A 56,243-nucleotide genomic window follows, 5' to 3' on the forward strand; every position below is an offset into this window, starting at 1 on the left:
TCGTCGGCACCATCAAGCCTGACGAATGCGCAAACTACTTCAACAACGCTGGATATGCTTCCGTAAAAACATGAAAGACTCTAGGCTCTTCGGCCGAGCGCGTCTGCTGCTCGGCGCGCTTGCTGGTCCATTCAGCTGACGATTCTGGCTCGCGAGGGTCCGTTTTCAGCGCACAGCTACGCTGGCCTCTATGTCCGATAGGCGGCGCAAAGCTGGACTGCAGCCTTGGACCGAAAGCGGCCGCAAGCCGTTCAGCGACGGCAATTTGGCGGGTCAGACGGCCGACGACGACACCGTTGGACGGCACTAACAGAATATTTGCTCAGCCGCGACGTCAGACACCTTTGGTGATGTCCCAGTCGGTTCGGAGAATCCTGGCGTGGTCTTCGATGAAGTCCGCGATCTGGTCGGCGCCGTTGGTCCATATGATAGAACTGCAGCGCGCTGCCATGCTGTCGCGCTCGGTAGGGTCGAGCAGCCGCTCAACGAAGCTATCAACATGTGGGAGGCCATGGTCGCGCCGCATCAGTAGGCCAAAACCGCCGAGCTCGGCCCAGCGTGCGCGGTTGAGCTGCAGGTCCATCTCGTCGGCCTCGTTGGGCACAAACAAAGTCGGGACTGCGCCAAGGATATTCTCATGGAAAGTGTTGTAGCCAGGCGCGACGACCGCGGCGTCGAATGCGCGACTATAGCGGAAACTCGGGAACAGCTCGACGATCCGATGCCTCGGACCGACCGGCTCGTCGGGTGCGAGATCGGCGCGGATCGGCGAGCGGATATCTAGCACCAGCGTATCGGGACGGTCGAGCAGAGCTTTAAGAACGCCGTTGCGGACGCCGCGCATGTCGAAATTGCTGCCTGAGCCGAGTTGCAGAGCGACGACGGTCACGCCTTCCGGCAGGTCGAGGAATAGGCGCGCAGCAGTGCGCTCCAGGCGCTCGTTGGGTTCCAGATGCAGGACCGGCGGGACCAAAAAGACCTTGTCGCGCATCTCCTTGGTCGGGCCGTGATCGAACTCGTCCGCCAACTCTCCTGGCTCTATCACGGCGTCAAAGGCGTTCGCCATCTCCAGGAACCTTCGGTGCGATTCCCTCCACATCGGCCTGCGCACCCAGATCGAAAAAAGGTTGGGGTCCATGGCAAGCGCTGCGGCGACACCGTCGAACACGGCTGTCGCGTCATAGGCAAATACAGCGGGGCGCAGATGGCTGATCAGGTCGAATAATTCCTCGGCAAGCACGTCGTTCCAGTCCTCGGGCGCGGCATCGATGCCGCGGTGATAGGTTAGGAAGTGGGCGTGATAACCCTCATTGGCTGCAATTCTCATGGCGTAGGACATCGTCGCAAAGACGGGCTTCAGCCCCTCCGGCAACCGCTGAGCGACAGCCATCTGCTGTGCAAGATGCCCCATTCCGATGCCGTTGGTGGATGCAAACAGCACGTGACGTGTCGGCAATGGCTGGATCATCGACGCTCGCTCGACTGCCGAATCTCGTGGTCTGGCAATGCCGAACAACCTCTCAAGGCGTTGCTGGAAGAGATCGGCTGAATGGTGCCGAGAAACGAAATCCTTGGCCAAGGCCGATTGCTGAGCGTAGGCCTCTACGTCGTTGACGAATTTGTCGATGACCCGCTCAACATCTCTCGGCGCCGCATAGACTGCTGCGTCACCGAATAAAGGCTGGAAGTGTATGGGGAGAATCGTGACGAGCCCTACCGCGAGCGCTTCGAGGATGGTGCGGCCAAAAGCCTCCGACCAGGAATCGCTATGATAATAGACATAGAAATCGAGCCCTTGGAGAAACTCGGGGATGCCGGTCCATGCAAAGGGTAGTATTTCCCAGTTGGCCGGCAGCTGGCCATAAAGTTCTTCGAGGAAGGAACCGCCGCCCAGGATCCTAATGGTGTAGCGTGATTGATCTGCAGGGTAGATGCGCAGCGCATCGGCGACGCTGCTTGGCCATTTCAATTTGTCCGGACGGGCATGGCGGCCAATGACCACTGGATTATGCGGTGGGCCGTCTGTCCTGCGAGGCCAGTCGTCGAGATCGATCAGATTGGTCCAATCTTCCGACAAGAGTTCGGCGCCCGTAGGCAAACGACGGGGCAGAGCATCGCGAACGATGGCGCTGACGGGGGCGAGCAAAACATTGACGCCAAACGTCCAACGACAATTGTTGATGATGCGCGCTAGGTCATACTGCGGCTTGCCTAGCCGGTCGACCATAGGATGATGGAGAACCATGACCAGGTGTGTGGCCCGGATGCTGATCCGCCTGGTGACGCAGTTGGACATTATCGTCGGGTGGTGGAGTAGGACAAGATCGGCCTCGACCTGCGTTTCCGGGTCGATCCGTTCTGTAGCGCCGCCATCGACCAGCGCCCGCAAGTCGGGATGCATCGGGTAGGGATGATCCAGCAATGGTCCCTTCACTGCCAGCAAGCCGGTCTTGAGACCTGCACGGGCGGCCGCTTGGATTTCCACCGCAAGCGCCGTGGACGTGCCGCCTTCGAAGCGGACATCGGCGATGAACAGAATGTTCAGCTTCATGACTTGGGAGTATCCGGCGCCTTGCGGACAGTTGTCGCTGGCGCCGCTTCCAGGAAAGTGTCGATTGTCGTGCCGTAAGCCAGGACACGGCGGGGGCGCCATTTTGCAAGAATGAGCCCCCAGCGCCCCCGCAAATAAACCTGCCAGGGCATGTCGGTTGCGTGCAGCCGCTGTTCTATCAGAGGGGGCAGATACTCGAAAATTACGCCATGACGGCGGAACATCGTGAAATCCGGATTGTTGGTCAGATAAATAAGCTTATCGTTCTTTCCCGGAAGCCTTCGCTTGGTCTTGACGATGATTTCTTCAAGAAGATCTGGATTTACATCAAAAGTTGTTATAATAATAGTCGAAATTTTTTCTTTAGATTTGTATATATAAATATTACCTGTGTTTTCAACTTCCGTTTTTTGCTTACCTCTTCGAAGGAAAAAATCTGTGAGTTTTCTCATTGATTGGCGCTCACTTTAGGGATGCTTAGCCCAGCAATGACGATTTATGCGTGTCAAACGTTCAAGCTATGCGCGCGCCTGTCTGGTGTTCGCTGTCTCGAACCAGTCTAGCAGCATATATAACGGGGCGAAAAGCCCTCGCAATGGCGGCACACTCCAGTTACATGCCCTTCGCCAAACTCCGTCGACGGCTTCGTCAATTTGCAAGGCCGGCGCATTCGCCCGCGTGGCCTTGACTGTAGGGCAGTTCGCGTATTTCTTGTTCTGGCGTGCAGTTGGAACTTCCTGATGCTGGGCAGCGGCCGTTCTACTTCGGCCAAGTCTTGAGGAGTGACGCAGATGGCAAGATCGCTACTGTCACGGTTGGCTTCGGCTGCCGCTCTGGTTTCCACTTCAGTCATGCTAAACGGCTGCGGGACGATTGCAGGGAGGCCCATTATCTGCGTCTTCGTCTCGGACGGACGGTGCGCTAAGGTCACCAAGGCGAATGCGCCTCGACGCGACCAATCAGCGTCGGAGCGCCGCAGTTCTCAATATTGATCAACCGCCTTTTTCGCCGGGAGCCGTTATAAACGTTGGGCTTTTTGGCTTCTGACAATCGGTAGTGACGCAAGAATTTCGAATCTCGTGTAATATTGCTCAGATGTTACGGTCCGTTCTGTTTGATGAATAGTTCAACTTCTGTGTCTATTTTTTCTCGAGTTGCGCGGTTTATTTTTTCGGCAATTTCTGCCTTTGTCTGTTCCCCTTGATCGGCCCGCAGCCTCGCGGCGAGCGAGGCGTTGAAATAAGCTCGTTGCAGATTGGGCTTGCCCCCGGTAAATAAACCGTCGCGATGCCCCCATGCGAGACGGACATAGGCGTACTCATTTCCCCTGTTTGCGGAAAGCTCAAGGAGGGTCAGGGCGCGGCGAGGATCGGCAGCCAGCTTGCGGTCGCCCTTCAGATATAGCTGTGCCATAAAATAGGGCGCGTACCTGTTGCCCATTTCGGTTGCGCGCTGCAACAGGTCGAGTCCTCGTGGCACGTCCTTTTTCACGCCTTCCCCCGCGACATAAGACTGTCCCAGATTCGCCATCGCATCGATCTGGCCGGTGTCGGCTGCTGCTGCATACAACGACGCTGCCTGGACGAAGTCTTGCTTAACGCCGGTGCCGAGGCGGTATGCGTCGCCGAGCGCGGTGATCGCATTTGCCCAGCCGCTTGATGCGGCCAAGCGATACCAAAGAACGCCTTCCTCCGGCAGCTTTGGCACGCCCTGGCCGGCAATATAGGCTGAGCCGATGTCGGTCCTGGCCCTGAGATTGCCAAGCGCAGCGGCCCGAACGTAAAAGTCGAACGCGCGGCCGTAGTCGATCTCGCGCCCCATTCCGACACGTGCCATATAGCCCATGTTTATGAGCGCAGCACTGTACTGCTGCTTGCCGGCAAGCTCATAGTAATGTTCAGCCCAATCGTAGCGCCTGGCAATTTCCAGAACACGCCCGAATTGAAACTGCAGGCGCGGGTTGTTGATGTCGGCTGCAAGGTCGAAGCCGCATGCCCTGAGCGCATCGCGAACGTTGACCAGCCCATTAGTGACGCCTGGGACAGAACGCTGTGGGTCGTTGGGATCTGCCGCATAGAGGTCACAATTCGTCACGAGCGCCTTCATGCCCTTTTGAGTGTCGGGCAAAACCGATGGCCATACGCGAAACGTTTCACTGACGGCGCGTTCTCCTGCCTGTTGGAAAACAAACTCGGCGCTAGCCGCCTGGCTCTCACCGACGACCAAGATCTCGTCCTCGATTGAAGCGGATCTCAGAGGGCCGCTGACGAAGGCGCCGCGCTGGGAAAGCGACGCCAGCTGTACCTTGCTCTTCACCGTTGCCTCTGCGGCAAAGCGGCTCTGCGGAAAGACTTTTGCGAAACGGCTAAAATCGTCCGGGTTGGGGCTATCCTTGATGAAGGCCCACAATACCGCGTCGATGGTCAGGCCGCCGCTTGTCTCAGCCGGCGCCTGCCCCCCGCTGATCGCTGCGACACCGTGCTTGAACACAAATTTCGTTTCAATCGAACCGGTGATCCAGGGTATCTGAAACCCACCTGTCGCCTGGCGCACGTCGCCTCGCACCGTCCTGAACGTGTCGTAGATATCGAGGTCCGGCGTTTGCAAAGCGTTGGCGAGGGCGGAGGAATATGGGCTGTTTATGCCTGTGCCATCATAGGCGACTTCTCCCGCACTTGTCGCGAAGGCAATAAGCACCTGGCCGCTTCCCGATTCTGTGTAGGCCAGTCCCTCGTCCAGTCCCTTGTCCTTCGCGGCAGGGTTACTTCGGCAGGCATCGAGGATGAAGAGCTTCACCCCAACCGGGTCGTCCTTGACGATATCGATCAGATCGTTGAACCGCATTGCATCGGCGACGATTTTCTTTGCGGAGGACGTGGCGGTGTCGACCGGCAGCAGCAGGTTCTGACGATCGAACTGCAGTGCATGGCCGGCATAGTAGAATATCGCCATGTCTGCACCCACGAGATGCGCTGCAATTGCGTCCTTCAAGTCCTTGGTGGCAGCCTTTTTAATGTCGTAGAAAAGCAGCACATTGAAGCCGAGCTCGGTCAAGGTATTGGCAATAAGCTTGGCGTCGTTACGGGGATTTGCAAGGGGAGCGAAGGCGTAGTCACCGTTACCGACGACAACGGCCGCGCGTCTCTCGGCGTGGGCCTCAGCGAGCCCAAACAGGCTGAACGCGGCCATGAACGCGAACAGGAAGCCACGCCTCAAATGATTGGAAAGCACCGTCGCAACCTGCCTTCTCAGCGTTTTTCAAGGGAAGAATCCGCACAATCATAGCCCGAACAATGGCAAATTCCAACGGACCTCGTTTTTGCTCTAGATGCTTGAGGGCGCGCTTGGTTCGGTCGATAAGGAAGGTGCTTCTGAGCGGGCGAGGAATTTCTGCAATAGGAGCAATTGCGATGTCCGCGGTTCGCGCTGGCTAAGTCTGCTATCGGGCGATAGCAAGATTGATCCAACGGCCGACGTGAGGCGCAAAGCTGCCGCTTTCGCGGGCGCATAGGATGCACTCAGACACCTTGTAACGTGCGCGAATTCCAGCGCGCGCTTTAGCGACACAGTCTCGGAACTAATTTCATGCAATCTTGCGCGGCAACTCAGCTAACCAAGGGTCATTGCTGTGACAAGCGCGCAACCGGCTTCAGAGGAAAATAACAACATTCGGGAGCGTCGCATCTGGCCGGCTGCGATCGCGGTAATCCTGCTCCTAGTGACGCTTCCAGCTGCAGTCCTCCTCGACCTGCGTGACTTCACGCATCAACTATCCGAACGTCAAGCGAACGACATCAGCAAGATCATAAACGACATTCGCACGTTCTACGCCAATGACGTGGTTGGGCGAATCGTCCAAGCGGACGCGCATACGAAAATCACCGCGACCGATAACTACCGCGACGTTGCTGGCGCGATACCAATTCCAGCGACGTTCTCGCTGGAAATCGGGCGTCTCACGAGTTCGCGTGACAACACTGTCCGGTACGAATTTGTTTCCGACTATCCTTTCGCCGGGCGGCCTCCACACAATCTCGATGACTTTCAATTAAAGGCATTGGCATCGTTTCGTGCCGACCCGAATGTTCAAACGCTTGAGGCGACGGAAGGTGGCTGGAGTCCGACCGTTCGGCTGGCTTCGCCGATCCGCATGACCGCCGCCTGCGTAGCATGCCACAACTCGCATCCGGACAGCCCAAAGAAGGATTGGAACGTCGGTGATGTCAGAGGGATTCAAGCTGTGTCTGTCTCGCAGCCCCTATCTCAAGGGTCAATCGGCTTCCACTATCTCTTCGCGTATTTTGCGGCCGCCATAGCCACAGGAGTTGCATTCATCGTAATGCAGTGGCGGCAGTCGCGCGAACTCGCCCTGGTCAACGGCGAACTGAAGGTGGCCAACAACTTCTTGGCAACGGTGTCGCTCAAAATCGCAAAATATCTCTCACCTGAAATCTACAAAAGTGTGTTCAGCGGCGAGCGCGACGTGAAGGTGACTGCAGAGCGAAAGAAACTGACCATCTTCTTCTCCGACATCGTGGATTTCACTGCCACGACCGAGCGTATGCAACCTGAGGAACTGACGGCCCATCTCAACGAGTATCTAACAGAGATGTCGCATATCGCAATTTCTCATGGCGCCACCGTGGATAAGTTCATCGGCGATGCCATTCTCGCGTTTTTCGGCGACCCGCAGACGCTTGGCCCGCGCGAAGACGCACGTGCATGTCTGCGTATGGCCTTGGCCATGCAAAAGCGTTTGGAGCACTTGCAAGTCAAATGGCGGCAGCAGGGTATCGAGCACCCCTTCCGTGTGCGGATGGGAATAAACACCGGCTACTGCAATGTCGGCAACTTCGGCAGTGACGATCGTATGGATTACACCATCATCGGCGCCGAAGCTAACCTCGCCGCTCGGCTGCAGAGCATTGCACCTGCCGGCGGAATAATGCTCAGCTATGAAACATATTCCAACGTACGGGACATGGTCGATGCGTCGGCAGGTGAGCAGATCAGCATGAAGGGGATCAGCAGACCGATCGTGCCTTATACGGTGCGGGGTGTCCGGGAACAGTTGCGCGACGACACTGTCATAACAGAAATGGACGAGGGCATGTCGTTGACGCTCGATACCGCCGGGCTCGACCCCGCCAGGGCTGCGCGTCTGCGCGACAAACTTCAGTCGGCGCTGGCTCAACTCGAGGCTAAGTTGGTTGTGCCTTCTCCAAAGGAAACGAGCGGCTAGCGCATTGGGAGCCGATACAGCCCCGACACTCACGACCGGCGAGCACATCAACAGTTAGGGCTAGAAAGATGAAGACTGTTCTATTCGCGGTCGCTCTCGCGGCAACGGCAACGGTGGCAATCGCGCAAGACGCGGAAACCGTGACCGTCGGCTTCGTCGGTGCGGCGGGCAAGGACAGTGGGACAGCTCAGTTGACGGCAACGCCAGGCGGCTTGCTAATCGAGCTTGAAATCACCGGCCTGCCTTCGGGCCAGTGGGTAGCTTTTCATATCCACGAGACCGGCTCTTGCGACCACAATTCGGGGCACGAATCCGCTGGCGGTCATTTCAATCCCGGGGAGTAGGAATGACTGATTTGAGGGGCGAAGCGGCTATTCACGCCATCAATGTCTGAGAGTGGGCTAATCGCTCAGAGCGATTGGATTTCGACCCTCAAAGCCACTCCAGGCGCCGGCCCTCCAGCCGGAGCAGGCGATCCTGCGGCACGTCCAGCCTAACCGCCTCTTGCGTGGACATCCCTAGCACCAGGCGGAACAGCGCGCGCACGACACCACCATGGGTCACGCAGACGGTGTTGCGATCGAGCGCGTCGAACCACGGCTTCACCCGTTCAAGCAGCATCTGGTAGCTTTCGGCACCTTCGCCGGGCGGCTGGAAATTCCATTTATCGAGGCGACGTTGCCTGGTCGAACCGGGATCCCTCGCCTCGAGTTCGGCAAAGGTGAAACCCTGCCAGTCGCCAAAGCTCAACTCGACGAGCAGCGGCTCGGTACGATAAGCTTGGGGATCGAGCCCCATCGCCATGCGAATGCGTTCCATGGTCTCACGCGTTCGCCGCATCGGGCTGGCGACAAAGTCGAACTCTTCGGGGTTATGAACGATTTCAGCCAGCCGATGGCCGTTGCGGGTCGCCTGGTCGCGGCCGAGCGCGTTGAGATCAGTGTCGGCCTGCCCCTGCAGCCGGGCCTCGGCGTTCCACTCCGTCTGGCCGTGGCGCGCGATATAGACAAGCGGATACATCAGGTCTTCCGGGTGGGATCGGGAGCAGACAAGCAGGATTGGTGTTCGTGGAAGGAACTATTCCTTGACGGTCGAGATATCAGGCGCGTCGACCGCCTTCATGCCGACGACATGGTAGCCGGAATCGACATGGTGGACCTCGCCGGTGACGCCGCGTGAAAGGTTGGACAGGAAGTAGACGGCCGAATCGCCGACCTCCTCTTGCGTCACGGTCTGCTTCAGCGGTGAATTGTACTCGTTCCACTTCAGGATATAGCGGAAATCGCCGATGCCGGAAGCAGCCAGCGTCTTGATCGGGCCGGCGGAGATGGCGTTGACGCGAATTTTCTTGGCGCCGAGGTCGACGGCCAGATAGCGTACGCTGGCTTCCAGCGCCGCCTTGGCGACACCCATGACATTGTAGTGCGGCATCACTTTTTCCGCACCGTAGTATGTCAGCGTCAGCAGCGAGCCGCCATCGGTCATCAGCGCCTCGGCGCGCTTGGCGATGGTGGTGAAGGAAAACACCGAAATGTCCATGGTGCGCAGGAAATTGTCGCGCGTCGTCTCGACATAGCGGCCTGTCAGTTCGTCCTTGTCGGAAAAGGCGATGGCGTGGACGAGGAAATCGAGCTTGCCCCAATGCTTGGCGATGTCGTCGAAAACCGCGTCGAGGGTTGCCGGATCGGTTACGTCGCAATGGCCGGCGACATGGGCGTTGAGTTCCGCCGCCAGCGGCTCGACGCGCTTCTTGAACGCCTCGCCCTGATAGGTCAGCGCGATCTCGGCGCCGTGGTCGACGCAGGCCTTGGCTATGCCATAGGCGATCGACCGATTGTTCGCGACGCCCAGGACAAGCCCGCGCTTGCCGGCCATAATGCCTTGTCCACCCGCCATGTGAGCGCTCTCCGCAAGATCTTCTGCTTTGTGGAGTGCCTATCGCACAGGCAAAACGCCGCATCAAGCGCAGACGGGCCAGCGAGTTCAAATCAGTCACGCGGCGTGAACGGCGGACAGGACGGGCGTTGGAGCGAGCTTCAGTGCCTCACTCTGGCCAGCGTGCCTTGACGGCCCAGGCTCGCGCAACCAGACGAATAGGCTGATCTGTTCCAAGCGTATGTGCCAGATGTGCCTTCACTGCGGCTCGCTTCTCCCGCGGCAGACTGCTGCAATAGCCGGGTGCCGGCCCCGCGCCGAGCGTGAACGGCAGCCAGAACGCCTCGAAATCGGGGAATACCGTTTCGATTTCGAGCGATTCGATAACCGGGGACATCAAACCCGCCGCATGACAGATTTCGGCGAGCCCGTTCCGGGTGCAGAACGGAAAACGCTTGCTTTCGTCCAGCGCAGCGGCGTCGCGGTCGATTGCAGCCGCCGCTTTCCAGAAGGCATCGATGAAGCCCATCCCGCCGCCGGGATAGTCCCAGACATAGAAGGCCAGCAACCCACCCGGCTTCAAAACCCTGCACAACTCAGCCAATGCCGCCTGCCTGTCGGGGACGAAATTCAAGACCAGCGCCGAAGCGACGATGTCGAAACTGGCATCGCTGGCCGGAAGGGCTTGCGCGCTTGCGATCTCGAAGCGGACGCGCTCGTCGTGGATTGCCGAGCGGGCGTGCGCCAGAAACCCTTCCGACGGGTCGGTCGACAGGATTGATCGTGGCGAACATCCGCCAAGGATCGCCGCCGTCAAGGCGCCCGTGCCGCAGCCGACATCAAGCCAGGCGGCGTCCCGCGACGGGCCCTGCCAATCTACGAATTGATCGGCGATCCGCCTGCTCCAGCGGCCCATATAGTAGTCATAGTTCTGACCAACGCTCCATGCATCGAATTCGGCAGACTTGTTCATTCTCTCTCTCCGCGGCAGGTCAGCATTCTTGACGCACACGGTAACAGTCCCGTGCCTCAGGCGAGGCCGTCCCGTATCCCGTGCCGGGATTTGAGCCGAAATGCTGCCTATTCGGCAACTTTGCGCCAGGGGAAGAGCATTCCTACCTGTTTGCGGTAGAGACGGTACCGATCGCCGAACAGCATGACGAGATCCCGCTCCTCGAGGAAAATGCCAAGCAGGATGTAACCGGTCGTGCCGAGCGAGAACAGAAGATGGCCCCATGTCATCGAGGGCGTCGCCCAGAAGGCCAGCAAGAAGCCGACATAGATCGGATGCCGGACCCATTTGTAGAAGAGCGGCGTCCTGAAGACGGGAGGCGGCAGTTCCTTCTTGCGCAACGCGGCGAAGGCCTGCGACAGGCCGAACAGTTCGAAGTGGTTGATCAGACAGGTGCTGATCAGCAAAATCGTCCATCCAAGCCAGAATACGCCATGGATGATGGCGGTCCACAGTGGGTTGTCGATCGTCCAGACAGGTCCGGGGATCGGCCGCCATTGCCAATAAAGCAACAGCAGAATGAGGCTGGCCAGCAGCACATAGGTGCTGCGTTCAGCCGAGCTTGCCACAAGTCGCGTCCACCATCGCTTGAAGGCCGGGCGCGCCATGACGCTGTGCTGCGCGGCGAAAAGACCGAGCAGCAGCGTGTTGACGATCACGGCTTCGACCGGACTTCCCACGGTTCCGGAATCGATCGATTTCGGAACGACCAGATTGCCGACGAAGCCGACCGCGTAGAGAAACGAGGCCAAAAATATGAGGTATGCGACAATGCCGTAAATAAGGGTGATTACGCCTGCCATGCTCCCCCTCCTTGCAAGCACAAGAATTCGGTCGGTCGACCGAATTCACATAGAATCACAGTTAGAGAAAAGAGTCAACTTGATCGGTCGCTCGACCGAAGTAAGGTGGCGAGACGCCAGCCTGGACAGGAGAAATCATGAATCGCCAACAGCGTGCCCCTTCGAGCAACGGGCACACCGCATGACAGACGTCGCAGACAAATCTGATGCGACGGGTTCGAACAAGGTAAGGCGCGACACACGCGCCGAACTGCTGGCGGCAGCCGAGATTTGCCTGCATCGGGACGGTTTCGCTGAGTTGTCGACGCGGCGCGTTGCCGAGACAGCGGGCGTTCCCCTCAGCCAGATCCACTATCATTTCGGCTCCAAGGAGCGCCTGATCCTGGCCCTGCTCGATCATTTGAACGAGCGCCTGCTAAAGCGCCAGGCGGAAACATTTGCAGCACCGATGCCGCTGTGGCGCCGTTGGGAACGTGCTTGTGATTTCCTCGATGAGGATTTGGCGTCCGGCTATGTTCGCGTCCTGCACGAGATGATCGCAGCCAGTTGGTCGAGCCCCGAGATCGCCAAGGCGGTGCGCCGCGATTTGCGCGGCTGGTTTGAGCTCCTGGCGGGGCTGGCGGAAGAGGCGGGGCGACAATTCGGCGGCCTTGGACAATTTTCTGCCGCCGAAGTGACCAGCCTCGTCAGCGCCGCCTTTCTTGGAAGCGAGACGATGATCCTGCTGGAGATCGAAAGCCGGCACGTTCCGGTGAGGCAGGCGTTGCGCCGCTTTGGCGAAACGATCCGGCGAATGGAGGAAGCGGCTCCCAAAAACTAGACCATGTACCAGGGACGCAGGCAGCGCCGGTCGCGACCTGCAAGAGGCGTCAGCGTTGCCGGTTGCGCATCAGCGCTTCGAGATCGCTGTCGCCGTCTTCAGGCAGCATCAGCCGCACATGTGCGTAGAGATCGCCGTGACCGCCAACTTTTTCCGGCAGCCCCCTGCCCTTCAATCGCAGGACCTTGTCCGAACTCGACCAGGCGGGAACATTGACGGCAAGCTTGCCGGTCGGTGTTTCAACCGCCACCTTGGCACCCAGCACGGCATCCGCCAGTGCAACCGGCAGGTCTGCATGAAGGTCGCGGCCTTCGACGCGATAGCGCGGGTGCCGCCGGAAGCGGATCTTGACCAGCGCGTCGCCCGGCTGCCCCGGCCCTTGCTCGCCCTGGCCCTTCAGCCGGATGGTCTGGCCGTCCTCGACATAGGCTGGCAGCTTGACGGCAACCTTGCGTCCGTCGGGAAACATCGCTGTCACCTTCTCGGCGGTCGCCGCTTCCTCGATGGTGACGTCGAGCGTCACGTTCAGGTCGGCGCCGGACGGCGCCTGTCGGCCAGCGCCCGTCCCGGCGCCGCGAGAGAAGGTCTCGCCGAAAATCTGACTGAAGATGTCGCTGTTGCCGTCGAACGGATCGCCGCCCGGACGGCTTGAGCGAAACTCGAAGCGCGAGCCGCCAGGCCCTTGCTGCCGGCGAAAACCGGAGAAAGGATCGGCGCCGCCCGCGGCACCCTCGAAGCCCTGGAAGCGCGGCTTACCGTCGGCGTCGATCTCGCCGCGATCAAAAGCCGCACGGCTCTTCTCGTCGCCGACGATCTCGTAAGCCTGGTTGGCCGCGGCAAACCGCTCCTTCGCCTTGGGATCCGGATTCTGGTCCGGATGATACGCCTTGGCGAGTTTACGGTACGCCGATTTTATGTCCTTGGCCGATGCGTTCTTAGCAACGCCCAGCACCTCATAGGGGTCGCGCATGCTTCCTGCCCTGGAGATGGAGTTGAGTTCACGATTGCCACCTATATGCGCTCGCATAGGAAGAAATTCCAGTGGCGCGCGTTCGTATGATGGCGGAAAATCAGAGCGCTTTGAAGTCCTGCATCCGCCAGGCGCCGGCGCCCGCCAGGCATACCTCGCCCTTGAACAGGGCGACGCCGTCGAAACTTTCGCGCGAGGCGGTGAAGCGGCGGCAAAGCTGGCCGTTGTCCCTGGACTCCGCCAGTTCGGTGATCGAGCCGCGCGAACCGGTATCGGAATTCGCCCAGGGAACGGCCTGCCCCCCAAGTTCCTGGATATCGGCGGAAGACACCGCGTTGCGAATCGTCGTCTGGTCCGAGGCGCGATCCTGATCGATCGGCGAGGCAGAAGCAGGCGTGCTGCTGGTCAGGATCGTACGGTCGACCTCGGCCTGCTCCAGGCTGAAGCCGCCGGCACCGCACGCAGCAAGCGGCAGGACGGCCAACGCGATCGCGGCGGCCTTGACCGCAGCCTGGGCGCTGGCCGAAGCAATAAGGCTCCATTGCCCGCTGTCAAAAGGTTGCGCGATGCGCGACAATCGGCAGTCTCCCCAGCCGGCAACAGAATTTGGAAAAACTATGAGCGAAACCGAGTTAACAAGCGGTGACTTTACCGAGGCTACCGAGCCATTCCGCCTCTTTGCCGCATGGCTCGACGATGCGACGAAAAGTGAGATCAACGATCCCAACGGCGTGGCGCTGGCGACCGTCGATGCCGAGGGCATGCCGAATGTGCGGATGGTGCTGCTCAAAGGGTTCGATGAAAGCGGATTTGTCTTCTACACGAATTTCGAAAGCGCCAAAGGCCGCGAGATTCTTGGCAGTATGAAGGCGGCGATGTGCTTCCACTGGAAATCGCTGCGCCGGCAGGTGCGCGCGCGTGGACCGGTGGAGATCGTTACCGAGGCGGAAGCGGACGCCTATTATGCGACGCGTCCGCGCGGCAGCCGCATCGGTGCCTGGGCGTCGAAACAGTCGCGGCCACTGGAGAGCCGCTTCGCACTCGAAAAAGCCGTTGCCGAATACACGGCGCGCCACGCGATCGGCGAGATCTTACGACCGAAACACTGGTCCGGCTTCCGGATCGTGCCGCAGACGATCGAGTTCTGGCACGACCGGCCTTTCCGGCTGCACGACCGCCTCGTTTTTTACCGTAACGCTGAGGGCGGCTGGGACAAGACAAGGCTCTATCCCTGAGCCTTTTCGAAGACTGGGCGGCAAGATATGGTTTCATGCCGCTCCGGTCGCAAAAGGGTGAACCATGAGCCTGTTCCTGGCATTCCTCGGCGTCTCGTTCGTCGTCCTCGCCACACCCGGACCGGACACGGCCATCACCATTCGCAACGCACTTCTCGGCGGGCGCGCCGGCGGCGTGTTTACCGCGCTTGGTATCGCCAGCGGCCAGACGATCTGGGCACTGGCCACCAGCGCCGGCATTGTCGCTTTTCTCGTCGCTTCGGAACCGCTTTTCCTCGCCCTCAAATATGCCGGTGCTGCCTATCTCATCTATCTCGGCGTCAAGGCGCTGCAAGAGGCGTTGCGTCCGTCCCACGAAGCGGAGGCGTTGACTGTCGCCAAGCCTTCGCGGCGGCTGACGGCGGCAAGCGCCTTTCGCCAGGGCCTGATCAGCGATCTCGGCAATCCAAAGATGGCCGTGTTCTTCGCCAGCCTTTTGCCCCAGTTCGTGCCACCGGGTGAGGAAAGCTTCGCGGCGTTGCTTAGTCTGGGCGCGGTCTTCGCCATCATGAAATTTACCTGGCTGACGCTCTACGCAACGGTCGTCGCCAAGGCCGGGGATTTTCTGCGCCGGCCATCGATCCGCCGCGTCATCGAAGGCGTCACCGGAATGGTGCTGATCGGCCTCGGCATCCGTATCGCGACCGAGCACCGTTAGCCGCGATCCTGATTCACCCTTTCTTCCTGGTCATGAAGGCCGTCAAGGCGGCGCGCGCCTCGTCGGATTTGAGCCGTTCGCGGAAATGGTCGCTCTCCTCACGGATGCGAGCGACGAGGTCTTCACGCGAGCCGCGCATCAGGTCACGCGCGATCTTCAGCGCTTGCGGTGGCTTGGCCGCGATCTGGCCGGCGGCGGCAAGCACGGAGGTTTCAAGCTCGTTCTCCTCGACCACCGCGTAGATCAGTCCGGCGGCTTTCGCTCGCTCTGCCGAAAAGCCTTCACCGAGACCAAGCAGCGCGAAGGCGCCTTGCCGACCCAGAATCTCAGGTGCAAGCAGGCTCGACCCGGCCTCGGGGACCAGGCCGAGATCGACGAAGGGCGTGCGGAACGTTGTGCGCGGCGTGGCGAAGGTCAGGTCGCAATGCAGGTTGAGCGTGGTGCCGATGCCGACCGCGATGCCATCGACGCCTGAAACCATGGGCTTTTCCGTCCTGGCCAGCGCCATCAGGAAATCCCAGACCTCGGTGCCGCCTTCGCCGCCGGTGGCAATAACCATGAAATCGCCAAGATCGTTGCCGGAAGAGAAGGCGCCGGGCACGCCCAAAAAGACATGGACGCGGACCGCCGGATCGGCGTCGCCCTCGGCAAGAGCTTTGGACATTGTCGCATACATGGCGCGCGTCAGCGCGTTCTTCTTGTCCGGGCGGTTCATGCGGATGATCTGGATGGCGCCCTGGCGCTCGACGAGGATATGCTCTGTCACGGGTGATCCTTTGTGAACGTCAGGCCCTTTTGGAGCATCAGGCCTAGTGAAACGTTAGGCAGAAATCAGCGTCTTGCCGGCGGCGGCGAGGCTTTCGCCGCCGCCGATCACGCGCTTCTTCAGCGCGCCCGCTTCGCCAAGCAGGTTTTCGGCGAAGAAACGGCAAAGGGCGATGCGGCTTTGGTCGGAAAGCGCGCCGCGTGCCAGATAGGCGCCGCCCGCCGCAAGCGAGATCAGCCTCAGATACGGCGTCGCACCGGCCAGCGCCTCGTCCGAGCGCCCGTCGGCAAGCAGCCCTTGCAGGAAGCGCGTCGCTTGGCTGAGGTCGTCGAGCGCCTTGTCGAGACCATCGGCGGTGCGGCCAAAACCTTGAAGATTTGACGTCCGCACTTGATTGGCGGCCACTTTCAGCTCGGCGATGTAAACATGAATGTGCTCGCCGCCGCCAAGCGGCAGCTTGCGCACCACCAGGTCGATCGCCTGGATGCCGTTGGTGCCCTCATAGATCGGCGCGATTCGCGCGTCGCGATAAAGTGCTGCCGCACCCGTCTCCTCGATGAAACCCATGCCGCCGTGCACCTGCAGCCCGAGCGAGGCGACCTCGACGCCGACATCGGTCGAAAAGGCCTTGGCCAGCGGCGTCAAAAGATTGGCGCGTTCCTGCCAGTGGCTGGCCTCATCGCCACTGGTTATGCGCGCATGATCGATGGCATGCGCGCAGGAATAGCTGATGGCGCGCGCAATCTGGGTCAGCGCCTTCATGGTCAGGAGATTGCGCTGCACGTCAGGGTGATGGACGATCGGCGCCATGCCGTTGCCGTCATAACTCGCAGCCTTGCCTTGCCGGCGGTCATTGGCGTAGGCGAGCGCCTTCTGCGTGGCCGTTTCGGCCACCGCCACGCCCTGGATGCCGACGGCGAGCCGCGCATTGTTCATCATGGTGAACATGCAGGCGAGGCCCTTGTTTTCCTCACCGATCAGCCAGCCGATCGCGCCAGGCACCATGCCTTCGAAACCGTCGCCATAGATCATGGTGCAGGTCGGCGAGGCGTGGATGCCCAATTTGTGCTCCAGCCCCGAGCAGAAGACGTCGTTGCGTGCGCCCATCGCGCCATCGTCGCCGACAAGGAATTTCGGCACCAGGAACAGCGAAAGACCACGCGTGCCAGCCGGCGCGTCCGGCAACCGTGCCAGCACCAGATGGATGATGTTGTCGGTGAAATCGTGCTCGCCATAGGTGATGAATATCTTTTGCCCGAAGATGCGGTAGGTGCCGTCGCCGGCCGGCTCGGCGCGCGCGCGCAACGCATTCAGGTCCGAGCCCGCCTGCGGCTCAGTCAGGTTCATCGTGCCCATCCATTCGCCGGAGACGAGCTTTTCCAGATATTTGGCCTTCAGCGCCGGCGAGGCGTGCTTGTCGAGCGCTTCGACCGCGCCCATGGTCAGTGTCGGGCCGATGCCGAAGGCCATTGCGGCGGAGTTCCACATTTCCAGCGCGGCGACGCCCAGCATGGCCGGCAGCGCCTGGCCGCCGAATTCCTCCGGTGCGGACAGCGCGTTCCAGCCGCCGTCGATCCAGCGACGATAAAGTTGTTTCCAGCCGGGCGGCGTGGTGACGGCCGCGTCCTTCAGCACTGCGCCTTGTTCGTCGCCGATCTTGTAGAGCGGCGCAACCTCCTCCGTGGCGAAGCGGCCGGCTTCCGCCAGAATGGCATCGACCAGGTCTTCGCCGAGGTCGCCAAAGGTGCCGGCGTCGAGCGCCGGTTTCAGGCCGGCCACATGCTTCAGCGTGAAGGCGATTTCCTCGACTGGTGCCCGATACATGCCGCTCGCTCCTCCTCCGTCCGGCAAGCAACTTAAGATCCGTGCCGCCACAAAGCCACCCGCTTCGGGTCTCCCCTTTCGGCTTCTTTTTACGTAAACGTCAAATTTTGTCACGCAGATTTTGCAATTGCTGCGACACACGTTAAATTCGGAAAAAAGCCGGACAAGTTCGACCGGCGACGGATCAAGAATACCGGATCGGACCGCCCGTGCTCGCCAGACCTGACGCCTATCGCTGCATCGAATGCGGCCTGCCCTACCGAGCGGCAGGTTTTTGGTACCATCACGGCAAGATCGAGGATGGCGCCGCCTATTGGTCGGATCGCGGCATTCTTTGTTCGCCGCAATGCTCGCTGGCCCATAACCGCAAACGCGAGGCCGAGGGAACGCTGCCGCGAGCGCCGGCACCCGATCCGTTCCAGATCCAGCCGCTCTCGCGCCCGTGACGGCGGCCAGCGGTCATATTGGGAAGAGAGATCGCACTTGATATGTACGGCTATATGCCGTACATATCTGCATCAGAGGTGACTGTGATGCCAAACCAACAGGCCCGTACGGCCCGTCTCGAAGCTCGTATTTCGCCGGATATGCTGAACGTGGTGAAACGTGCTGCCGAAATCCAAGGCCGCAGCGTCAGTGACTTCGTGGTCGCAGCCGCTCAAGAGGCGGCGCAGCGCACGATCGAGGATACCGCCATTCTGCGTATTTCCATCGATGATCAGCGCGCCATGATGGAGGCGATTCTCAATCCACCCGAGCCCAATGAAGCGCTGCGCAAGGCCGCCGACGCTCACAAACGGCTTGTCGTCGAGCCGCGTTGAATTTCGCCCTCATCATCGAACCGCTCGGGGCGTCGCATGATCGCAAGGCGTTCAGCTGCGGGGTGTTGGCGCTTGATCGCTATATCCGGGAACAAGCCAGGCAGGATGTCAAACGCCGAGTAGGCAATTGCTTCGTTGCCGTGGATCGCGATGCAGGAGCCATTGCCGGTTACTACACTTTGGCGGCGTCGAGCATACCGATCGCGTCCTTGCCAGAAGACCAAGCAAAACGCCTGCCGCATTATCCGGTTCTGCCCGCCATATTGATTGGCAGACTGGCAGTCGATGTCAGATACCAGGGACGGCAGGTCGGGTCGGCGTTGCTCGTGGATGCGCTACGACGCAGTGTCAGTGCTGCTCCTGCGTCCTTCGCGTTGATTGTCGATGCCAAGGATGACCAGGCGGCCGCTTTCTATCGCAAGCATGGCTTCACCCCCTTGCAGAGCCGTCCGCTATCACTGTTCTTGCCCATAGCAACAGCATTGAAACTATTCGACTGACAATCGTGCTCGTCGCTTTGCCCTCAAAAGTGCCACAATGATGACCTCGCCAGCCCCAACTCAGCCTCTTGCGGACCCGAAGTATTTCCTTAACCGTGGCGGTTCAGGATTGGTGTTTAGCCAGCGGGGATTTCCTGTTTGAAAAAACCGGCGCACCCACTTCGCCGCTCAGCGCTTCTCGCTTTCATTGCGGCGATGGCGCTGACGCCGGTGGCAAAAGCCTCGGATTTTTCCGAGCCGTGGAAGAATGCCGACCGGGCGCTGGTGATCGACGCCTACGAATATAATTCCATCGACTGGGCCGAGCTTGCGACCGACAAGCGCATCGTCGGCTTCATCAACAAGGCCTCGGATGGGATGCCGCCAGCCTATTTCTGTTTCGGCGCCGAGACCGAGACGAGGCTCTGCAAGACGCTGTGGAAGCGCCATGCCGTAGCACAGGAACTGTTCCAGACGCGCAAGGTGGTGGCCAAGGCGCTCGGCTTGAAATGGGGCGCTTATCATCTCGCCCGCCCCGGCAATCCAGTGGGACAGGCCAATAATTTCATCAACTTCGCGAAGCCTGGGCCGGACGACCTGCTTGCCCTCGACATCGAGGACGACGACCCCACGAAATGGATGTCGCTCGAGGATGCCGAGGAGTTCGTGCGCCATGTGCATCGGCGGATTGGCCGCTTTCCCGTGCTCTACACCAACGGCAAGACCGCCAAGCACATCGCCGACAACAAGTACAAATACCGGCTCCTGTCGCGGCTACCGCTCTGGTATGCGCGCTACAAGCCAGACATCGGCGTGCATTTTCCGATGGGCAACTGGCAAGGCTACGCACTCTGGCAGTTTTCGGCAAAAGCCAATTGCGGGCGGTTCCGCTGCCCTTACCGGGTGGCTGGCACGCCCAACGACATCGATGTCAATGTCGCACCGATGGATGCCGCCGCATTGCGCGCGCAATGGCCCTTCGGCGGCCTGATCGACGTGCAGCCGGATTACCTCGCCTCGATACCGGTGCCTCTCTCGCGCGAGGCCGGGCTAGCCGGCAATGCCATTACCTACGCCACCGTGGCGGTACCACCGCCGAGCTTCACCGAAATGATCGCCACGTTCAGCGCACGCTGGACCAAATTCCGCAGCAGCTTTCAAATGCCTGCTGTTGCCATAGCAGCGCCGCGCCTTCCGCGCGGGATCGCCGAATATGTGGCCTGGACGCGGAAGGAAAAGCCCTCCGCATCGGCCTCTGAAGCGGCGCCCGCCGCCCGCGATCCGGTCAGCACCGCATCGACCGAGTTCGACCGTGAGCTGCGCTAAGATCTGAAATCCGGTGAAGGTCAGCGCACCTGCTCGCGCGCCACGGCCTGCCAGCCGATGTCGCGGCGGCAGAAGCCTTGCGGCCAATCGATCCGGTCGAGCGCGGCATAGGCTCGCCTCTGCGCCTCGCCGACCGTGCCGCCGACAGCCGTGACGTCGAGCACACGGCCGCCATTGGCGACCAGCGCGCCGCTGTTGATGGCGGTGCCGGCATGAAAAATCTCGACGCCATCGCCCGCGGCCTCTTCGACGCCGCGGATCACCGAACCCTTTTCCGGCGTGCCGGGATAGCCCCTGGCCGCCATCACCACGGTAAGCGCCGCCTCGTCGCGCCAGCGCACTGAGCTATGCGCAAGCTGGCCGTCGGCAGAAGCGTTCAGCAGGACCAAGAGATCATCTTTCAGCCGCATCATCAGCACCTGACATTCCGGGTCACCGAAACGGGTGTTGTATTCGATCAGCTTCGGCCCCTTGTCCGTGATCATCAGGCCGGCGAACAGCACGCCGGAAAACGGCGCGCCAAGCTCGGCCATGCCGCGCATGGTCGGCTCGACGATCTCGCGCATGGTGCGGTCGATCATCTCCGGCGTCATTACCGAAGCCGGCGAATAGGCGCCCATGCCGCCGGTGTTCGGGCCGACATCGCCGTCACTGAGGCGCTTGTGGTCCTGTGCGGTGCCGAACGGCAGCGCGGTGACGCCGTCGCACAGGCAAAAGAAGCTCGCTTCTTCCCCGGTGAGGAACTCCTCGACCACGACCTCCGCGCCGGCCTGTCCGAAGGACCCGTCGAAACAGGCATCGAGTGCCGCCAGCGCCTCGGCCAGCGTCATGGCAACAGTGACGCCCTTTCCGGCGGCGAGGCCGTCTGCCTTGATGACGATCGGCGCGCCCATCTTTTCGACATAGGCCCTGGCCGACGTCAAGTCGCCGAAACGGCCATAGGCGGCGGTCGGGATGTCGTATCTCGCGCAAAGGTCCTTGGTGAAACCCTTCGAGCCTTCCAGCCGCGCCGCAGCCTTGGACGGGCCGAACACGCGGACCCCTGCGGCGCAAAGATCGTCGGCAATGCCGGCGACCAGCGGCCCTTCCGGCCCGATGACGACGAGGTCGATCTTTTTCTCCGTGCAGAACCGGGCCACGGCCGCATGATCTGCAATGTCTAGCGTCACCAGTTCAGCTTCGCGGCCGATGCCCGGATTGCCGGGGGCGGCGTACAGCTTGGTCAGCAGCGGCGAGGCCGCGATCTTCCAGGCCAAGGCATGTTCGCGGCCGCCAGAGCCGATCAACAAAACACGCATGCCCAGATTCCTTGCCATTCCATGATCAGCACTGCGCTATTGCGCCCCGGACGACGGGTCAAGACATTTGGCAGACTTTGAGAGCAATTCCACGCGGGAACGGGAATGTATCGGCCCGGCTTGACGCTTGACGGCATTCGCCGCGGCTGCCACTTCAGCACAATGGAAACCGTTCAGTCGAAAGCGGCCCAGGGCCGCGTCGCCGATGCGCCGAGCGGCCACTGGGTCTACCGCATTCTGCCACGCTGGCTGTGGCCCTATGCGCAGCTTGCGCGATGGGACCGGCCGATCGGCTGGCAGCTGCTGCTGTGGCCGTGCTGGTGGTCGGCCGCCCTTGCAGCGAGCGCCTACCCTCGCCCCGGCGACCCGGTTCTCTCGCTGCTGCCGGCGCCATGGTATCTCGTGCTGTTCCTGGCCGGCGCCATCGCCATGCGCGGCGCCGGCTGCACCTACAACGATCTCGTCGACCAGGACATCGACAACCAAGTGGAACGCACGCGCTCGCGGCCGCTGCCGGCGGGGAAGGTCACACGCCGGCAGGCCTGGGCATTTCTCCTCATCCAGGCTTTGATCGGCCTCGCTGTGCTTCTGCGTTTCAACAGCTTCGCCATCCTGCTCGGCGTCTGTTCGCTTGCGATCGTCGCCATTTATCCGTTCATGAAGCGATTTACCAACTGGCCGCAACTCGTTCTCGGACTCGCGTTTTCCTGGGGTGCGCTGATGGGATGGGCGGCGGAGTTCGGCGACATCGATGGCCCGGCCGTTATGCTCTATATCGGCTCCATCCTGTGGGTGATCGGCTATGACACGATCTATGCGCATCAGGACAAGGAAGACGACGCCATCGTCGGTGTGCGCTCGACCGCACGCCTGTTCGGCGACAACACCAAGGCCTGGCTTGTCGGGCTCTATGGCGGAGCGCTGGTCTGCTTCGCCATCGCCTTTGCATCGGCGCAGGCGCCAGTGCCGGCGCTGGCCGGGCTGGTCGCCGCCGGCGCGCATATGACGCGGCAGATCGCCGTGCTTGACATCGACGATGCGGACCAGTGCCTGCGACTGTTCAAGTCGAATAACCAGGTCGGCTGGCTGATCTTCCTTGGCCTGATCGGTGGTGCGGTCTGGGCGGCGCTGAAGCCGCTGGTTTAGGCTCCCGTCTCCCCTTCTTGTGGGAGAAGCAAGAGGCGCATGTGGACTACTCGCGTGAGATAATTTCCTGTCCGCCAATCACCAGTCTGAGGCCGAGGTCGCCGGCCCTGCGGCGGGCGAGGAAGCGCGGGCGGCGCGTGTTCGAAATGCGACCCTTGCGACGGTCCTGCGCCGGCAATGTCTTGATGGCGGCGCCAAGCGATTCCTCCAGCGTGCGGGCGACGCCGTCGGATTCGATCAGAAGCATCGGCAGACGGTAGGCATCGGCCCAGGCGCGCCAGTCGGCGGCGACATCCTCGAGATCGTCGGCGACCAGCAGCGGCACCGACAGCATCGGATCATTGTGCAGAAGCTCCAAGGTCACCGTGACATTGCCATCCGGATCCTCCATCGCGCGGGCGGCCACGCCGCGAAACGCGTTGGCGGGCAGAGCAATGATCGCCGGCACGCCGCTCATCTCCAGCATGCGGCGAATGACGGCGCCACGGTGGTCGATGGTGAAGGTAACGTCGCCATAGTCGTCGCGCGTGGCATAGCTCACCACTTGCGGCAGGCGGAATGGATCGAGGCGCATGTTGCGCCCGGCCCAGACTGGCTTCAGTCCAGTGTTCATATTGTGCCTTTCCTGTCTCTCCTGAGAGCCGGTCTTCCGGGTCTCCGGGCCGGTTTTTCCAGCCTCGTTGTGGAGAAACATTAGCGCGGGCTTCTTATCGCGGCGCTTAAGAAAGTCGGTTAAATTTTGCTGATCTCAGAGGGATGGTTATCGGAATACGACCAGGCACAGGATATCGAAAGGATCAGATAACCTTACCGGGATTCATGATGCCGGCCGGGTCGAAGGCCGTCTTCACCCTGCGCATCAGATCGATCGCCATCGGCGGCGCCGTCGCGATCAATTCATCCCGCTTCAGCTGACCAATACCGTGCTCTGCCGAGATCGAGCCGTGGAAGCTGCGCACGACATCGTGCACGGCCTTATTCATGGTGTGATAGACCCCGAGAAACGCGTCGTCATCGCCGCCGACCGGCCGGGAAATATTATAGTGGAGATTGCCGTCCCCCAGGTGGCCGAAACAGACCTCGCGCGCACCCGGGCTGACCGATTGCACGGCGCCGGCGGCCTTTTCGATGAATTGCGGGATAGCCGCCACCGGCACTGAGATGTCGTGCTTGATCGAGGCGCCCTCCGGCTTCTGGGCCTCGGGCAGCACCTCGCGGAAATTCCAGAAGGCGTCGCCCTGGGCGAGACTTGCCGCGATCACCGCGTCGCCGACGATTTCCTGTTCGAGACCTTCCGACAGCACCTCCTCGATCAGGGTCCTCGCATCCTCGGCGGAGCGGCCCGACGAGATCTGCATCAGCACATACCATGGCCAGTCCCCGGCCAGCGGCCGCACGACCCCTGGCGCGTGCTGAAGCGTAAAGTCGTAGGGCCTCTGTCCGATCAGCTCGAAAGCGGTGAGTGCGGCCCCGGCACGGTCCATCGCCAGGCCGAACAGGGACAGCGCCGCCTCCGGCGAGGGCAGGCCGGCGAAAGCCACCTCACGCCCCTTGGGCTTGGGGAAGAGCTTGAGCACGGCAGCGGTGATGATGCCGAGCGTACCCTCGGCGCCGACGAACAGGTTCTTCAGATCGTAGCCGGTGTTGTCCTTCTTCAGCTTGCGCAAATCGTCGAACACCTCGCCCGTCGGCAGCACGACCTCGACCCCGAGGCAGAGCTCACGCGCATTGCCATAGGCAAGCACGCCGGTGCCACCGGCATTGGAAGAGAGATTGCCGCCGATCTGGCAGGAGCCTTGCGCGGCAAGCGACAGCGGAAACAGCCGGCCGGCCGCATCTGCCGCCTCCTGTAGCGTCTGCAGGATGACCCCGGCCTCGACAGTCACCGTGTTGGACAGGACATCGATCTCGCGGATGCGGTTCAGCCGCGATAGCGACAGCACGATCTCGCGCCCGGACATATCCGGCACCTGCGCGCCGACCAGCCCGGTATTGCCGCTTTGCGGAACGATGGGCGTTCCCGTCTCGGTCGCCAGCCGCATGATGCGGCTGACCTCGTCGACGCTGCCGGGCCTCAGCACCAGCGCCGTCCGGCCATGCCAAAGGCCGCGTCTCTCCGTGAGGAAAGGCGCGATGTCCTGCTGGTCGCGAAGCGCATATTTGTCACCGACGATGGCCGCAAAGCGATCAATGAGGGCGGGGTCGATATCGCTGGATATGTCGTTCATGGATGGAAACTATGGTGCTCAATCGATCTTGTCACGAGGGGCGGCGGCGCGCGAAAGCCGATCGTTGATCGCCTCGCCCAGCCCGTCGAACGGGATCGGCTCGACAGCGATTGTCTTGGCGCCGCTGCGATCGAGATCCTGCATGTGGGCAAAGAGGTTGGCCGCGGCCTGGCGCAGGTCGCCGGTCTCGGACAGGTTGCGAAAAGCGGCAGCGCTTTGCCAGCCTTCGACACGGCGGGCCCCGAACGCCAGCAAGGCTTCGTCCTTTGCGACTGTTGCGGCGTTGACCCGCACCGCAGCGCCCGGCGCGTAATGCGAGGCCAACATGCCCGGAGCCTCAATGCCTGTCGCACCGCGCAGCAGCGCCATGCCGGCGGCCGCTTCGATCTCCTCGGCGGCGATGCCGCCCGGCCGCAGCAGCCGCAGCTTTCCGCCCTCGACCTTGACGATCGTCGATTCGAGCCCCACGGACGTTGCGCCGCCATCGACCACCAGCTTGATTTTTGCGCCGAGATCGGCCGCCACCGCTTGGGCCGTCGTGGCGCTGATCCTTCCCGAAGAATTGGCGCTGGGCGCCGCAAGCGGGCGTCCGAGCCTGGCGATCAGCTCGCCGCCGAAGCCTTTCGGCATGCGCAGCGCGATCGTGTCCAACCCGGCAGTGACCAGTGGATGGATGCCGTTGCCGGGCCGCTGCGGCAGCACCAGCGTCAGCGGTCCCGGCCAGAATGTCTGCGCCAGTCTTTTCGACAGCGGATCGAACAGTGCGATGCGCTCGGCCATCGGCAGATCGGCAACGTGGGCGATCAGCGGGTTGAAGCGCGGCCGGCCCTTGGCCTCGAAGATGCGCGCCACGCCAACGCCGTTGGTGGCGTCGCCGGCCAGGCCGTAGACGGTTTCGGTCGGAATGGCGACGACATCGCCGCCTTCGAGCAGCGCCAGCGCCCGCTCCATCGCCTCGCTGGCGGCAAGTATCTCAGCCACTGTCATCACCTTACAGATGCGGGACCTCACAGATGTGGGTGCGTAGTACGGTGACGTTCTCGGGGCAAGCCCGGCACGAGGCAAGTCCGGCGGTTGGCGGATTACCAATCGCTAAAATGCCATCTTTCCTCGCAAGCCCGCATCAATTCCCCGACGGTAAGGTGTCGGCCTGTTGGGCAAGGGGAACTATCATGGTCTGGGTGCGTATCCTGGGAGCGCTTGGTCTCACTCTGGCGGCGGGCGGAGCACAGGCTTCGTCCTTCATTGTGCCAGGTGCACCATCCTCGACGCCGTCCCTCGTCAAGCTTGGCGCGCCTGAACCGGTGAAGGTGGCTGAGAGCTCCTCCACCCCATCGATCGTGGCGCTCGGTGAACCAGTGCCCGATATCACCTATGAAAAAGTTGCTGCGATCCCGAGCCAGCCCAAGCATGATTTCACGCAAAGCCCGATGATCATTCGCGGCGGCATCGTCGGCGACGCCTTCGCAACACCGGCCCCCAGCGCCGCGCCTGCCGCGACCACCGCTGCCGCAGCACCTGGTGCGGGCAGCAGATCCGACGAAAAGATAACAGGAACGAACAGCTCGCCTGAACCCGCAATGCCGCAGCCGACGCCCATTCCCGAGATCGACCAGGCTAGATAGCCGCTGGAGACCAGGACGACGCTCGCGCGCCGTCCTGGTCCGCTGAGTAAATTCCGTCGCCTGAAAAAACCTCAGGCCGCGACCTCTTCGTCCTCGTCGTCGGAGGCGTCCTCTTCGTCAGCGTCATCTTCGTCAGCGTCTGGCGCCTCGGCCTTCACGCTGTCGCCGTCGTCTTCATCGTCATCGTCATCGTCATCGTCATCATCTTCTTCGTCTTCCTCATCGTCATCCGAGAGGGTGGCGGCTTTGTCGTCTTCAGCGCCTTCCTCGGCCGTCGCTTCGCTTTCGTCCTCACTGTCCTCGTCCAACGGATCGGCAGCTTCGACCGTAGCAGCGGCGGCTTGATCGAGGGTTGTTTCGGAAGCAGACTCAAGCGTCTCGGCGGGCGTTTCTTCTGTCACTTCGATGTCGCGAGCGGAATTCATGGAAGCCTCCGTGGGGTTGGGGAACATGCTCCTTGTGGCACCCGGAGATCATCGTCATATGACTGTAAGCCGGCTCGAATCGGCTATTGGAAAGAAATATTTCCCAAGCCTCAGCCGGCGATTTTCGAGAAATCCGCAACCTGGTCGGTCGCTGCCCGGACGCGTGCCAACAGTGCGAGGCGGTTGGCACGAACAGCCTGGTCCTCATCATTCACGAGAACGCGTTCAAAGAATGAATCAACAGGTTCACGCAACGCGCTAAGCGCCAGCATGGCGGCGGAAAAGTCTTCATTGTGAATCGCTTCGCCGGCTTCTCTCTCGGCCTGATTCACCGCCGCAAACAGCTTCTTTTCAACATCTTCACGGAAAAGCGCCGGTTCGACGCGATCGGCGATGATTGTCTTCTTCTTCTCCTCGGCAGCGAGAATGTTGGCCGCGCGCTTGGTGCCAGCAAGCAGGTTCTTGCCGTCCTCGGTGTCGAGGAACGAGCCAAGCGCCTCAACCCGGCGGACGATTTGAAGAAGGTCGTCGTTTGACGATTGGCCAATCTCCCCCCTTGTGGGGGAGATGCCCGGCAGGGCAGAGGGGGGCGCCGTAGAGCGCCCTTCTCCGGCAGAATCTTGAGACGCCGGCGGGACAGCGCCCCCCTCTGTCGGCTTCGCCGACATCTCCCCCACAAGGGGGGAGATTGGGCGCGAACCCGCCATCAACACCGCATCGATCAGATCATGCCGCGCACCCTGATCGCGGAGGTAGACCTTCAGCCGGTCATGGAAGAAGGCGAGGAGGTTGTTGATCTCTTGCTGCTGTCTCTCTTCGGAGCGTTCAAAGGTGTTGTTCGAGATTGCGGAATCCCGCTCGATGACGAGATCGGTCAGCGAATCTCCCCCGAACTGCTGCTCTAGCTCCGCAGCAATCTCAAATTGTCGGTCGAGCTTAGGGTCGCGAATATGACCTGTAACGTCTTCGGAAGCGAAAAAGGATATTGCTTTCAGGGGCAATCTGATCCCATTCTCAATCAGTATTCTCGTTACCCCCAGCGCCGCTCTTCTCAGCGCATAGGGATCCTTCGACCCCGTAGGCTTTTCGTCGATCGCCCAGAAGCCGACTAGCGTATCGAGCTTGTCGGCGAGCGCGACGGCCACCGACACCGGGTCGGTCGGCACGCGGTCGGATGGGCCTTGCGGCTTGTAGTGCTCCTCAATCGCCGCAGCGACCGACGGATGCTCGCCCTGCAGCAGCGCGTATTTGCGGCCCATGGCGCCCTGCAGTTCGGGGAACTCGCCGACCACCTCGGTGGTGAGGTCGGCCTTGGCCAATACCGCGGCGCGGCGTGCGAGCGCGGGAATCTCCCCCCTTGAGGGGGAGATGTCGCCGAAGGCGACAGAGGGGGTCCTCTCGCGTGGAGCGCCGACTTCCTCTTTTTTCGAAAGGCCAGATCGCGTCGCGCCAGCCGAAGCGACCCCCTCTGGCCTGCCCTCTTTGCCACCACTTGGCATCTCCCCCTCAAGGGGGGAGATCGACTTCGCCACGATCGGCGCCAACTCCTCAGCCAGCCGGGCAATCCGCTCAACCCGTTCACCTTGCGTGCCGAGCTTGGCATGGAACGTTACGCCGAGATGGTCGAGGCGGGCCATACGCTGGTCGAGCGGCTTTTTGAGATCGAGCCCGAACTTTTCCGCCGATGCCTGCAACTGGTCGAGGTCGGGCAGGTCGCCTTGATCGGTATTCCAGAAATAGAGCGCGTCGGACAGCCGCGCGCGCACCACCTTGCCGTTACCGTAGGCGATCTCCTTGCCACCGTCCTTGGCCTCGATGTTGGCGGTCAGGATGAAGCGGTTGGAAAGCTCTTCACCGACGCCCTGCGGCCGCGTGACAAAACACTTCTGGTTGGCGCGAATGGTCAGCCGGATCACCTCGGCCGGAATGGCGAGAAAGTCCTGCTCGAATTCGCCCATCAGCACGACAGGCCATTCGACCAGGCCTGACACTTCCTCGAGCAGGCCCTCGTCCTCGACCAGATCGAGCCCGTTGGCGAAAGCAAGATTCCTGGCGTCCGCGAGGATGATCTCCTTGCGCCGGTCGGCGTCGAGAACGACCTTCGCTGCCTCCAGCTTGGCGGCATAGTCGTCGAACCGGCGCACGGTGATCGCGCCCGGCGCATGAAAACGATGACCGTAGGTGACATTACCCGAACGGATGCCATCGATTTCGAAATCGACCACCACCGGCTCCTCGGTCTCCGGGCCGAAGGTGCAGAGGATGGATTGCAGCGGCCGCACCCACCGCAACGATCCGGGGTTCGCCGAGGCCGGCCCCCAGCGCATCGATTTCGGCCATGGAAAGCCGCGGATGATGCCCGGCACCAACTCGGCGATGATTTCTTCCGCCGCCCTGCCCGGCTTGGAGATATGGGCGACATAGAAGTCGCCCTTCTTCGGATCGGCATGGATATGCGCCTCGGCGATCGAGGAAAGACCGGCTTTGCGCAGAAAACCTTGAACTGCCTGTTCGGGAGCCTTGGTCGACGGTCCCTTGATCTCCTCGCTAATGTCCTTCGAGCGCGCGGTCACGCCGCGAATGTCGAGCGAAAGACGCCGCGGCGTCCAGTATTCGCGTGCCGCCTCGTAGGTCAGACCGGCCTCGACAAGACCGTCGGTCAGCATCTTCCTCAGGTCGCCGGCAGCCCTGCGCTGCATGCGGGCGGGAATCTCTTGCGAGCGGAGTTCGAGCAACAGATCCGGCATCAGAGTTTCCCTCCCCGCATGCCTTTTCCTTTTTTGCACGTCCTCGCGCCTGCGGCGCTGCGGGCGTGCGGCTGAGCAGGAATCTCTTCCGAGCGGAGTTCTAGAAGCAGGTCGGGCATTGATGGGGCTCACGCGGCAAATGGTCCGGCGGGGCATAGCAACTCGGCTGGCCGCTGTCACCCTTCCGCGCAACATCGGGGCATCTACCGGCGATTTCAGAAAAAAGCGATGGACTGTCGGGTTGGAGCGAGCCCGCTCGTCCTTGGGTCAAAGATCTCCACGAACCGAACGCAGCGCTGAAGCGACCAACGCTCAGGCGGAGAACTATTGGCTGAACGACCATGAAGACGGCATCGACATTTCTCCAGATCCTCGCGCTCAGCGCCTGTTTCGCGGCGCAGGCTCATGGCACGTTCGCGATGCCCGGCGTCAGGCAAGCGCTGCGGACGATGGCTGGCTCCAGCAGCCAAGGCGTATTGCCAATCAGCGCTTCAGTCGAAATCCCCAACGGCCTTTGGAGCTAAGCTGCCAGCCCGCCGGCCTGCGTCATCAAAAACGCCTCACCGCAGGCCTTGGCCAGATTGCGCACCCGCAGGATGTAGCTCTGCCGCTCGGTGACGGAAATCACACCACGCGCGTCGAGCAGGTTGAAGACGTGACTGGCCTTGATGCACTGGTCGTAGGCGGGGAACACCATCCGGTGCATCGCCAGATTGTCGTTCGAAGCTGGCGAGCCGGCATCGAGCAACGCCTTGCACTCCGCTTCGGCGTCCTCGAAATGCCGAAGCAGCATCGCCGTGTTGGCGAATTCGAAATTGTGGCGCGAATATTCCTGCTCGGCCTGCAGGAAGACGTCGCCATAGGTCACTTTGTCGGCGCCCTCGCGGCCGTTGAAGTTGAGGTCGTAGACATTGTCGACGCCTTGCACATACATCGCCAGCCGCTCCAGCCCGTAGGTGAGCTCGCCCGCCACAGGCGCGCATTCGATGCCGCAGACCTGCTGGAAATAGGTAAACTGCGACACTTCCATGCCGTCGCACCAGCACTCCCAGCCCAGCCCCCAGGCGCCGAGCGTCGGGCTTTCCCAGTCGTCCTCGACGAAGCGGATGTCATGCAGCAGCGGATCGACGCCGATGGCTGCCAGCGAGCCGAGATAAAGCTCCTGCAGATTGGGCGGGTTCGGCTTCAGGATCACCTGATATTGGTAATAGTGCTGCAGGCGGTTCGGGTTCTCGCCATAGCGTCCGTCCTTGGGCCGGCGCGAGGGCTGCACATAGGCCGCATTCCAGCGCTTCGGCCCCAGCGCGCGCAGTGTCGTCGCCGGATGGAACGTGCCGGCGCCGACTTCCATGTCATAGGGCTGGAGAACGACGCAGCCATAGTCCGCCCAGTAATTATGCAAGGTCAGGATCAGCCCCTGGAACGAGCGGCTGGGATGCATATGGGCTGGGATGTCAACGGTCACGGCGGCCTCGACGCGAAAGGCGGGGATGCGGCCCTCCCTAGAGCGCCCACCGGCAGGCGTCAAGGCAAGTGGCCGGCCGCAGCCAGGGTGAGTTAACGCGTGACATACGGCGCAAGCGCTGAATCTGTGGGTCCCAATTGATTCGGTTGGGGGAATGACTGCAGCGGACGGTTCACACTTACCTTGGCCCGAGTCCGCACGACAAGATTGCGCTCGCAAACAAAATAGCAGGCAGCGAGCAGTTCGCGATGTGGGCTCAAGTGAATTCCCGGCCCAAGAGACGGACGGCGAGAGCGGTGTGTGGCGGCCTGATCGTGGCCCCTTGCTGGGGCCAGAGATGAGAGCGCCCAGCGGTCATTCCCGCGCCTCAGCCGTTCAGCGGCTCTCATGTGTGGTATCATTCGGCAGGCGTTCAGCGCTCTCGAGGAGACAAAAGTCATGGATTCCCAAGGGATGGCTCAGATGTCCTCCGTCGATTCTCTTGCAGCGAGTTTATTGTCGGCAACATTGATGTTCGATCGGGCCTCGTTGCTGGCGCTCGAGGCTTTAGCTGCCGAATCCGACCGTCGGGTCCTGAGACGCGGTGAGGTTCTGGTTCGCGAAGGCGATGCGTCGGACAGGTTTTTCATCGTGCTGTCTGGACGCTTTACGGTACACAAAGGAGATTCGACCGGCTTGGTCGCGGAGATCGCACAGGGTGAACTCATCGGTGAAATCGGTTTCTTCGCGGGACTACCCCGCACGGCCACTGTCCTTGCAGCGCGCGATTCGATCGTCCTTGAAATCGGTCGCAGTAATTTCGAGAAGGCGGCCGAGACATTGCCTAGCCTGAGAGAGGCGGTCACGGTATTTCTGGCGCGCCGGTTTGCCACCCAATCTCCGAGTTCATCGCGTCTCAAGGAACCTGCCAAGATCCGAACGCTCGCAATCATTGCAGCCGGCGGAAGTCGCATCTCACCGGTGCTCATCCAGCACCTGCGGCAAGCGTTCGGCGCGGCCACGCGCGCTCGGTTCGTTTCCCGGCTTGACATCCAAGCGAAGTTCCCAGGTCTTCCGATCGACGACCAGCCGATCCTTAACTGGTTGAACGAACTGGAGGCGGAAGCCCAATTCATCGTCTATGTTGCCGATGAGGAACCTAATGAATGGACCCAAGTCTGCATTCGCCAGGCCGATACCGTCCTGTTGCTGGCCAACGCGTCCTGCTCGCCTCGCCTGAACCCGTCTGAGAAACTGACGCTATCGGTCCATCCGCCATTGACCAGTCGGCTTGTCCTAATTCACGACAATCGCCCGGCTGCGGTCTCCGGTACCTCTGCATGGCTCGATGAGCGACCCTATGTTGACCAGCATCATCATGTTGCGCTGGACGACGCGTCTGATTTCCAGCGCCTGGTCCGATTTATTTCGGGCAAGGCAGTGGGCTTCGTGGCGGCAGGGGGTGGATCCCTCGGTAGCGCTCACTTAGGCGTCTACAAGGCTTTCGTTGAGGCGGGCGCTTGCTTCGACTATCTCGGCGGGACAAGTTCCGGAGCGGCGATGATGGCCGGCTTCGCAAGAGGCTTGGATGCCGACCAGATCGACCGAGGCACCCACAACATATTTATCAAGAGCCGGGCGTTTCGCCGTCCCACCTTGCCGCATTTCGCACTTCTGGATCACAAAGCGTTTGATCAGGCCCTTCGGCTGGAATACGGCGACGTTCTGATCGAGGATCTTTGGCTTCCGTTCTTTGCGCTTTCGACCAATCTGAGCAGCCGTCAGCCCCATGTCCACCGTCGTGGCAAGCTCTGGCACGCCGTTCGGGCGTCCGGCTCCATCCCGGGTGTCCTGCCGCCGTTCTTTACAGATAACGGCGATATGCTGGTGGACGGCGCTATCATGAACAATTTGCCGCTGGAGCAGATGACGGAGCTCAAGACCGGACCCAATGTCATCGTTACCTTCGGGTCGAGTGCACCGCAGAAATACGACATAGACTATGATCGCATCCCCGGAGCTTCCGAACTGGCATTGGCCTTGCTGAACCCTTTCGGTCGTGCCCGCTTGCCTCGAGTTCCCAGCATGCTTCAGGTCATTGCCTCGAGCATGCTGGCACACCGGCCACAGGACATTGCCGTCGGCGAAGAGGATATCCTGGTCTGTCCGGAGGTTCCGAACACTATCAGCTTCATGGATTGGAGTCGGCATTCCGAGTTGTTTTCGGATGCCTACGACCGTACGACCCGATGGATCGAGGAACATCTCCGCCAGAACGACTCAGGGCTCCGAGCGGTGCTCGGCACCGCGCACGATTAGCATGGCTTATAGTCCAGACCCTTAGCTACAGCGGCGACGAGCCCGCATAATCGAATTCAGAAGTATTCAGCCCTTCGGCGCGGGCGCCGGTTCGGGCTTGACCTTCGGGGTTTCCTGCGCCGTGTTGGATTCGATCGGCGGCAGGCCCTTCAGCAGCTTCTGCTGCAAGGCAGCGAGCACGTCGGGATCCGGCTTGAGGTCGCGGGCCTGGTTCCATTGGAAGGTGGCTTCCAACCGGCGGCCGACGCGCCAATAGGCATCGCCGAGGTGATCGTTCAGCACCGGATCTTCCGGCTTTAACGAAACGGCACGTTCCATTTCGCGCACGGCGTCATCAAACCTGCCCAGCCGGAAATAGGCCCAGCCCAGCGAATCGACGATGTAACCGTCGCTCGGCCTGAGGTCGACGGCCTTCTGGATCATCTCAAGGCCTTCCTTAAGGTTGATGTTCATGTCGACCCAGGAATAGCCGAGATAGTTCAGAACCTGCGGCTGGTCGGGGAACAATTCCAGCGCTTTGCGGAAATTCGGCTCTGCCTTTGGCCACTCCTTCAGCCGCTCATAGGCAATGCCGCGCTGGTAGAAAACGTTCCAGTCGGCGCGCGTCGGGGTCTTCAGCGCCGCCACCGCCTTGTCGTAGAGATCGGCAGCAGAGCGGAAATCCTCCTTCGAGCCATAGACGCCACCGAGCGCCTGATAGGCGCGCATGTCGTCGGGATGCGCTTCGACGAGGGCTTTCAGATGGGAGATGGCCTCGTCATGGCGGTCGAGATCGGCAAGGTTGAGGCCGAGCTGCAGTTCCGAAAGCTCCTTCAGCGGCGAATTGGCCGGGATGCGGCGATAGAAGGCGATGGCGCCCTCGCCGTCCTTCAATTGCTCGGAAACGGCGGCGAGCTGGACAAGAGCCGCATCACTGTCGGGCTTCAGTGCCAGGGCATATTGCAGATAAAGGCGGACGAACGGCTCGCCGCCGCCGCGATTGAGCGCGGTGGCGAGATCGAGCAGAATTTCCGAGGCGCCGTCGGATGGGCCGGCAACGAAGGGTTCGATCTTCTCGCCCTTGGTGATCTTGTCGCGAAGCGCCGATATTTCCACCTTGCCGGATGCAAACGCCTCGGCCTGATCAAGCACCGACAGCGCCTTGTCCTTGTCGCCCTTGCGGGCGAGGAAGGAGGCGTAGGCCTGCGCATTGCGCATCCAGGTTTCGGGCGCGGCGCTACCGGTGGCGGTGTCCTGCAGCGTCGCGGCGTAGATTGCATCCGCCTTTTCGGGCAGGCCCGACGCATCCGCAATCAGCGCGCGATGGAAGGATTTGAACAGGCCGAACCAGTCCGGCCCCTGCAGCTGGTCGATGGAGGCCATGGCCTCGCTGGCGTCGCCGGCGCCCTGCTTGGCCCAACCGGTCATGACGCCGGAGATCAGCCGGTCGAGATCGGATTCGAGCGAAAGCTTGAGCCAGTATTCTGCCTTGGTGAAGTCCTTCTTGTGAAAGGAACCGACGGCCAGCGCCAGGCGCGAAAACCGCTCGACGTCTGGAACTGCCTTGAGCTTGTCGGCATAGACCAGGGATTCTTCGAAGCGCCCTTGGGCGATCAGCGACAGCATCAGGCTTTGCTGCAACGAGGTATCACCAGGAGCGAAGGCGAGCGCCTGCTTGTAATAGGTGATGGCGCTGTCGAGATCGTTATCGCCCTCGGCGACCCGCGCGGCGAGATAGGCTCCCGAGAAGGATGTGATCTTGACTGGCTCGGTGGTCTCTTTGGCTTGGGCTGGCAGACCGGAGATCGCCATGCCCGTCACAATTGCCAGCCCCGTCAGCCAGCGCGCACATCCTTGCCGCATCGTATCCCTTTCAGTCAAAGCCATGCCCGCGTCAGCGGGATCGCCGTAGACTCGATCTTTTCCAGGCAAAGCATGGCCTTTTTGGGGTCACGCTTCAACCCGGCGCGAATTCACAATCGGGTCATGCGCTTAACAAACCACGTCAACAGAGCGCCTAACTGCGACCGTCGACCGATTTTGCCGGGCTGGCGGACTGCCGGCTTGTCCTGCTGCAGTCCCGGCAACCGATGCCGTAAGCTATCCGTAAGCGGCGAGGATCGAGAGTTTCCGCAGCGGAATGATGCGTGGAACCGTGCAGATGGACGCCGTTGCTTCGACCAGGAAAATGCCGATGCTGGAAATGCCGCGGGACGAGCAGGCCTTCGCCATTGTCGATCTGATCTACGAAGCAGCGTTCGCCGCCGAGCTGTGGCCGGACGTATTGGGAGCGGCAAGCGCGATCTCGCGCTCGGCAAGCGGCGCGATCTTTGTCTTCAGCGATCACACGCCGGTCCGCGCCATCACCGAAGCGCATGTCCAGCCCTTGCTCGACGAGTTCATGGCGGGAGACACCTGGAAGTTTTCCGAAAGCGTGCAGCGCATGTGCAGCGCGCAGCCCGCAGACTTTGTACGGGTCGACGATTTCATGACCGACGAGGAGATCGAGCGCGATCCCGTCCGTAAAAGTGCGACGGCATTTGGCGTTGGGTCGCATGTATGCACATCCGTCCCAATGCCTGGCGGAGAGCTTGCCCTGTTTGTCTTCCAGCGCTGGCTGAAGGACGGGCTCTACGATCAGGCCGCGATCGATCTGCTGAACGGACTGCGTCCCCACCTCGCAAGAGCCGGTCTTGTCGCGGGGCGTCTGGGTCTGGAACGGGCCAGGACCGCAGTGTCTATTCTCGGGGAAATCAGGTTGCCGGCAGCAGTCATGAGCGGGTCGGGCCGCGTGCTGACGGCCAATCTGCTCCTCGAAGACATGGCGGACATGTTCGTTCCCTTGGCCCATGGCGGCATGGCGCTTGCGGACGGACCGGCAAACGCGCTTTTCCAACTGGCCATTGCGCACAACCAGGATAACCGCGCCGTGCGGCCCATTCCTGTTCCAGGCGCGAAGGGGCGGCCGGCGCTGATCGTCCACCTCTTGCCGTTGCGCCGCGCCACGCATGATATTTTTTCAGGCGCAGATATTCTCGTCACGGCAACCGAGGTCAGCCTCTGCGCGACTGTTCCGTCGCCCCATATCCTTTCCGGCCTGTTCGACCTAACGCCGGCTGAAGCCCGGCTCGCCGTCGAGCTTGCCTCTGGCCGTTCCGTGCAGGAGGCGGCCATGGAAATCGGCATCGCCGTCAAATCGGCCCGCACCTATCTCGAGCGAATCTTCCGAAAGACCGGAACCAGCCGCCAGAGCCAGCTCGTGGCGCTGCTGAAGGGCGCGAGGACGTTTAAATGATCTCGTCGACCACCCAGGTTTCGATGCTGCTTGTAAGAATCTGCTGATCTGCTGGGGAAATTCCGTGCCGTTTTCGGCGCCACGCTCGATGAAGCTCAGAACCCCTAGATGAGTCTTGCGTCCAGCGACTGCATCGCCACGGTGACCAGATCGTGCAGCCGCTTTTTAGGCACACGGTCGCGCGCCTGCACCGAGAGACCAAACAGAACCGTGGTGTAGTAATCGCCCAAGGCTTCCGGGTCGGTGTCCGGTTTGAGCTCCCCCTCCCGAACGCCCTTGCTCAGGCGCTCGACAATCAGTGCGTTGCGCGCCAGGCGACGCTCGGCCAGCCAGTAAAGCACGCCATCGTTCTCGGCGGCGCAGTTGGTCGCGGCCGTGACGACCATGCAGCCCTGCGGCAGATCCGGCCTCGTGTAGATTTCGATGGCATCACGCAGCAGCCGCTCGACAAACCGCCGAGCGGTTGGCTCCTCGGCAAGCGCGCGGGTGGCGAAGCTTCCTTCCTTGGTTTCGTAGAGAACGACAGCTTCCCGAAACAGATTCTCCTTCGAGCCGAAGGCGGCATAGATGCGCGGCGACGCCAGACCAAGCACCGACACCAGATCGGCCATCGAGGTACCCTCATAGCCCCGCGCCCAGAAGGCGTCGCGGGCCTTCTCCAGCGCCTGATCGCGATCGAACTCCCTTGGCCTTCCCGCCATGCGACCTCCATTTTTTATCAATCAACAAATAATCCGCTTGACTTCGGATTGCAAATTTAATTCTTTGTCGATCGATAAAGAATCGTCGACATGGAGATTGACATGAGTTCACTTGATCAGGGGGCGCCATTCGGCGCCGCGGCAGCAGGAGGGATCAGCGCGAAGCGCGGCGCCACGCTGGCATTGCTTGCCTTCGCGCAGCTCATCATCGCACTCGACCTCAATATCGTCTTCGTGGCTTTGCCGGAAATCGGCGCGGGGTTGGGCTTTTCGGGCCAGACCCTGCAATGGGTGGTCAGCGCCTATACGGTGTTCACCGGCGGCTTCCTGCTGTTTGGTGGCCGGGCCGCCGACCTGATCGGCCAGCGCCGGGTTTTCATCTTCGCGCTCTGGCTCTATGCGCTTTCGTCTTTGGTCGGCGGCGTCGCCTGGTCGCCGGAAATGATCATCGCGGCTCGTGCGGTGCAAGGTATCGGCGCCGCGTTCCTGTTCCCGGCCACGCTGTCGCTGATCAACCGCCTGTTTGCCGAAGGGCCGGAACGCAACCGGGCGCTCGCGGTCTGGGGCGGCGCCGGCGCGAGCGGCCTGACGCTCGGCTCGCTGGCGGGAGGCCTGCTCACCGGCGCCTTCGGCTGGCCCTCGGTCTTCTATGTTAACGTGCTCTTGGCCGGCGTCGCCATCATTGCGGCGTTCGCCATCATTCCGCGTGACAGCAAGCGGCACGAACACCGCAGCTTCGATCTGCCGGGCGCGCTGACCGTCACCGCCGGCGCGACCTTGCTTGTCTTCACGCTGGTTCAGGGCCCCGAATATGGCTGGGGATCGACCGCGATCATCGTCAGTGCGTTGCTGGCGGCATTCTTCCTGATCGCCTTCGCGGTGATAGAGGCGAAGAGCGCCGACCCGCTGATGCCGCTGCGCCTGTTCCACAACCGCAGCCTCGTCGCCGGCATGACGATCACCTTCCTCTTCATGGGGACTTTCGGTGCCCTGCCTTACTTCCTCACTGTGCTGCTGCAGAACGTGCATGGCTTCACCGCCTTGCAGGCCGGCCTTGCGTTCCTCGTACCATCCATCGCCATCGCGGCCGGCACGCAGTTCGGCGAACGTCTGGCAACACGTTTTTCGACACGCGCCACGCTGGTCGGCGGCATGGTCATCGGCGCGATCGGCACGGCCTTGATGGTATCAGGCGCAAACGCGGACAGCAGCTATCTGTCCCTCGTACCCGGCCTGATCATCTCCGGCGTCGGACAAGGCATTGTCTGGACTGCCATGTGGATCGCTGCCGCCTCGGGTGTTTCCCATGACGAGCAAGGTGTCGCGTCGGGGATGGCCTCCACCATGCTCAATGTCGGCAATGCGATCGGCATGGCGGTGCTGATCGCGATCGCTAATCGCCATGTCGGCGGATTGACCGGTGACGCCTTGAAGATCGCTGTCGCCGACGGCATCCAGGTCGCCTTCTGGCTCGCTGCGGCAGGCATCGCCGTCAGCCTGCTCGCCGCATTGGTGCTTCCGGGGAAACCAAGATGAGGAGCGGCGCCTCTCAGCTCACCCGGCTGATGCAGAAATCGATGACGTCGATCAGCGCCGATTTCTGCGGCGTCGCTTCAAGCGGCGCCAGCGCGTCGCGGGCGATCTCGCCGAAATGGCCGGCGCGCCCAATGGTGTCGGTAATCGCCCCGTGGCGGGTCATCAATCCGATTGCCTTTTCCAGCCCGGCGTCGTCGGTGACATTGTCCTCGATGGCCCGCTTCCAGAAGGTGCGTTCGGCCTTGGTGCCGCGCCGGTAGGCGAGGATCACCGGCAACGTCACCTTGCCTTCGCGGAAATCGTCGCCGACATTCTTGCCCAGATCCTTGCTGGTGCCGCCATAATCCAGCGCATCGTCGATCAGCTGGAAGGCAAGGCCGAGATTCATGCCATAGGACCGCAGTGCCGCGCGATCATTTCGCGTCGCCTGGGCGATGACCGGTCCGACCTCGGCGGCGGCCGAGAACAGGGCGGCGGTCTTGGCCTTGATCACCGCGAAATGCTCATCCTCGGTGGTTTCGAGGTTCTTGGCTGCGGCGAGCTGCATCACCTCGCCCTCGGCGATGATCGAGGCCGCACTCGACAAGATGTCGAGCGCTTCCAGCGAGCCGACGTCGACCATCATGCGGAAAGCCTGGCCGAGCAGGAAATCGCCGACCAGCACGCTCGCCTGGTTGCCCCAGATCATGCGGGCGGTCTTCTTGCCGCGCCGCATGCCGCTTTCGTCGACGACGTCGTCGTGGAGGAGCGTGGCTGTGTGCATGAACTCGACCGATGTGGCGAGCTTGACATGGCCTTCGCCGGAATAGCCGAACATCTGCGCTGAGGCGAGCGTCAGCATCGGCCTCAGCCGCTTGCCGCCCGAAGAGATCAGGTGGTTGGCGATTTCTGGGATCATCTCGACGTCGGAGCCGGCCTTTGACAGGATCAGTTTGTTGACGCGGCCCATATCGGCCGCCGTCAGGTCGATGAGATCCTTGATCGAGGCAGCTTCCCGCTTCCCGTTTTCAATGTTGAGAACGACACCCACGACAAAACTCCCAACCTCAATATGCACGACGGCATGCTGGTCCCTTGAGAGGACTCTAGGGCGGTACCCACGGGCACGGCAAGAGGCGAATTGGCGCGGTCGAGACTGGCAAGGCGGGCCACCCACATTTACATGAACGCTGCAACCTGCGAATTTCCCCCCATGATAGAGCTTATCCGCACCAACGATGCCGTCATTATCTCCTTTGTCGAATCGCTGATGCGTGATGCCGGCATTGGCTGTTTCGTCGCCGACCAGAACATGAGCGTGCTCGACGGTTCGATCGGCATCCTGCCCAGGCGCATCATGGTCGGCGCCGATCAGGCCGATGCGGCTCGGCGCATCCTGACGGATGCCGGCATCGCCAACGAGATCCGCCAGACATAATGTCCGCGGCGCGCGCCACCCTCGTCCAGGACACGCCGGCCCATACGGTCGATGCCTTCCATCGCGGGCGGTTCTGGCTGGTGCAGCCGAAACAGGCCGGCCATCGCGCCGGCATGGACGCCATGATGCTGGCCGCTGCCGTGCCGTCCTCCTTCACCGGCCGCCTAGCCGATTTCGGGGCGGGTGCTGGCGCTGCGGGCCTGGCCGTGCTGTCGCGCTGTCCTGATGCGACGGCCGTGCTCGTCGAAAAGTCTGCGGAAATGGCTGCCTTCGCAGCGACGACGCTTGCCCACCCCGGCAATGCGCATCTCAATGACCGCGCCTCGGTGCTCGCCGCCGACGTCGCGCTGTCGGGCCAGGCGCGAACCGCCGCCGGGCTTGCCGACAATTCCTTCGATTTCGTCATCATGAACCCACCCTTCAACGCGGCCGAGGATCGCGCCACGCCCGACCCGCTCAAGAAGGCGGCGCATGTCATGGAGGACGGATTGTTCGACAGCTGGATCCGAAGTGCGGCTGCGGTGGTCAGGCCGCGCGGCGGTCTTGCCGTGATTGCCAGGCCCGATCAGCTCGGCGCCATCCTCGATGCGATGTCAGGCCGCTTCGGCGACGCCGAGATGCTGGCCGTCCACCCTCGCCCCGAGGCAGCGGCGATCCGCATCGTCATCAGGGCAATACTGGGTGCGCGCGGAAAGCTGTCTATCCGCCCGCCGCTGATGCTGCATGCGCAATCGGGCAATGGCCCTTCGGAGCGGACCGAGATGATCAACAACGGACTGGCTTCCCTGTTCGGCGACTGATCCCTTTTTACCGGCAGGCGTCGCGGCATTGCCGTTGGCCGGCGAATCCCTACATGCCTTCAGACCAATTGACCGGAGATCCCGTGAAACGCCTTCTCAACCGCCTGCTGCCGAAATCCTGGCGCCCCGACATCGTCACCATTCCCGTCATCCGGCTGCACGGCACCATCATGGCCGGCGGCGGCCAGTTTCGGCCGAGTCTTTCGCTGGCGTCCACCGCCGGCCCTATCGAGAAGGCGTTTTCCTTCGAAGCGCCCGCAGTCGCCATTTCGATCAATTCGCCGGGCGGCTCGCCGGTGCAATCGCGGCTGATCTTCAGACGTATCCGCGACCTGGCGACCGAGAAGAACAAAAAGGTTCTGGTCTTCGTCGAGGACGTGGCGGCGTCGGGCGGCTATATGATCGCGGTCGCCGGCGACGAGATCTTTGCCGATCCGTCCTCCATCGTCGGTTCGATCGGCGTGGTGTCGGCCTCGTTCGGCTTTCCCGAGTTGATGAAGAAGATCGGGGTCGAGCGCCGCGTCCATACCGCCGGCCAGAACAAAGCGGTGCTCGATCCGTTCAAGCCCGAGAAGAAGGAAGACGTCGAGCGGCTGAAGGCGCTGCAGCTCGATGTCCACGAGACCTTCATCGACCTCGTCAAGGACCGGCGCGGGCCCAAGCTCAAGGACGACCCGGACCTGTTCACCGGCCTGTTCTGGACCGGCAAGAAGGGGCTGGAGCTCGGCCTTGTCGATGCGCTCGGCGATATGCACAGCGTGCTGAAGACCCGTTTCGGGCCAAGAACCCAACTCAAATTGATCACGGCGCCGCGCGGCCTGTTCGGCCGCTTCGGCTGGTTTGGTTCAAGCATGAAGGGCTTTTCGGCACCCGATATCGCCGCTGCCGCCGCAAGCGGCGTGATCGATGCGGCGGAAGAGCGCGCGCTATGGGCTCGCTTCGGGCTTTGAAAAACCGGTGAAACCGTCTAGCATGAAGCGTCAAACGACCCGACCGGATGCCTATGCCGGCCTTGCGAGGGAGGAGTTTTGATATGCCGCAGATCATTTTCTTTGCCCTCGTCGGCGCCGTCGCCTATTTCGGCTATCGCTCCTTCGTCAGGGAAGCCGAGCGCGTGACGGCCAAGATACGGCGCACCGAAAAGCAGGCTACCAACGGCTCAATGGGCACGCTGGTCAAGGATCCGAAGACCGGCGAATACCGGCTGGCCAAGGACTGACATCATCCCGCTCGCGACTGATACAGTGGATTCCGGCATCACCGTCCGGGCGTTGCACGCGCATGCCAAGATAAATCTCGCGCTGCACGTCACCGGCAGGCGCGCCGACGGCTATCACACGATCGAAAGCCTGGCGGTGTTCACGCGCTTCGGCGACAGCGTCGAGATCGAGCTCGCCGACAGCGACGGGTTTTCCGTGTCGGGCCGATACGCCTCCACGGTCCCGCCCGACGACAGCAATCTGGTCATAAAGGCGCGCGACGCGCTGCGAGAGCAGGCTGGTCTGCAGCACACACCGCCGGTCGCCATCAGGCTCGAAAAGAACCTGCCGGTCGCATCCGGCGTCGGCGGCGGGTCGAGCGACGCCGCAACGGTGCTGCGCGGGCTGGCCGAGACGTGGAGGCTGGACCTCGACGAAGCCGAACTGGCGCGGGTCGCCCTCCCGCTGGGCGCCGACGTTCCAATGTGCCTCGCTGCAAAGCCGCTGATCGCGCGCGGCATCGGTGACGAGTTGTCGACCGTTCCCGGCTTTCCGGCACTCGGGCTGGTTCTCGTCAATCCCGGCACTGCCGTCTCCACGGCCGAGGTGTTCAATGCGCTCTCCGGTCGCGACAATGAGGGGCTGCCGCCGCTGCCGCGCAACCTCGACTTCCACAGCATCCGCAATTGGCTGGAGGTCACGCGCAACGATCTCGAGCCCGCGGCGCGGGCGATCCAACCCGCCATCGGCAAGGCGCTTTCGGTGCTCAACAAGGCCGGAGCGGGGTTTGCCCGGATGTCCGGTTCCGGCGCGACCTGCTTCGGGCTGTTCGAGACGGGCAATGTGGCCAAGCGCGCGGCCGTCGATATTCGCAGCCGCCATCCTGACTGGTTCGTCGCTGCGACGCGAAGCAGGACATCGGAGGCTGACTGATATGGCCAGGATTGACGAGAGCCGCTCCTTCGTTCCCGTGCGCATCGCGGTGCTGACCGTTTCCGATACGCGCAGCCTCGCCGACGACAAATCCGGCCAGACGCTGGCCGACCGCATCGTGGAGGCCGGCCATGTCCTGGCCGCTCGCGATATCGTCACCGACGATCGTGAGAAAATCCGAGACAAGGTTCTTGGCTGGTCGAAGGACGAAGCGATCGATGTCGTCATCACCACCGGCGGCACTGGCTTTACCGGCCGGGACGTGACGCCGGAGGCGCTGGAGCCGATCTTCGAAAAGCGCATGGACGGGTTTTCCGAAGTGTTCCACCGTATTTCCTACGACAAGATCGGCACTTCGACGATCCAGAGCCGGGCGACTGGCGGCGTCGTCAACGCGACCTTCGTCTTCGTGCTGCCCGGTTCGCCCGGCGCCTGCAAGGACGCCTGGGACGGCATTTTGAAGCCGCAACTCGACTACCGGCACATGCCCTGCAACTTCGTCGAGATCATGCCGCGCCTGGACGAGCATCTCAGGCGCGGCGGCACCAAGATAAGTTAAGCCAGATTCCCCAAAGGCTATTTCAGGGCTTTCCCAAGGATCAGCGCCGGATGACCGGCTCGCCGTGGAATCGTCGGCGCGAGGGCGGCGAAACGCCGAAGCCGACTTCCATCATCAGCCGCGGTTTGCGCGTCGGCACGGTGCCCATGTGGAAGCCGAACGGATCCTCGACAAAACCTAAACCCGCCTCGCCGGTCAGCGTGATCGGGCTCTGCGCACCATAGACGTTCAGAACCTCTTCCGCCGGATGGCCGACAAGAAGCGTCATCTGGTGCTTGAGGATGCGTCGATTGTGGCTGCCCCTGATATAGACATGCGGACCGGTCTCGGCATCGACCGGATTGAGATAGAAGAAGAATTTCAGCATCCGCCAATCGTCGAGATCGAAGTGGTATTTTCCCAGCGATGCCAGGTTCTTCTCGGCGTCGGAGACGGAGCTCGTCGGAAAGCTCCACCAGACGCGTGTGGTGATCAGCTTTGCCTGGCTGCCGAGATAATGGGCGGCGATGTCGAGAAGCAGCGGGTCGCGCTGCACGGTAAGCGCGGCATTACAATCGAGGATCCGCTCGAAAAAATGCCCGCTGAGCAAGGGGCGGCCGAAGCGCTTCTCGGCCTCGGCATGCTCGGCCGGCAGGAACTCCAGCCGACGGTCGAAATTGCCGAAGCAAGGCGTGCGCTGCGCAAAGCTGGCGATCTCCTCGTGGACCGACGACGGCAGGGCAAGCCCTGAAAAGAGGCCGTCCGAGCGGAGCGCGCCGACTGCCGCCTCACGATCGACGCCGGTGAACATCGTTTCCCCGGTCTTTTGTGCCGGTCGAACCGGTTTGGCGCCACGCCAATGCAACCGTCGCGCCGGCATGGTGCGCGCCAGCATGAACATCGGCAGCCATGCCGGATTCTCGCGAAGGTCCGACAGATAGGTCGGAATCCGCACGGCAATGCGTCGCAGCAGGCTGCCGTTTCGGGCGATCGACTCGAGGCTGGCAGCACCGGATTTGTCAGGGCCTGAAAGGGTCATCGGGATCCTCAGCAATGAGCGCAGCGTCGACGAAGCGTCGGTCGCCCACCGCTCCAGCGTTACCCAAACCCATCTGCCCGCATCAGTGGTAACCTTAGGGCAGGTTTTGTGCAATGCACAATAAAAGCGAGGCCGATAATTTCTCTGGGGAGATGATGCTCGCCCCACCAACTTACCCAGAACCGACATTTACAATCGAATGCCGTCGACGCCGAACAAAAATGCGCGCTGGAATCCGAAAATTTCCGTCTTGCCGATTTCGAAACGATTCGCTTCGCGGCTTTCAACTGTGATCATCGAGCCGTTAGCGAGCAAAGCGTGGCCGTAGGTGACGCCGCCCAGGCGCTCGACAAGGGAGATCGTGCCAGAAAGCGCTCCCGTCGCGCCTTTGGCGGGCACGAAATGCTCGGGACGAACGCCGAGGCTGACTGACGTGCCCGGTTTCGGCGGCGCGCCGCGTGTGGTGATGGCCAGGCCGGCGAGGCCGGCCTCCGGCGCCGCGACCACGGCCCTTCCGTCTTCGACAGCCGTGACCGTAGCCGGGACGAAATTCATGCGTGGCGAGCCGATGAAACCTGCCACGAAACTATTGTCCGGGTCCTCATAAAGCTCCAGCGGGGCGCCGACCTGCTCGATGCGACCGGCGCGCAGCACGACGATACGGCTGGCCAGCGTCATGGCCTCGATCTGGTCGTGCGTGACGTAGATCATGGTTGTGCCGAGTTCCTGATGCAGCCGGGCGATCTCGATGCGCATCTGCACACGCAGTTCGGCGTCGAGGTTCGACAGCGGCTCATCGAACAGGAAGACGCCCGGCTGGCGTACGATCGCGCGGCCGATGGCAACGCGTTGGCGCTGTCCGCCGGAAAGCTCGCGTGGTTTACGCCCGAGATAGGCCTCCAGATGCAGTATCTTCGCCGCCTCCGCCACCTTGCGGTCGATCTCTTCCTTAGGGCGCCTGGCCATCTCCAACGGAAATCCCATGTTGGTGGCCACAGTCATGTGCGGATAGAGCGCATAGGTCTGGAACACCATGGCGATCCCGCGCTTGGCTGGATCCTCCTCGGTGACGTCGCGCGCGCCGATCAGGATACGCCCGTCCGAGGTTCTTTCCAGCCCGGCGATCATGCGCAGAAGCGTTGACTTGCCGCAGCCGGAGGGGCCGACAAAGACGACGAATTCACCATCGGCGACGTCAAGATCGACACCACCGATAATTTCGGTTTCGCCGAAGCGCTTCTTGACCGACTGAAGTGATAGACCCGCCATAGTTCTTCCTCGAGCCTATTTTACGGCGCCGTCGGTGAGGCCGGAGACGAACCAGCGGCCGACAAGGGCGAAGAGTGCGACGACCGGAATGATAGCTGCCGTGGCGCCGGCAAGCAGCAGGCCCCAGTCGATCTGATACTGGCCGATGATGCCGGCAAAGCCGACCGGAATGGTGCGCCTGGCATCCGAGACGATCAGCACCGACGCGAACAGGAACTCCGTCCAGGACGAGATGAACGCGAAGATAGCGACGCTGGCGATGCCCGGCGCAATCAGCGGCATCAGGATCCTGACCAGGATGGTGGTGGTGGGTGCTCCATCGACGACCGCCGCCTCCTCGATCTCGCGCGGAACGGTCGCCAGGAACGAACGCATCATCCAGATCGAGAACGGCAACGCGAAGGCGACGTTCACGATAACCAGCGCCACTGGGCTGTCGATCAGCCCGACTTTCGCGAACAGGCCGTAGAGCGGGATCAGCACCACCACGCCGGGGAAGGCGTAAGTGAGCAGGATCGTCTTGTAGAGCGCGTTGCGGCCCGGGAACTCCATGCGAAAAAAGGCATAGGCGGCAGGCAAGGCCAGCAACACCGTGAAGGCCGTGGAAAACAGCGCCACAACCATGCTGTTGAGCAGGTAAATCGGGAAATCCGAGGCCTGCAGGAGCTTTTCGAAATGTTGAAGGGTAAAGCTGTGCGGCACCATCGTAGGTACACGCTGAATGATTTCCTTCGGCAGTTTGATGGAGCCGCTCAACACCCACCAGAACGGCAGACCGATTGCAAGAGCAAGGACCAGAACGCCGCCATAGAGCGAAAGAGACTGGCCGAAAGTGCGCCTCATCGATCCGCCTCCGCCGCCGTCATGGCGCGCGTCGTCAAAAAAGCGAATCCCATCAGGAGGATGCTGGTGAGGACGGAAATCGTCGCAGCTTCGCTCAAACGATAGCCCTTGAAGGCGGTTTCGTAGATGAGCACCGGCAATGTCTGGGTTGCGCCGGACGGGCCACCCGCGGTGAGCAGCCAGATCACGTCGAAGACATTGAAGGACAGAAGCGTGCCGACGACGCCGAGCACCATCAGCGTCGGTTGCAGCAACGGCCAGGTGATGCGCTTGAAACGCTGGAACGTGCCAGCGCCATCGATCCGGGCCGCCTCGTAGAGATCGCCCGGGATTCGCGTCAGGCCAGCCAGCATCATCAGTGTGGTGAACGGAAACCAGCGCCAGGAATTGATCATGATCAGCGTGGTCATGGCACCTTCGCGCGTCGCGAAGAAGCCAACCGGACGCTCGATCACGCCGGCCTGGATCAAAAGCGGGTTGATCATGCCGCCAGACGAGGAAAGCAGCCAGCGCCAGATGATGACGACCACCACCGTCGGCACGATCCATGTGAGGATTATCCAGGTGCGTGCGATTTGGACGCCGGGAAATTTTTGATTGAGGATAAGCGCCGCTCCCAGCGCCAACAAAGTCTGCACCACCGCGTTGGACAGCACCCAGACGACACTGCGGCCAAGCGCACGCCAGAAGCCGGCGCCGCCGAGGATCGTTGCATAATTGCCGAGGCCGATGAACTGGCCTTCAGAACCGATCACGCCGACATCCTGAAAGCTCAGGATGGCGGCTTGAACGAGCGGCCAGCCGAGGACCGCCAGCAGGAAGAGGAGCGCCGGCGAAACGAACGCAAAGGCGAGCGTCGTATTCTTCATGAGCGTTCCCCGGCTTGCCCGCTATTTGGCAGCGATTTCGGACATGCGCGCCTGCCCGGCCTTGACGGCGTCGGCAGCGCTCTGACCGTCGACAACAACGCGCTGCAGGGTCTCGGCGATCACGTTCTGAGCCGAGATCGCGCCGATCGACGGAAACACCTTGCCGGTGGTGAAGCCGAAGAGTTTGCCGGTTTGCGAATTGGCGATCATGGTTTCGACCTGGGACTTGTATTTGGTCACGGTCTTGTCGCTCCAGAACGATTCCGCCTTGGCGCCGTCATTGGTCACCGGCAGGAACAGGCCTGGCTCCATTGTGAGGAAGCGACCGTAATTTGCAGGCTCAAGCAACCAGCTCAGAAACACCTTGGCGGCATTCTGCTTCGCCTCATCCTTTGTCGTCAGCATGATGGCGTTCGAATAGGAGATGGTCGCCGACGCGCTCTGATCGTCGGCATGGGGAACGGGCGCCACGCCGAGATCGGCGGCGTCGCCTTCGGCCTGCGTTTCATAGGTGTTGATGACACCGAATTGCAGGATCATCCCGCAGCTGCTGTTTGCAAAGCAGGCTTCCGCCTCCCCCCAGGTCCATGTGCTGCTGTCGGCTGGCGAAAACTTGGCAAGCTTGCTGTAGAAATCGTAGGCTTTGACGGTTTCCGGCTTGTCGAAGGCAATCGAGCCGTCGTCGTTGTAGAGATCGCCCGCACCGCTGTTGACCATGAAGCTATAAACAGTCTGGTCCGTATAGAGCTGCTTGTTGGCCGGAAGACCGATGCCGGATTTTCCATCGGTGGAGAGCTTCTCGGCGGCCGCCTGCCACTCGCTCCAGGTCTTCGGCACCTCCACGCCTGCCGCCTTCAGCACGCTGTTGCGGTACCATAGCGAGATCGCCATGTTGTAGGCCGGCACGGCCCAGACATGGTCGTCATATTTGTAGGGCGCGAGCGTCGCCTCGACGAAGCCATGCTTGCCGTCGAGGTCCTTGACCAAGTCGTCGACCGGCACGACGACATCGATGCTTTTCAGGACTGTCGTGAAATCGGGAATGGTAAAGAGAAGATCCGGGCCGTTTCCGGCAGCGAAGGCCGCCGGCGCCTTGGCGTAGACCTCGCCCCAGCTTTGCGGCTCCTGCTTGACCTGGATATCGGGATGAGCGGTGTTGAATTCGTCGAGCAGCTCCTTCATGCGTTGCACGCGGTGTGGCGGCTGCTCCATATGCCAGAGCGTCAGGTCAACCGGCTCGGCATAGGCGGTGCCGGCAAGAAGCGTAGCGGCAAAGCCGGCGATCGTCAGAAATCTTGTAGGGCCCATCATCGTTTTCTCCCGTTGCTTTCGAGACTCCCCTTGAGTCCCGAAATCCCTGTGTCCTGGAATCTCAAAGATGCGGATTGCGCGGCCGATAGCGCTCGATCAGCGCCTCGTTGACCTCCTTGGCGCCCGGCATGTTGGCGCTGAGATAAATGGGTGCGGCGCCACCAGCCGACTGCAGACGCGCGGCTGCCTCGACAAAGACGGCGTTCATCAGCGCTGCCCCGATCGAGGTTGACACCGGGCCGGCACGCAAACTGCTCCCCGGCAGGTTGACGGTGGCGTCGCCAGGAGGCGCACCATTGTCGAGGACGATGTCGGCGACATCGGCGAGCCGCGTTCGCCCTTGGGCAGCAGCCTTGGAATAGGCTTCCGAGGTGATCGCGACAACGGTCGCTCCGATTGTCTTGCCTATCAACGCAGCCTCTACGGTGGCCGTATTGACGCCGCTGTTGGACACGACGATCAGCACATCGTTTGGGCCGATCGGATAGCGGGCGAATATGGGCGCGACGATGCCCGACATCCGCTCGAATACGGTGCCCGCGACCGCACCTTCATGCACCATGGTCGTTGCGGCGAGGATCGGCACGGTCAGCGCCAGCCCACCGGCCCGGAAGTGTGCCTCTTCAGCCATGGTGTGGCTGTGGCCGGTGCCAAAAACATAGACCAGCCCGTCAGCCTTGGCCGTGCGCTCGACGGCGGCGGCGGCGAGCGCGATCGCTGCGGCATTGTCGTCGTACAGACGACCGATGCGGGTAGTGAGGTCGGCCAGATAAGCCGCGGCAGTCGGCGTTTTGGTCATTTGTCCAATCCGAGCGTCAGATTAACGCGCATCACGAAGCAGTCGCCGCGATAGACCGCCCGGACGTATTCGATCGGACGGCCCTTCGCGTCGAGCGTGCGGCGGGTGAGAAGGAGAACCGGACTCTGCAGCGAAATACCAAGCGACGCAGCACTGGCCGCATCCGGATGCGCGGACCAGAGCTTCTGCTCGGCTTCGCTCGGGTAGAGGCCATAATCCTCTCGCAGCACGCGATAGAGCGAATCCGTGCTGAAATCCGCGCGTTCCAGCAGTTTCGGCGCCAGCGCCGCCGGGATTTCGGTGCGCTCGAGACCAACGGGCTCAGCATCCGCCAGACGCACGCGAACGAGGCGATGGACCGGCGCATGCTCGGCAATGCCAAGTGCCGCCGCCGCTTCGCGATCCGCCGCGCCGACGCCTGCATCCAGCACGATGCTGGAAGCCATGCGGCCGCCGCGATGCATCTCCTCGGTGAAACCGCTCAGCGTGCTGAGCTGCTGTTCGATGTGCGGATGGGCGACAAAGGCGCCTCGGCCGGTGCGCGTCTCTACCAAGCCGCGCCGTTCGAGAAGCTTGAGCGCCTGGCGAGCAGTCATTCGGCTCGCACCGAGTTCCTCGGCCATCTGCCGCTCCGACGGCAGTCTTTCGCCGACCTTCAGCGCACCGGACGCGATCTGCGCCGCGAACGAACTCGCGATGCGTTGGTAAAGCGGCACGTCGTCTGCAGCGATGATCGAAGGCATGGACAGGTTGAACCAGAATTTCTCGTGGTATGTACCACCTGGAACAACTGTGTAGAGCTTTTCCGGCTATCTGCGCAAGCTGCTGTCGCGGCGGGCGCAATAATTTGCGAAGGCGCGGTCCCAGGCCGGCTTCATCGAACCGTCCGGCTCATGGCGGCGCTGTATCTGCCGGGTCGCAGTCGACGCTTCGCGGATCGACCCGAACCGCCCAATGGCAGTCGCCGCGAGGAGAGCTGCTCCCCTGGCGCCAAATTCCGTCCCGGCCGGGACGAGAACGGTGACGCCGAGCGCGTCGGCGATCATTTGGGTCCACATCAGGCTGCGCGCTCCGCCGCCGGTCAGCAGGATTTCGCCGCTGGCGCCTTCCAGACCTTGGTACAGATCGCGCATCGCCAGCGTCACGCCCTCATAGACGGCCCGGATCATGTGAGGCCGCCCGTGTCGGGGTGCGAGACCGTAAAAACCGGCGCGCGCCTCGTGGTCGACCACTGGCGCAATGATGCCGCTCTCGCTGAGATATGGCAGATAGGTCACGCCCTCGTTGCCGACAGGCAGCGGGGCGATCATCGCCTCGACCCGCGCGTAGAGATCGGGTTCCCCGGCTATGTCGGGCAACAGCGTTTCGATAGCCCAGTCAAGGTTGAGCGTGCCGGCCACGTTGACCATCGCACGGAACCAGTTCTCGCCGGGCAAGGTAAAAAGCAGGCCCAGATTGGGTGGCGTGAACACGGGCCGATCCGAGACGATGCCGACCATGCAGGTCGTACCGAGAACCGCCATCGCCATCCCGCTTTCGAGCGCACTGGCGCCAATGACCGTTGCCGGTACGTCGCCGGCGCCGATCGCCACCGGCGTGCCTTCTCTCAGGCCGGTGGCAATTGCTGCCGTGGCCGTGACGAAGCCGGCTATGGTTTCGGAATCTGCTGCTGGCGGCAGCTTGTGCGCCAGGTCGGCGACATCGAACAGCGCAAGCATTTCGGGACTGTAGTCGCGCTGCCGCGCGCTGCCTGGCGCCACTGCAGCTTCCGTTCGATCGGCGGCTACCCGCCCGGTCAGCTTCAGACGCAGGAAATCCTTATAGCCGAAAACATGGGCCGCCCTGTCCAGCACATCTGGCTCATGTGCTCGCAGCCAAGCAAGGAGCGGCAACGTGCAGCCCTGCTGCAATACGCAGCCATCCGACTGGAATATCCTTTGATAGAAATCCGGCATGTCGGCCGCCCGCCGTTCCAGCAAATCCTGCGCCCGGCTGTCCTCCCAAATGATACCGGGGCGCAAGGCACTGCCGGTGTCATCGACCAGCCATGCCCCTACCATGGCTGCCGACAGGCCCACGGCGGCAATGTCGTTTCCCACGATACCGGCATTGTCGAGAGCCGCGCGGATCGCCTCGCTCACCGCGCTCCATGCCAGGGCGGGATCGAGTTCCGACCAGCCCGGATACGGTCTTTGCAGGCGGATGCGACGAAATCCCATGCCGAGCTGTTGGCCTTTCTCGTCGAATACCGCGACTTTGGTTACGGACGAGCCCGCGTCGATGCCAAGGAAATAACTGGTCATGAATTGGTCTTATCTCTGATGGCACGCAATGCAGGCTGATCCACGGCCGCCTGGTGGCGGTTCAATCGTGCCGGACATCAGCGCGTGCCTATTTTTATTTTCACGAAGGGCTTCGCTGATGGCGCCGATCTGCCCGGTACCATATTTCAACGGCCCAGCCCGAGTTCGGCAACGAAATCGTAGGCGTCGCCGCGAAAAATCGACCGGCTGGATTCAACGACGACGCCGTCTTCCCTCCGGGTTATCCGGTAGATGTCGAGCGCCGCGGCGCCCGTTCGTGCCTTGAGAAGGCGAGCGCTCTTTTCATCGAGGTTGATCGCCGAGAAACGCTGAACGGCCTTGACTGGAACATGGCCAAGACCGCGCAACGTCTGGTAGAGGGAGTCTTCGATCTGCTTCGGGTCGGGCAAGATAGCAGCCGGAATCAACGAGCTTTCCAACGCGATGGGCTCGTTGTCCGCCAGCCGCAGCCGGCTCATTCGAACGACAGACCCGCCATTGGCCATTTCGAGTTGGCGCGCCTCGTCGGCATTGGCCACGCCAAGCTCGCGCTCCAGCCACAGCGTACCTGGCGTCCGGCCGCGCGACGTCATGTCTTCGGAGAAGGAATAAAGTCGGCTCAAGCTTTGCACGACGCGCTCGCGCGCGCCCGAAACATAAGTTCCGCTGCCATGTCGCTGGGTAATCAGACCTTGCCGCACAAGTTCAGCCATCGCTCTGCGCACGGTCACCCGCGAGATGCCAAGTTCGAGGGCAAGCTCGCGTTCGGGCGGAAGAACGGCTCCCGGTTTCAAGGTGCCCGAGGCGATCGCATCGACCAGGGCTGTCTGCAGACGCCTGTAGACCGGCGCATCACTTCCCTTGCTCTGCGCGGCAGCAAAAAAATCGAGGAATGTCACGCCTGGGGTCCATAGCGATAATACCAACACAATACCAATTTTAGCGATGACCGCAACAGCTGGAGTGGCACACGCTTGCAGGTCCTGTCGGCCTGCGGAGCGGAGAAGCAGCTAAAGCTGCCTGCTGAAGCCAAGCCTCAGCACCTGATTTGGGCGAGTGGAAAGAGCAGGTTGCGCAGGGTTCGGAAGTTCGGGACGATGCGATCAGACCCCTTTGAGAATGATGATCGTCGGCCGGTCGGGCAAGGTCTTCAGCGACACCGCCAACGACCGGCCGGAGAGGAATTCCACGGCGAAATCGTCGCCCATCTTACCCGTGAATTCGCTGATCGGGGTCGAATGGCGATGCATGGGCAGGATCATCGAGGAATAGAGCCGCGTGGTGATTTCGGTCATCCGGTCGAGCGACAGCGTCATGCCGCCGTCGATAGGCACCATAAGGATGTCGAGCCGGCCGATGGCGCCGTAATGCGCGTCCTCCAGCCGGTGGTGCAGATGGCCGAGATGGCCGATGCACAGTCCTGCCACTTCGAAGATGAAGATGGAATTGCCGTCCTTGCCGAGATCGCCGCCATTGCGGATGTCCGTCGGCACGTTGCGGATGTAGACATCGTCCACGACAAGGGCGTGGCGCGCCGGACCGCCATCCGGATTCCAACCGCGCAGCACATATTCGATGGCGGGATCCGGATGGTCCGAATAATGGGTGCGATGAGCCTTGTTCATGGTCACCACGCGCGGCAGCGGGTCAGCGCCGTAGACGCCGGAAAAGTCGGTGGCGATCCTGACGCCGGCGGGCGTCTCGATGATGTAGGTCGAATGGCCGGCATAGGTGATCGTAACGTCGCCGTCGACGAAGGCCTCGGCCAGCATAGGCGTCCGCGCCTTGGGCGTCGTGAAGCTGGCATAGGTGGCCGACGGCAGCGCTTGCGCAATAGCAACGCATCTCGACGGCGGCGGCCCTTCCTGGGCCGAAGCGGCGGGCGGCCAGAAAGCCAGGATCAACAGAACGGCGGCAGATAGGCGGAGCATGGCTGCCTCCCGGGCAGGACTGGCGTCACGCCACGATAGCGTTACTAGCCATCCTAGTCACCACTCCGAAAAAGCCGGGAAGGCAAATGAAGCCAAATAAGGGGCTATGCAACGGGTGCGTGTATGATACAAATGCAGGTAGGTGGGTTGATGATTGTCGGTTTCAGGTCGCCTCGTTTGTGATCCTTCGTTCGGCATTTGAATGGAGATCGCATGCGGCCTTACCTTCTCTGCCTTGCTGGTTCAGCGCTGCTCGTTTCACCGGCTCTTGCACAAGCACCCACCGCTCAATTCAACGTCCAGATCACCATCAACGCCGAATGTCAGATCAACTCGGCCAGCGATCTGAATTTCCCAGCATCGGGCGTTATTGATACCGCGGTCGAAGCATCGAGCGCCATCGCCGTTCAGTGCACCAATGGAACGGATTACGACATCGGGCTCAATGCCGGAACGGGCGCTACCGCTACCGTCGCTGCCCGACAGATGACCGGGACGGGTGGGGAAACGGTCACCTATTCCCTCTATACGGATGCCGGCCATGCTGATGTTTGGGGCGACACGATCGGAACGGACACCTTAGCGGGTACCGGAACCGGCGCCGAGCAGACTTACCCCGTCTATGGTCAGGTGCCAGTGCAGGATACCCCCACGGCCGGCACGTATGCCGACGTCATTACGGTGACCTTGACCTACTAAGCCATACCCAGACTAGGGAGAGGGGAAATGCGGTTAGTAGCCGTCATAGTCGCATGTCTTGCAGCTGTCTTTGAATTTGCCGGCATTGCGCAAGCCGCGTCGCTGCGAGTCGCGCCTGTCGTGCTCGACCTCAGGGCGCCGACGGCCGCCTCCACCATCCGAATCTGGAACGATGCGCGCCGGCCGATCAATGTGCAGGTCCGTGTTCTTCGCTGGACCCAGAGAAACGGGGAAGATGCCTACGAGGTTACGAACGATGTGGTCGCCAGCCCGCCGATCACGACGCTTCGGCCGGGGGGAGAAAACCTGATCCGGATTGTTCGAACCTCGAAACGACCCGTCAATGGAGAAGAGAGCTATCGGTTGGTCGTGGACGAGCTGCCGGACCCGTCCCGCCGTGTGGCCGGAACAGTCGTTCTGGTGGTGCGCCATTCCATACCCGTATTCTTCGCCACGACCGACGCCCCAGGGGCATCTCCGACTTGGAGCGTCCAGCAAAAGCGGGGTGGTTATCTCGTCACCGTCCGCAACCGGGGATCGATGCGGCTCAAAGTATCGAACCTCGCCCTGAGCAGCGGCGGTAAGGTCGTGGCGCGCCGCGAGGGACTAGTTGGCTATGCGCTCGGGAACTCTACTGCGAAGTGGTTTGTCCCGACCACCGGCCGCGGCCGGCTGTCCGGTTCCGTGAAAATCTCGGCGGACAGCGAAGCAGGACGTTTTGATGCTACCGCACGCCTTGCGGGCGGCTAGTGCTCCATTTTTGGTGTCGATTGGGCTCCTTGCGCTGCAAGGTTCAACAGCTTTCGCCGAATCGATTCCCGCAGCAACAGGCCCCGGTGCAGGGGCAACACCCGTCAGCGTCTCTCGCGACCTTCAACTGGAGGTGTTTATCAACGGCACCTCGACCGACCTGGTTGCGGCTTTCCGGCAGGATACCGACGGGACCTTGGCAATCGAACCGGTCCAGTTGCGCAATGTCGGCATCGAACCCGGCGACGAAGCCTTGCGGCCGAATGGGCTGATCGACATAGCCAAGCTTCCCCTCGTTTCCTTCGAGTTCGACGAAGCTGCCCAGACCATCCATTTCACAGTCGAATATGATGCGCGTTCTGCGCGTGTCATCGATTCC

At 61.8% G+C, this 56,243-nt stretch carries 53 protein-coding genes and 1 pseudogene (1 of these 54 running past the window's edge); 23 read left to right on the forward strand and 31 right to left on the reverse strand.

All coding sequences use genetic code 11. The features are described from left to right. Positions 1–334: 334 nt before the first annotated feature. The 3 genes from NKH73_RS28670 to NKH73_RS28680 form a co-directional block, all read right to left on the reverse strand. The gene (locus NKH73_RS28670) at positions 335–2,551 is read right to left on the reverse strand and encodes a glycosyltransferase family protein (RefSeq protein WP_352937959.1); all 2,217 of its coding nucleotides are present in this window, start codon (positions 2,549–2,551) and stop codon (positions 335–337) included. Next, entirely contained in the window at positions 2,548–3,003 is a 456-nt protein-coding gene (locus NKH73_RS28675; protein ID WP_352937960.1) for a hypothetical protein, read from the reverse strand. Before NKH73_RS28675 ends, NKH73_RS28670 begins: the two co-directional genes overlap by 4 nt. 646 nt (positions 3,004–3,649) lie before the next feature. Next, entirely contained in the window at positions 3,650–5,782 is a 2,133-nt protein-coding gene (locus NKH73_RS28680) for a caspase family protein (protein ID WP_352937961.1), read from the reverse strand. A gap of 397 nt (positions 5,783–6,179) precedes the next feature. Between NKH73_RS28680 and NKH73_RS28685 the strand changes: the two genes are divergently transcribed. Continuing rightward, positions 6,180–7,793, forward strand: coding sequence for an adenylate/guanylate cyclase domain-containing protein (locus NKH73_RS28685; RefSeq protein ID WP_352937963.1), 1,614 nt, complete (start codon positions 6,180–6,182; stop codon positions 7,791–7,793). Between the two features lie 68 nt (positions 7,794–7,861). Then, positions 7,862–8,128: pseudogene (locus NKH73_RS28690) on the forward strand (superoxide dismutase family protein); the annotation flags it as partial. A gap of 97 nt (positions 8,129–8,225) precedes the next feature. Here the strand turns inward: NKH73_RS28690 and NKH73_RS28695 are convergent. The 4 genes from NKH73_RS28695 to mddA form a co-directional block, all read right to left on the reverse strand. Continuing rightward, positions 8,226–8,813: a histidine phosphatase family protein gene (locus tag NKH73_RS28695; RefSeq protein WP_352937965.1), complete on the reverse strand. Its 588-nt coding sequence runs from the start codon at positions 8,811–8,813 to the stop codon at positions 8,226–8,228. A gap of 57 nt (positions 8,814–8,870) precedes the next feature. Beyond that, positions 8,871–9,689: an enoyl-ACP reductase FabI gene (gene fabI / locus NKH73_RS28700; RefSeq protein ID WP_352937967.1), complete on the reverse strand. Its 819-nt coding sequence runs from the start codon at positions 9,687–9,689 to the stop codon at positions 8,871–8,873. A 148-nt stretch (positions 9,690–9,837) separates the two neighbouring features. Continuing rightward, the gene (locus NKH73_RS28705) at positions 9,838–10,641 is read right to left on the reverse strand and encodes a class I SAM-dependent methyltransferase (RefSeq protein ID WP_352937969.1); all 804 of its coding nucleotides are present in this window, start codon (positions 10,639–10,641) and stop codon (positions 9,838–9,840) included. A 107-nt stretch (positions 10,642–10,748) separates the two neighbouring features. Then, entirely contained in the window at positions 10,749–11,483 is a 735-nt protein-coding gene (gene mddA, locus NKH73_RS28710) for a methanethiol S-methyltransferase (RefSeq protein WP_352937971.1), read from the reverse strand. A 181-nt stretch (positions 11,484–11,664) separates the two neighbouring features. Between mddA and NKH73_RS28715 the strand changes: the two genes are divergently transcribed. Further along, a complete protein-coding gene (locus NKH73_RS28715) occupies positions 11,665–12,303 on the forward strand; it encodes a TetR/AcrR family transcriptional regulator (RefSeq protein WP_352937973.1) in 639 nt (212 codons plus the stop codon). A 49-nt stretch (positions 12,304–12,352) separates the two neighbouring features. On the opposite strand, the gene NKH73_RS28720 is transcribed toward NKH73_RS28715, so the two are convergent. Both NKH73_RS28720 and NKH73_RS28725 read right to left on the reverse strand, forming a co-directional pair. Next, a complete protein-coding gene (locus NKH73_RS28720) occupies positions 12,353–13,273 on the reverse strand; it encodes a DnaJ C-terminal domain-containing protein (RefSeq protein WP_352937976.1) in 921 nt (306 codons plus the stop codon). Between the two features lie 100 nt (positions 13,274–13,373). Next, entirely contained in the window at positions 13,374–13,850 is a 477-nt protein-coding gene (locus NKH73_RS28725; RefSeq protein WP_352937978.1) for an RT0821/Lpp0805 family surface protein, read from the reverse strand. Positions 13,851–13,890: 40 nt separating this feature from the next. On the opposite strand from NKH73_RS28725, the gene pdxH reads away from it, so the two are divergent. Next, complete coding sequence (gene pdxH / locus NKH73_RS28730) at positions 13,891–14,508, forward strand: pyridoxamine 5'-phosphate oxidase (RefSeq protein WP_352937983.1); 618 nt, start codon at positions 13,891–13,893, stop codon at positions 14,506–14,508. Positions 14,509–14,572: 64 nt separating this feature from the next. After that, positions 14,573–15,205, forward strand: a complete 633-nt coding sequence (locus NKH73_RS28735; protein WP_352937985.1) for a LysE family translocator — start codon at positions 14,573–14,575, stop codon at positions 15,203–15,205. Between the two features lie 13 nt (positions 15,206–15,218). Here NKH73_RS28735 and NKH73_RS28740 read toward each other — a convergent pair whose 3' ends face one another. Together NKH73_RS28740 and NKH73_RS28745 are read right to left on the reverse strand one after the other, a co-directional pair. Further along, positions 15,219–15,971 carry a crotonase/enoyl-CoA hydratase family protein gene (locus NKH73_RS28740; protein ID WP_352937987.1) on the reverse strand — a complete coding sequence of 251 codons (753 nt, stop codon included), beginning with the start codon at positions 15,969–15,971 and terminating at the stop codon, positions 15,219–15,221. 54 nt (positions 15,972–16,025) lie between these two features. Beyond that, a complete protein-coding gene (locus NKH73_RS28745) occupies positions 16,026–17,795 on the reverse strand; it encodes an acyl-CoA dehydrogenase family protein (RefSeq protein WP_352937990.1) in 1,770 nt (589 codons plus the stop codon). Between the two features lie 209 nt (positions 17,796–18,004). Between NKH73_RS28745 and NKH73_RS28750 the strand changes: the two genes are divergently transcribed. The 4 genes from NKH73_RS28750 (at position 18,005) to NKH73_RS28765 (ending at position 20,421) form a co-directional block, all read left to right on the forward strand. Beyond that, complete coding sequence (locus NKH73_RS28750; protein ID WP_352937992.1) at positions 18,005–18,241, forward strand: hypothetical protein; 237 nt, start codon at positions 18,005–18,007, stop codon at positions 18,239–18,241. Positions 18,242–18,283: 42 nt separating this feature from the next. Then, the gene (locus NKH73_RS28755; protein WP_352937995.1) at positions 18,284–18,616 is read left to right on the forward strand and encodes a type II toxin-antitoxin system TacA family antitoxin; all 333 of its coding nucleotides are present in this window, start codon (positions 18,284–18,286) and stop codon (positions 18,614–18,616) included. Then, positions 18,613–19,116: a GNAT family N-acetyltransferase gene (locus NKH73_RS28760; protein WP_352937998.1), complete on the forward strand. Its 504-nt coding sequence runs from the start codon at positions 18,613–18,615 to the stop codon at positions 19,114–19,116. Before NKH73_RS28755 ends, NKH73_RS28760 begins: the two co-directional genes overlap by 4 nt. Before the next feature lie 195 nt (positions 19,117–19,311). Then, a complete protein-coding gene (locus NKH73_RS28765; protein ID WP_352938095.1) occupies positions 19,312–20,421 on the forward strand; it encodes a glycoside hydrolase family 25 protein in 1,110 nt (369 codons plus the stop codon). A 20-nt stretch (positions 20,422–20,441) separates the two neighbouring features. On the opposite strand, the gene purD is transcribed toward NKH73_RS28765, so the two are convergent. Then, on the reverse strand, positions 20,442–21,719 hold the full coding sequence (gene purD, locus NKH73_RS28770; protein WP_352938000.1) for a phosphoribosylamine--glycine ligase: 1,278 nt from the start codon (positions 21,717–21,719) through the stop codon (positions 20,442–20,444). 162 nt (positions 21,720–21,881) lie between these two features. Here purD and ubiA point away from each other — a divergent pair, with 162 nt between their 5' ends. Continuing rightward, positions 21,882–22,865: a 4-hydroxybenzoate octaprenyltransferase gene (ubiA, locus tag NKH73_RS28775; RefSeq protein WP_352938097.1), complete on the forward strand. Its 984-nt coding sequence runs from the start codon at positions 21,882–21,884 to the stop codon at positions 22,863–22,865. Between the two features lie 46 nt (positions 22,866–22,911). Here the strand turns inward: ubiA and NKH73_RS28780 are convergent, their stop codons facing one another. From NKH73_RS28780 to NKH73_RS28790, 3 genes are all read right to left on the reverse strand, one after another. After that, positions 22,912–23,478 (reverse strand): DUF6101 family protein, encoded by a 567-nt coding sequence (locus tag NKH73_RS28780; RefSeq protein ID WP_352938002.1) that lies wholly within the window; start codon positions 23,476–23,478, stop codon positions 22,912–22,914. Between the two features lie 184 nt (positions 23,479–23,662). Then, positions 23,663–25,093 carry an FAD-binding oxidoreductase gene (locus NKH73_RS28785; protein ID WP_352938004.1) on the reverse strand — a complete coding sequence of 477 codons (1,431 nt, stop codon included), beginning with the start codon at positions 25,091–25,093 and terminating at the stop codon, positions 23,663–23,665. Positions 25,094–25,111: 18 nt separating this feature from the next. Next, positions 25,112–26,074 (reverse strand): L-threonylcarbamoyladenylate synthase, encoded by a 963-nt coding sequence (locus NKH73_RS28790; protein WP_352938006.1) that lies wholly within the window; start codon positions 26,072–26,074, stop codon positions 25,112–25,114. A 191-nt stretch (positions 26,075–26,265) separates the two neighbouring features. On the opposite strand from NKH73_RS28790, the gene NKH73_RS28795 reads away from it, so the two are divergent. Continuing rightward, complete coding sequence (locus tag NKH73_RS28795) at positions 26,266–26,718, forward strand: hypothetical protein (protein WP_352938008.1); 453 nt, start codon at positions 26,266–26,268, stop codon at positions 26,716–26,718. Between the two features lie 71 nt (positions 26,719–26,789). Here the strand turns inward: NKH73_RS28795 and NKH73_RS28800 are convergent, their stop codons facing one another. The 3 genes from NKH73_RS28800 to NKH73_RS28810 all read right to left on the reverse strand — a co-directional run bounded on the left by NKH73_RS28800 (position 26,790) and on the right by NKH73_RS28810 (position 31,331). Beyond that, entirely contained in the window at positions 26,790–27,143 is a 354-nt protein-coding gene (locus NKH73_RS28800; RefSeq protein WP_352938010.1) for an ATPase (modular protein), read from the reverse strand. A 110-nt stretch (positions 27,144–27,253) separates the two neighbouring features. After that, positions 27,254–29,890 carry a glycine--tRNA ligase subunit beta gene (glyS, locus tag NKH73_RS28805; RefSeq protein ID WP_352938013.1) on the reverse strand — a complete coding sequence of 879 codons (2,637 nt, stop codon included), beginning with the start codon at positions 29,888–29,890 and terminating at the stop codon, positions 27,254–27,256. A 520-nt stretch (positions 29,891–30,410) separates the two neighbouring features. After that, positions 30,411–31,331, reverse strand: coding sequence for a glycine--tRNA ligase subunit alpha (locus NKH73_RS28810; protein WP_352938099.1), 921 nt, complete (start codon positions 31,329–31,331; stop codon positions 30,411–30,413). A 486-nt stretch (positions 31,332–31,817) separates the two neighbouring features. Between NKH73_RS28810 and NKH73_RS28815 the strand changes: the two genes are divergently transcribed. Next, positions 31,818–33,653 carry a patatin-like phospholipase family protein gene (locus NKH73_RS28815; protein WP_352938015.1) on the forward strand — a complete coding sequence of 612 codons (1,836 nt, stop codon included), beginning with the start codon at positions 31,818–31,820 and terminating at the stop codon, positions 33,651–33,653. 66 nt (positions 33,654–33,719) lie between these two features. Here NKH73_RS28815 and NKH73_RS28820 read toward each other — a convergent pair whose 3' ends face one another. After that, positions 33,720–35,495 carry a tetratricopeptide repeat protein gene (locus NKH73_RS28820; protein ID WP_352938102.1) on the reverse strand — a complete coding sequence of 592 codons (1,776 nt, stop codon included), beginning with the start codon at positions 35,493–35,495 and terminating at the stop codon, positions 33,720–33,722. Positions 35,496–35,793: 298 nt separating this feature from the next. Here NKH73_RS28820 and NKH73_RS28825 point away from each other — a divergent pair, with 298 nt between their 5' ends. Further along, positions 35,794–36,927, forward strand: coding sequence for a helix-turn-helix transcriptional regulator (locus NKH73_RS28825; protein ID WP_352938017.1), 1,134 nt, complete (start codon positions 35,794–35,796; stop codon positions 36,925–36,927). A 104-nt stretch (positions 36,928–37,031) separates the two neighbouring features. Here NKH73_RS28825 and NKH73_RS28830 read toward each other — a convergent pair whose 3' ends face one another. Next, a complete protein-coding gene (locus NKH73_RS28830; RefSeq protein WP_352938019.1) occupies positions 37,032–37,628 on the reverse strand; it encodes a TetR/AcrR family transcriptional regulator in 597 nt (198 codons plus the stop codon). Positions 37,629–37,730: 102 nt separating this feature from the next. On the opposite strand from NKH73_RS28830, the gene NKH73_RS28835 reads away from it, so the two are divergent. Next, complete coding sequence (locus NKH73_RS28835; RefSeq protein ID WP_352938022.1) at positions 37,731–39,164, forward strand: MFS transporter; 1,434 nt, start codon at positions 37,731–37,733, stop codon at positions 39,162–39,164. Between the two features lie 13 nt (positions 39,165–39,177). Here NKH73_RS28835 and NKH73_RS28840 read toward each other — a convergent pair whose 3' ends face one another. Then, positions 39,178–40,194, reverse strand: a complete 1,017-nt coding sequence (locus tag NKH73_RS28840; RefSeq protein ID WP_352938025.1) for a polyprenyl synthetase family protein — start codon at positions 40,192–40,194, stop codon at positions 39,178–39,180. 162 nt (positions 40,195–40,356) lie between these two features. Between NKH73_RS28840 and NKH73_RS28845 the strand changes: the two genes are divergently transcribed. The 6 genes from NKH73_RS28845 to moaB all read left to right on the forward strand — a co-directional run bounded on the left by NKH73_RS28845 (position 40,357) and on the right by moaB (position 44,072). Continuing rightward, positions 40,357–40,581 (forward strand): putative signal transducing protein, encoded by a 225-nt coding sequence (locus NKH73_RS28845; RefSeq protein WP_352938028.1) that lies wholly within the window; start codon positions 40,357–40,359, stop codon positions 40,579–40,581. Next, entirely contained in the window at positions 40,581–41,381 is an 801-nt protein-coding gene (locus NKH73_RS28850) for a tRNA1(Val) (adenine(37)-N6)-methyltransferase (protein ID WP_352938030.1), read from the forward strand. Before NKH73_RS28845 ends, NKH73_RS28850 begins: the two co-directional genes overlap by 1 nt. An 83-nt stretch (positions 41,382–41,464) precedes the next feature. Continuing rightward, positions 41,465–42,331 carry a S49 family peptidase gene (locus tag NKH73_RS28855; protein WP_352938032.1) on the forward strand — a complete coding sequence of 289 codons (867 nt, stop codon included), beginning with the start codon at positions 41,465–41,467 and terminating at the stop codon, positions 42,329–42,331. A gap of 83 nt (positions 42,332–42,414) precedes the next feature. After that, the gene (locus NKH73_RS28860) at positions 42,415–42,600 is read left to right on the forward strand and encodes a hypothetical protein (protein ID WP_352938034.1); all 186 of its coding nucleotides are present in this window, start codon (positions 42,415–42,417) and stop codon (positions 42,598–42,600) included. 25 nt (positions 42,601–42,625) lie between these two features. Beyond that, complete coding sequence (locus NKH73_RS28865) at positions 42,626–43,513, forward strand: 4-(cytidine 5'-diphospho)-2-C-methyl-D-erythritol kinase (RefSeq protein WP_352938036.1); 888 nt, start codon at positions 42,626–42,628, stop codon at positions 43,511–43,513. A 1-nt stretch (position 43,514) separates the two neighbouring features. Further along, the gene (gene moaB / locus NKH73_RS28870) at positions 43,515–44,072 is read left to right on the forward strand and encodes a molybdenum cofactor biosynthesis protein B (RefSeq protein WP_352938038.1); all 558 of its coding nucleotides are present in this window, start codon (positions 43,515–43,517) and stop codon (positions 44,070–44,072) included. A gap of 40 nt (positions 44,073–44,112) precedes the next feature. Here the strand turns inward: moaB and NKH73_RS28875 are convergent, their stop codons facing one another. From NKH73_RS28875 to NKH73_RS28920, 10 genes are all read right to left on the reverse strand, one after another. After that, positions 44,113–45,090, reverse strand: a complete 978-nt coding sequence (locus tag NKH73_RS28875) for a phytanoyl-CoA dioxygenase family protein (protein WP_352938040.1) — start codon at positions 45,088–45,090, stop codon at positions 44,113–44,115. 189 nt (positions 45,091–45,279) lie between these two features. Then, positions 45,280–46,359, reverse strand: a complete 1,080-nt coding sequence (locus tag NKH73_RS28880; protein ID WP_352938042.1) for an ABC transporter ATP-binding protein — start codon at positions 46,357–46,359, stop codon at positions 45,280–45,282. Between the two features lie 15 nt (positions 46,360–46,374). Continuing rightward, entirely contained in the window at positions 46,375–47,202 is an 828-nt protein-coding gene (locus NKH73_RS28885; RefSeq protein WP_352938044.1) for a carbohydrate ABC transporter permease, read from the reverse strand. Continuing rightward, positions 47,199–48,071 (reverse strand): carbohydrate ABC transporter permease, encoded by an 873-nt coding sequence (locus tag NKH73_RS28890; RefSeq protein WP_352938046.1) that lies wholly within the window; start codon positions 48,069–48,071, stop codon positions 47,199–47,201. Before NKH73_RS28890 ends, NKH73_RS28885 begins: the two co-directional genes overlap by 4 nt. A 21-nt stretch (positions 48,072–48,092) precedes the next feature. Continuing rightward, a complete protein-coding gene (locus tag NKH73_RS28895; RefSeq protein WP_352938048.1) occupies positions 48,093–49,382 on the reverse strand; it encodes an ABC transporter substrate-binding protein in 1,290 nt (429 codons plus the stop codon). Between the two features lie 61 nt (positions 49,383–49,443). Next, complete coding sequence (locus tag NKH73_RS28900; RefSeq protein WP_352938050.1) at positions 49,444–50,181, reverse strand: SIS domain-containing protein; 738 nt, start codon at positions 50,179–50,181, stop codon at positions 49,444–49,446. Continuing rightward, positions 50,178–50,924, reverse strand: coding sequence for a GntR family transcriptional regulator (locus tag NKH73_RS28905; protein WP_352938053.1), 747 nt, complete (start codon positions 50,922–50,924; stop codon positions 50,178–50,180). The genes NKH73_RS28900 and NKH73_RS28905 overlap by 4 nt, the downstream gene beginning before the upstream one ends. 66 nt (positions 50,925–50,990) lie before the next feature. After that, positions 50,991–52,484 (reverse strand): FGGY-family carbohydrate kinase, encoded by a 1,494-nt coding sequence (locus tag NKH73_RS28910; protein WP_352938055.1) that lies wholly within the window; start codon positions 52,482–52,484, stop codon positions 50,991–50,993. Positions 52,485–52,630: 146 nt separating this feature from the next. Next, entirely contained in the window at positions 52,631–53,383 is a 753-nt protein-coding gene (locus tag NKH73_RS28915) for a GntR family transcriptional regulator (protein ID WP_352938058.1), read from the reverse strand. Between the two features lie 204 nt (positions 53,384–53,587). Then, positions 53,588–54,415 carry an MBL fold metallo-hydrolase gene (locus NKH73_RS28920; RefSeq protein WP_352938060.1) on the reverse strand — a complete coding sequence of 276 codons (828 nt, stop codon included), beginning with the start codon at positions 54,413–54,415 and terminating at the stop codon, positions 53,588–53,590. Positions 54,416–54,628: 213 nt separating this feature from the next. On the opposite strand from NKH73_RS28920, the gene NKH73_RS28925 reads away from it, so the two are divergent. The 3 genes from NKH73_RS28925 to NKH73_RS28935 form a co-directional block, all read left to right on the forward strand. Next, positions 54,629–55,114, forward strand: a complete 486-nt coding sequence (locus NKH73_RS28925) for a Csu type fimbrial protein (protein ID WP_352938062.1) — start codon at positions 54,629–54,631, stop codon at positions 55,112–55,114. Between the two features lie 27 nt (positions 55,115–55,141). Further along, positions 55,142–55,864 carry a fimbrial biogenesis chaperone gene (locus NKH73_RS28930; RefSeq protein WP_352938065.1) on the forward strand — a complete coding sequence of 241 codons (723 nt, stop codon included), beginning with the start codon at positions 55,142–55,144 and terminating at the stop codon, positions 55,862–55,864. Positions 55,865–56,060: 196 nt separating this feature from the next. Beyond that, positions 56,061–56,243, forward strand: the start of a protein-coding gene (locus NKH73_RS28935) for a fimbria/pilus outer membrane usher protein (protein WP_352938067.1). It continues 2,037 nt past the right edge of the window; the window shows 183 of its 2,220 coding nt (coding positions 1–183); the start codon lies at positions 56,061–56,063; its stop codon lies beyond the right edge, outside the window.

The organism is Mesorhizobium sp. M0938 (assembly GCF_040319125.1).
Classification (GTDB): domain Bacteria; phylum Pseudomonadota; class Alphaproteobacteria; order Rhizobiales; family Rhizobiaceae; genus Mesorhizobium; species Mesorhizobium robiniae.

What these genes read in the sequence shown, in the direction of transcription:
- NKH73_RS28670 (WP_352937959.1), bottom strand. Translation starts at nt 2,551, where the DNA reads ATGAAGCTGAACATTCTGTTCATCGCCGATGTCCGCTTCGAAGGCGGC.
- NKH73_RS28675 (WP_352937960.1), bottom strand. Translation starts at nt 3,003, where the DNA reads ATGAGAAAACTCACAGATTTTTTCCTTCGAAGAGGTAAGCAAAAAACG.
- NKH73_RS28695 (WP_352937965.1), bottom strand. Translation starts at nt 8,813, where the DNA reads ATGTATCCGCTTGTCTATATCGCGCGCCACGGCCAGACGGAGTGGAAC.
- fabI (WP_352937967.1), bottom strand. Translation starts at nt 9,689, where the DNA reads ATGGCGGGTGGACAAGGCATTATGGCCGGCAAGCGCGGGCTTGTCCTG.
- NKH73_RS28705 (WP_352937969.1), bottom strand. Translation starts at nt 10,641, where the DNA reads ATGAACAAGTCTGCCGAATTCGATGCATGGAGCGTTGGTCAGAACTAT.
- mddA (WP_352937971.1), bottom strand. Translation starts at nt 11,483, where the DNA reads ATGGCAGGCGTAATCACCCTTATTTACGGCATTGTCGCATACCTCATA.
- NKH73_RS28715 (WP_352937973.1), top strand. Translation starts at nt 11,665, where the DNA reads ATGACAGACGTCGCAGACAAATCTGATGCGACGGGTTCGAACAAGGTA.
- NKH73_RS28720 (WP_352937976.1), bottom strand. Translation starts at nt 13,273, where the DNA reads ATGCGCGACCCCTATGAGGTGCTGGGCGTTGCTAAGAACGCATCGGCC.
- pdxH (WP_352937983.1), top strand. Translation starts at nt 13,891, where the DNA reads ATGAGCGAAACCGAGTTAACAAGCGGTGACTTTACCGAGGCTACCGAG.
- NKH73_RS28735 (WP_352937985.1), top strand. Translation starts at nt 14,573, where the DNA reads ATGAGCCTGTTCCTGGCATTCCTCGGCGTCTCGTTCGTCGTCCTCGCC.
- NKH73_RS28745 (WP_352937990.1), bottom strand. Translation starts at nt 17,795, where the DNA reads ATGTATCGGGCACCAGTCGAGGAAATCGCCTTCACGCTGAAGCATGTG.
- NKH73_RS28755 (WP_352937995.1), top strand. Translation starts at nt 18,284, where the DNA reads ATGTACGGCTATATGCCGTACATATCTGCATCAGAGGTGACTGTGATG.
- NKH73_RS28765 (WP_352938095.1), top strand. Translation starts at nt 19,312, where the DNA reads ATGGCGCTGACGCCGGTGGCAAAAGCCTCGGATTTTTCCGAGCCGTGG.
- purD (WP_352938000.1), bottom strand. Translation starts at nt 21,719, where the DNA reads ATGCGTGTTTTGTTGATCGGCTCTGGCGGCCGCGAACATGCCTTGGCC.
- ubiA (WP_352938097.1), top strand. Translation starts at nt 21,882, where the DNA reads ATGGAAACCGTTCAGTCGAAAGCGGCCCAGGGCCGCGTCGCCGATGCG.
- NKH73_RS28780 (WP_352938002.1), bottom strand. Translation starts at nt 23,478, where the DNA reads ATGAACACTGGACTGAAGCCAGTCTGGGCCGGGCGCAACATGCGCCTC.
- NKH73_RS28785 (WP_352938004.1), bottom strand. Translation starts at nt 25,093, where the DNA reads ATGAACGACATATCCAGCGATATCGACCCCGCCCTCATTGATCGCTTT.
- NKH73_RS28795 (WP_352938008.1), top strand. Translation starts at nt 26,266, where the DNA reads ATGGTCTGGGTGCGTATCCTGGGAGCGCTTGGTCTCACTCTGGCGGCG.
- NKH73_RS28800 (WP_352938010.1), bottom strand. Translation starts at nt 27,143, where the DNA reads ATGAATTCCGCTCGCGACATCGAAGTGACAGAAGAAACGCCCGCCGAG.
- glyS (WP_352938013.1), bottom strand. Translation starts at nt 29,890, where the DNA reads ATGCCGGATCTGTTGCTCGAACTCCGCTCGCAAGAGATTCCCGCCCGC.
- NKH73_RS28810 (WP_352938099.1), bottom strand. Translation starts at nt 31,331, where the DNA reads ATGCATCCCAGCCGCTCGTTCCAGGGGCTGATCCTGACCTTGCATAAT.
- NKH73_RS28815 (WP_352938015.1), top strand. Translation starts at nt 31,818, where the DNA reads ATGTCCTCCGTCGATTCTCTTGCAGCGAGTTTATTGTCGGCAACATTG.
- NKH73_RS28820 (WP_352938102.1), bottom strand. Translation starts at nt 35,495, where the DNA reads ATGCGGCAAGGATGTGCGCGCTGGCTGACGGGGCTGGCAATTGTGACG.
- NKH73_RS28825 (WP_352938017.1), top strand. Translation starts at nt 35,794, where the DNA reads ATGGACGCCGTTGCTTCGACCAGGAAAATGCCGATGCTGGAAATGCCG.
- NKH73_RS28830 (WP_352938019.1), bottom strand. Translation starts at nt 37,628, where the DNA reads ATGGCGGGAAGGCCAAGGGAGTTCGATCGCGATCAGGCGCTGGAGAAG.
- NKH73_RS28835 (WP_352938022.1), top strand. Translation starts at nt 37,731, where the DNA reads ATGAGTTCACTTGATCAGGGGGCGCCATTCGGCGCCGCGGCAGCAGGA.
- NKH73_RS28845 (WP_352938028.1), top strand. Translation starts at nt 40,357, where the DNA reads ATGATAGAGCTTATCCGCACCAACGATGCCGTCATTATCTCCTTTGTC.
- NKH73_RS28850 (WP_352938030.1), top strand. Translation starts at nt 40,581, where the DNA reads ATGTCCGCGGCGCGCGCCACCCTCGTCCAGGACACGCCGGCCCATACG.
- NKH73_RS28860 (WP_352938034.1), top strand. Translation starts at nt 42,415, where the DNA reads ATGCCGCAGATCATTTTCTTTGCCCTCGTCGGCGCCGTCGCCTATTTC.
- moaB (WP_352938038.1), top strand. Translation starts at nt 43,515, where the DNA reads ATGGCCAGGATTGACGAGAGCCGCTCCTTCGTTCCCGTGCGCATCGCG.
- NKH73_RS28875 (WP_352938040.1), bottom strand. Translation starts at nt 45,090, where the DNA reads ATGACCCTTTCAGGCCCTGACAAATCCGGTGCTGCCAGCCTCGAGTCG.
- NKH73_RS28880 (WP_352938042.1), bottom strand. Translation starts at nt 46,359, where the DNA reads ATGGCGGGTCTATCACTTCAGTCGGTCAAGAAGCGCTTCGGCGAAACC.
- NKH73_RS28885 (WP_352938044.1), bottom strand. Translation starts at nt 47,202, where the DNA reads ATGAGGCGCACTTTCGGCCAGTCTCTTTCGCTCTATGGCGGCGTTCTG.
- NKH73_RS28890 (WP_352938046.1), bottom strand. Translation starts at nt 48,071, where the DNA reads ATGAAGAATACGACGCTCGCCTTTGCGTTCGTTTCGCCGGCGCTCCTC.
- NKH73_RS28895 (WP_352938048.1), bottom strand. Translation starts at nt 49,382, where the DNA reads ATGATGGGCCCTACAAGATTTCTGACGATCGCCGGCTTTGCCGCTACG.
- NKH73_RS28900 (WP_352938050.1), bottom strand. Translation starts at nt 50,181, where the DNA reads ATGACCAAAACGCCGACTGCCGCGGCTTATCTGGCCGACCTCACTACC.
- NKH73_RS28905 (WP_352938053.1), bottom strand. Translation starts at nt 50,924, where the DNA reads ATGCCTTCGATCATCGCTGCAGACGACGTGCCGCTTTACCAACGCATC.
- NKH73_RS28910 (WP_352938055.1), bottom strand. Translation starts at nt 52,484, where the DNA reads ATGACCAGTTATTTCCTTGGCATCGACGCGGGCTCGTCCGTAACCAAA.
- NKH73_RS28920 (WP_352938060.1), bottom strand. Translation starts at nt 54,415, where the DNA reads ATGCTCCGCCTATCTGCCGCCGTTCTGTTGATCCTGGCTTTCTGGCCG.
- NKH73_RS28925 (WP_352938062.1), top strand. Translation starts at nt 54,629, where the DNA reads ATGCGGCCTTACCTTCTCTGCCTTGCTGGTTCAGCGCTGCTCGTTTCA.
- NKH73_RS28930 (WP_352938065.1), top strand. Translation starts at nt 55,142, where the DNA reads ATGCGGTTAGTAGCCGTCATAGTCGCATGTCTTGCAGCTGTCTTTGAA.